The following is a 57,671-nucleotide window of genomic DNA, read 5'->3' on the forward strand; positions in this document are numbered from 1 at the left end:
AACTAAGGCCGAACCTTTCAACAACGTTAAAGCCGTTCTCTTCAAGTAGCAGTGCAGCCAAATTTCCAAGGACATACTGTTCTGTGAAGTTTTTTGCACCTACGGTTAAAGTTGCACCAAATAGCGCAGTTAAAGAAAACGCTACAACTAACATAAGTACTGCCAATTTTTTCAATGTTAACACCTCCATTTAAAATTTTTTCACTATTCCTTTTGTAACTTAATACCTTCCGAAGTCATTCTGTTTTGTATTATTGCAAGAACGAAATCAATTAAAACGGCCATTATGGATACCGGAATAGCTCCAGCTAATATCATCTCGAATTTAAAAGTCCCTAGACCTATAAAAATTAACTCTCCCAATCCTCCAGCTCCTATAGCAGATGCGATTGTAGCTGTTCCTAAATTTATTATGGCTGCATTTCTTATTCCTGAAAAAATAGTTGGCATCGCGTTTGGAATTTCTACTTTCCACAAGATTTCCCTGTTAGTCATTCCCATGCCTCTTGCTGCTTCAATCATGCCTTTATCGATGCCGAAAAGCCCAGATGCAGTGTTAAAAGTTATAGGCACTATACTATATAGAAATAAAGCGAAAATCGCAGGGGCAGGACCTATTCCCATGAATAAAAAAACGAGGGCAATAACAGCAATGCTTGGTACGGCTTGGGCTATTCCTGTAATAGAAAGGGCTATTCTTCCACTTTTCTCTCTTCCTGGGCGGGTAACATAGATTCCTATTGCCATTCCCACAATGATAGCAATTGCCCACGAACTTGCGAACAAATAAAGATGTTCCATAGCCTTTATTCCTATATAGCCAAGATTTTCAGCAACGTATGTAAAAAATTCCATATTATCCTCCTCATACCTCTTCTTTATTTGACATTTGTTCAAATATAGCTTTTAAGTTGATCACCCCTATTACCTTTTGCTTATCTGTAACCACCGGGATATTTGTACTTGAAGAACTTAGTATTTTGTTTAATGCTTCATAAAGGCTTGATTTTTCCGTAACGTGATCTTTTTTCAAAGAACTTTTCAATTTAGATGAATCATTAATTCTGTTCATTCTTTTAGTTTCTATAAACCCTTTATAGTTGTTATTTTTATCAACGAAAATGGTGATAGGATAATTACTCTGTACTGTATTTTTAATCTTTGAAAGATCCTCATCAATTTTAAAGACTTGAATGTCTTTATACAATCCTTCGCTAACCTTAACAAATTCCAAAGCTTTGAATTGGCTATCTTCCCCCAATATGTCCTTAACAAAATCGTTTTTCGGGTTTTGAACAATATTTTGTGTATCATCGTACTGTACTAATTCACCATCTTTGAAGATCGCTATTTTATCACCCAATTTAATAGCTTCCCTTATGTCATGTGTGACAAATATAATAGTCTTTTTGATCTTTTCTTGAATTTCAAGAAATGCATCTTGTAATGTTTCTCTATTTATAGGATCAATCGCACCAAATGGTTCATCCATGAGCAATATGTCAGGATCGGCTGCAAGTCCCCTTGCTACTCCCACTCTCTGTCTTTGACCTCCAGATAGTTGTGCTGGAAACTTATAAGCGTTAACATCTGGATCAAGGTTTACTAAATCTAATAGATCGTATACCCGCTTTTTTATTTTTTCTTCAGTCCATTTCAAAAGCCTTGGAACTACAGCAATGTTATCGAATACAGTCATATGAGGGAATAATCCAATTTCTTGTATTACGTAACCTATACTTCTTCTTAATTGTATGGGATTTATATCGTCAATCGATTTTCCATCGAAGAGGATATCGCCGGATGTTCTTTCAATCAAACGATTGATCATCTTTAAGGTAGTTGTTTTTCCACATCCAGACGGACCTATTAGAATAGTTAATTTATTGTCTTCAAATTCGATATTTAAATTATTAACGGCGGTAAAATCACCATACTTTTTTGTGAGATCAACTAATTTTATTGCCATTTTAATGTTCCTCCTATGATTTTTATCTTATTCTTTAATTTTAAGACCCTTTGGAGTAATTAAATCCTCAAATTTTAGTAAAAGATAATTAGCTAAAACACCCAAAATTGAGACCAATATTACCCCCGTTATTACCATTGGATACCGTGACCTGCTTAACCCAGCAAAAATAAAGTATCCTAATCCTCCTGAAGCAACAAAATATCCTAAAGTAGCAACGCCGACTCCCATTACTACAGCATTTCTTACCCCAGACATTATAGTAGGGATCGATAAAGGTAAACGGATTTTGAATAATATTTGAGATTCGGTCATTCCCATTCCTTTAGCAGCCTCTATCATTTGTGGGTCAAGAGCTTGAATAGCTGTTAATGTATTTCTTATAATTGGAAGTAAAGAGTATATAATCAAAGCAATCACGGCAGGTGTAACCCCTAAGCCAGCTCCAAAAGGAGACAAAATTACAACCATAATCCCAAAAAGGGCCAAACTTGGGATAGTCATCAGAATACTGGCAATGTAGATAACTATGTTTGCGGCTTTAGGATGCCTTGATATAAAAATTCCTGTAGGTACTCCTATACCTATAGAAAAAGGTAAAGATAAACCTATGATTTTCAAATGATTTAGAAACTCTCTAATTATGATACTTGAACTACTAGAAATATATTCGAAGAATTCCACTGTTTCACTCCCTTCTTCTCATTGTAAATTATTTTGTTCATCATTGCGATAAATATTATAACACATTTTTAATCTTTTTAGAATATAAGTAAGTTACAATTAAGTAAAAATATAAAATTAAAAATCTTTTAAGATATTTTATAATATAATTAGTTTGCTAATAGTATGTTTTCAAAAATCTTGTGGGGGGACGTTTAAAAATTTTTGAATTCTAGAAATTCTCTTTAAAATAGGTTTTAGAATTTCTAAAAGCTGTATAATAAAATATAGTGAGATTGGAGGTGAAAACTTTGAATGAAAATGAGAAGAAATGGGAAGCTATAGATAAGAAAGCTTTATTAGACTTGGTATATGAGATTAAAAAAAGAAGGTTACAAATGGGAATTACACAAAAAGATTTAGCTGAGAGGATGGGGACAACGCAGGCGATAATTTCTAAATTTGAAAAAGGGAACTACAATCCAACATATTTGTTTTTGCAAAGATTGGCAGAGGTATTGGAGGGGAATATCAAATTGTATTTTGAATTTAAAGATAATAAAGAGATAAACACAGATGAGTTTTCTACAAATGATAATTTTGAAAAAATCTTTCACATAAAATTATAAAAAGCCGTTATATATAAAGTTTTAGAATTTCTAAAGACAATAATTGATAAACTGTGGGAGGAGTTTTATGAAAAATGATGAAAAAAAAATAAACCTATTGAAAGACATAATTCTAAAGAATATATTTTTGGAAAGTGAATTTTTGGAGAGAACAAGCAAAGAAGTAGTTGAAAAAATTACTGAAATAGCGATCGAAAGAGGATATGTATATGAACAAAAAAATAGAGACTTAAACTTAATTGTTACTTACAGAATTTTTTTAGAAGGAGAAAAAAAGAGGATAGCTTACTACGTTCTAACCTTCAGAGAAATTTTCGAAACGGATATGGATTTCGAAAGTTTTTCAAAAAACAAAAGGGCCAAAAAGTATTTCCTTAAAAATTTTGTTGATGATGTTCTTTGGCCCTATATTAGAATATATTTGAACGAAATTTTAATGAAGTCGGCATTGCCAAATGTTGTACTACCGTTAAGTACGGGTAATCAACAAATTGATCTTCAAGATAACAAACATTAATTATTAAGCTTTTTTTGAATTTCGAGAACTATTGCTTCAGCGGATGCTAAATTAGTAGCAAGTGGAATATTGTGTACATCGCAAATCCGTAAAACAGCGGATACATCAGGTTCATGGGGTTGGGCAGTCAATGGATCCCTTAAAAAGATCACAAAATCTATTTTCCCACTGACAGCTAGAGCGCCTATTTGTAAGTCTCCTCCCAATGGTCCAGATTCAAAAGTTTGTATCTCTAACCCCACTTTTTCTTTTAAAATCTTTCCAGTGGTTTTTGTAGCATAAAGTTTGCAATTTTTAAATACATCCTTCCATTCTTTGGCAAAGAGCGCAAGGTCTAACTTCTTTTTATCGTGAGCTATTAACGCTACATTGACCATGATTTTCCTCCTCAAACGTAAAAAATAAGCTTCTAAAAATTCGTTTTACTAAGCGTATTCAACAGTTTCACCGTGTTTTCAACATCGCTATAGGATAACATCTCGTGAGGTGAATGTATGTATCTAGTAGGAATAGAAATAGTACCACTAGGAATTCCAGATTTAGTTCTTTGATAGCCCGCGGCATTTGTTCCTCCGAAGGTTAATACCTCGAACTGATAGGGTATGTTGTTTGCCAAAGCAGCATTTTTTATCCATTCTACAACTTCTCTGTCACTTACAGAAAGATTGTCTTTTATTTTAATACAAGGTCCTTTTCCCAAAGCCATGCTCATTCTTTTAAGAGCCTTAGGAGTATCCAAGGAATCCGTGACATCTATAGCTATTGCTCTGTCGACTTCGTAATCATAAGCCGAAACAAAAGATCCGACTAAACCTACTTCTTCTTGGATAGTAAAAGCAAATAAAACTGTGTGTTGATTATCTTTCATATTTTTGATAGTTTCTATTAAAATAGCGCATCCAATCCTGTCATCCATGGCTTTTGACATACAATAATTACCATAATCGACAAAACCTTCCGCAAAGGTTCCAAAAGTGCCAATAGGGGCAATTTTTTCCGCTTCTTCTTTTGAAGATACGCCTATGTCAACAAATATATTGTCTAAAGATAAGTTTTTATAATTATCTTTTAATTCTTTTTCACTTTCTCCCTCAACTCCAACAACCCCTATTCTTCCATTAAAAATCAACCTGGAACCGATCAAATTTACAGGGTTTTGACCGCCGACTTGTTCTACTTTTAAAAAGCCTTTGTCTAAAATGTGTGTAACAACAACCCCTATTTCATCCATGTGAGCGTCAAATAATATGGTTTTTCCAGAGTTGCCTTTTTTTGTGGCGATAAGATTTCCTAACTTGTCTGTTTTAATATCATCCACATGATCTTTGATCTGTTCTTTTATGAAATCTCTCACTTGATCTTCTCTTCCACTTGGTCCATAAAGTTCCGTAATATTTTTTATTAGCTCTTTCAATTTTTTTGCCACCTCTCTTAAAATGGTGTATTAACGACTAATTGTTTTACCAATTGGTAGGTATTTTCATAATCTTGTAAATTCATTATAGATTGTGGAGAATGAATATATCGGCATGGAACGGATATTACCCCTGCTGGAATTCCATAAAGGGTCTTTGCGAGTCTGGCGGCGTTTGTTCCTCCTGCTGTTCGCATTTTGTATTGAAATTTAATACCTAATTTCTTTGCAGTATCTACAATTTTTTCGAAGATTTCTTTGTTGAGAACTAAACCGCTATGCATGAATGTTAAGACGGGCCCATTTCCGATATGGGTTGCCCATTTATCCGGGGTGTTTTCAGGGTTGTCACCAGCAGTTGTACCTTCTAATACGATAGCGAAATTTGGCTGTATTTTTGAAGCTGCAGTTCCTGTACCTCTCAACCCCGTTTCTTCCTGAGTAGCAAAATTGAAGTATGTATCGTAAAGAGGTTTCTCGTTGTTCTCAAAAAAATAGTCAATTATATCCATCATAATAGAACATCCAACCCTATCATCAAAGGCTTTGGCTACAGCATAGCTATTTTCCTCATAATAAGTAGTATCAAATGTAACCATATCGCCCAAATGGACCTTTTTAGATGCTTCCTCTTTGTTGGAAAATCCAGCGTAGATCCTTATACTTTCATACTGTTCAACTTTGTCGGTTTCTTTTTCTAAGTGAATGGGTGTAGAATTGACAACAGCAGATATTTTTTCTTCGATTTTTAATCTCTGACTTTTTACTACCCTTGGGTCAACTCCTCCAACGGGAGATATGCCAAAAGTACCGTCTTCATTTATTCTGGTGATCATAAAGCCAACTTCATCCATGTGTGCGTCAAGCATTAATTTTTTGGAAGAATCTTTACCTTTAATTAAACAAATTAGGTTTCCCATGTTGTCTTCGGTAATTTCATCGACCTTGTTGGCAACATTTGATTTGATGTACTCTCTTATTTTTTCTTCTCTTGAAGATATACCGGCAAGATTAGTTAAGTCTTTTAAATATTTCCTCATAAATTTCTACTTCCTTTCCAAGTTAAGCTGGTGTTTAAAGCAAAGAAAGATAATAATTTTGCGCTTTCTTCCACATCTTTTACATCTACAACCTCGTTGGGAGAATGCATGTTAAGGATTGGAACTGAAACAACACCTGTTTTTACTCCGGAAGAAGATATTTGAACTACATCCGCTTCGGTGCCACTGCCTCTAGTAAAAGTTTCTAATTGGTATTTGATATTGTTACTTTTTGCAGTTTTTGTTAGTTCTTCGAAAATACTTCTGGTAACGGTGGTACCTATACCTATAACTGGTCCTTCACCAAGCTTGATAGGCTCAAAGTTTTCTGGTAGTTTTTCGCCAAAAGTTACATCAACTACTATGGCAAAATCTGGTTTTCGGTGGTGAGCGCTACCTTGTGCTCCAACTAATCCCACTTCCTCACCTTTGTTAAAAGACAAAGTCAATTGTCCTTCAAATTTAAGATTTTGTAGGTACTCCAAAGACTTAATTAGTACCGCAGCACCTACTCTGTTGTCTAAAGATTTATTTGATATCTTTCCATTTTCAAGTTCAACAGCCTGGACTTGTATAACGCCCATATCACCAACGTTGATATTGCTTGTTCCCCCTGAAATTGAAAAATCGACGAAAAGCTCATCAAAGGAGGGAGATTTTTCTCTATCTTCCTTTTTTTGAAGGTGAGGGGCTAAAAACCCTATTACACCTATTTTTTCTGCATCTTTCGTTTTAAAAAGAACCCTTTTTCCTACCAAGGTTCTTGGATCGACTCCACCAACGGGAGAAATACGAGCGAAGTGTTCATCGATTATTTTTGATATAACTATTCCAATTTCGTCTACATGTGCGAAAAAGGCAATTTTGGGACTCTCATTTCCATAAGTTGCCACTAAATTACCTATTCCTACTTTTTCTAATTTTATATCTGGTGAGATGTTTTTTAATTCTTCTTCAATCAAAGGAAAGGTGTAATTTTCAAAAGAAGACACCCCAAAAGTATTGGATAAATTTTTTAGTAAAGTAGAAGTATCCATTCGTGACCTCCTTTTTGGTTTTGACACAGGATAAATAGTGTTTTAAAGATTAAAAAAAATTGATTTAATATCTCTTTGCTCCACTATATTTTTACAGTTCAACCGGTTCAACCAATGCTTTATTTTCTTCTATTCTTATTGAAACAGGTGACTTTGGCCATTCATAGTTGAAGAAAGGGATACCCGCGATTTCTACTAATGGTGAATTCAATTCGTAGGCTATAATGAAAGCGTTTTTTTTGTTGGTAATTCCTGCTCTTAAGGTTCCAAATACCTTTCCAAATATTATAATACTTCCACCCGCGTTCACTTCTGCACCTTGGTTTACATTTCCAAAGACTATGATGTCTCCAGGATTTTGTATTACTTGGCCGGATCTTAAATGTTTTCTATAAATTTGGGTACTCGAAAGGGTTAACTCTTTGTTTCCAACTTTCCCTTCGGGAAGCTTTCCAAAATATGCTCCAGCAACGTTCAATTCAAGACTGTTAGCAAATTTTACGATTCTATTTAATAAATTATGCTGAGAACCGTCTTCAAAATATACGTAAAAACTATCCCCAATGTTAAAAAAACTTTTCATCTTAACAAGTTCTTTTTGAAAATGTTCGAAAAGATCTTTTTGCGTGTTTCCCTTTGAAAAATAAAAGATTATGTCTCCGTCCATAATTTTTGCGTATACGGGTTCATCCATCTAAACCCCCCCTAATACAATTTTAAGTCACCATAAAAAATTTATGACCATATATATAATAACATAAAATATAAGAAATATTACATAAACAAAAATTATTTGGCAAGTTGGTTGTAAAGAATTCATTGACCATAAAAGAAAAATATGATACAATCTAACAGTAAGCAATTTTTGCATTAACTTATATTATAACAAAAACGCTTAACGACAAAATTCTTTAAAGAATAATTTTGGAGGTGTATTTATGTTAGAAAGAGTATTAAATTTTATAAACTTTGGCCCAGCAGGCGCTACTGATGCTGCCAACACGGTCGAACAAGCACAAGCGGTCCCGGCAAGTGGTGGTGGATTAAGTGGAATGTTGTTTTTTTTAATAATCATAATCTTGATGTGGGTCTTGTTGTTCCTCCCACAAAGGCGACAAGAAAAGAAGCATAAGGAAATGCTTTCTTCTTTGAAAAAAGGTGATAAAATTGTTACATCATCAGGAATCATAGGAAAGATAATATCTATAACTAATGAGAGAATCAGAATTTCAACGGCAGACAAAACAGAAATCGATATAACAAAGAATGCCATTGCAGGGGTTCTTTCTAAAAGTGATAAACCCGAAGCAACGCCAGAAGAAACTGAAACTGAAACTGAAGATGATAAATAGTTCTTTAACATTGATTTTGTTCAGGGGGTGAAATAGTTGAGAAATCGAAGAATACGAATACTATTTACTGTAATAGTTTTTGTTTTTGCACTATTAGGATTAATTCTACCTTTATCGGGTAATGTGAATGATATAAGCATACTACGGTTTTTCCCAAATATTAATTTAGGCCTGGATATTCAAGGTGGGGTGCTTTTAGAATATAGCTTTGATGTACCTGAAGGTGTCAATACTTCTGAGGTTGTAGATAATGTAATCACAGTTCTAAGGAGAAGAATGGACAACGCTGGTTACACAGAGGCGATAGTTTCCGAAGTTGTTTCCGGTGGAGAAAGCAGAGTTCGTGTTGAGATTCCAGGTATATCAGATACTCAAAGGGCTGAAGAACTTATAGGTAGTAAGGGGAAACTTTACTTCGCAGAAGTATTGGAAGTTGTGGAATCTACAACAACTCCAGAAATTACAAGAAATAGAACTATACAAATAAATGGTGAAGAAATAGAAATGTATAGTTACGTTAAGGATAGTAATAACCCTAACCTTTGGTATAGGGTAAAAAATGTTTTCGAATTTGGAGATGCTCCATTTCAGATTACCGGTTTAGATGTCACTGATGCCGTAGCTTCTCTAAACAGTCAAGGAGCAGGATTCGTAGTTAATTTGAATTTCAGTAATGAAGGAAGACAAAAATTTGAATTAGCAACCGCTAATTTAGTGAATGAAAGAATTGCGATCATTTTAGATGACGAGGTTATAATTGCACCTGTTGTTAGAGAAAGGATATCACAAGGAAGAGCCGAAATCAGCGGAATAGAAAGTATGGAAGAAGCACAAAACATTGCTGTTTTGATAAAATCTGGGAATTTACCTGTAGATTTGGTTAAGTTTCAAGAAAGGACACTTGGTCCTACTTTGGGAAGAGATATTGTGACTACGATTATAAACGCCGGAATCATTGGGCTTATAATAGTAATGATTTACATGATTATATTTTATAGATGGATGGGAGTAATTGCTGATATTGCGCTAATATATAATACATTTTTGTTAATGGGAATTTTAAGTTGGACAGGAGCGATATTAACTCTACCAGGTATTGCTGGTATAATTTTAACTTTTGGTACCACAGTAGATGGAAACATTATTATATACGAAAGAATAAAAGAGGAACTTAGAATAGGAAGGCCCCCTTTAACCGCAGTAAAGTTTGGATTTAATAAAGTTTTTTCAACTATTTTTGATGCCAATATAACAACTATTTTAGCAGGATTAGTTTTATTCTTTGTAACAAGTGGAAGTATTAGAGGCTTTGCGGTCACACTCATAATAGGTGTTTTAGGTGCTATGTTTACTAACTTGGTGGTTAGTAGGTTGCTATTAGAAAGTACTTCCCACTTTTTGAAGCCTGAAAAGTATGTGAAAGGAATTGTTGTGGAAAAGGGGGGGACTAAATAATGCCAAATATAGATTTTGTTGGTAAGAGGAGTTTTTTCATTTATTTATCAATTGCTTTGATACTTTTTTCTGTAATAGTGATTTTTGTAAAAGGATTCAATTTAGGTGTTGATTTTTCTGGTGGTAGTGAAATCATCGTGTCTTTTGATAAAAGTTATACAATTGATGAATTGAGAAACGGTTTACAAACGATAAATCCAGAGTATGCTACCGCTAAGATCATTCAAACTAACCCAGGTGGAGGAGCTTCTGATCGATTCTTTTACATAATTACCGTAAGAGATTCTTTCCCTACGTTGGAAGAAAAACAAATGTTCATAAATAGTTTAGAAGAATCTTTTTCTGATTCGAGCTTAAATATTGAACAATTCAACGATGTTTCAGGTTATGCGGCTAGAGAGATACGATCGTATGCTTGGTATGCTGTAATTATTTCTCTGATAGTTTTGCTAGCTTATATAACCATCAGGTTTCAATTTTCCTACGGTGTGGGAGCGATTTTAGCTTTAGCTCATGACGTTATAATCACCTTAGGATTTTATTCCCTCTTTGGTATAGAAATGAACTTAACCGCAATAGCCGCATTTCTTACTTTAGCAGGTTATTCCCTAAACGATACTATCGTTGTTTATGATAGAATAAGGGAAAACAGATCTAAAAATCGTGGGATGGATATAGAAAGTATAACAAATAAAAGCATTAACGAAGTTATTGTAAGGTCATTGAACACTTCCTTGACAACATTCCTAGTTGTTTTTATGATGTTCCTTTTGGGAGGTAGGTCAATAGCTTCATTTGCTTTCGGATTAACTGTGGGAGTCGTAATTGGGACTTATTCTTCGTTGTATATTGCGAGTCCAATTGTTATAGGTATGGTAAAAAGACGTAAGAAAACACAAAAAGCTTAATTAATAAGATAATAAAATTAAAAAGCCCTCATCTTTGAGGGCTTTTTTAAAACACGACAAATGCTTTTTTAATATATCCCTCTTTGTCAATATATTCTACTTTATAAGTATCTCCTAAAACTCCTTTTAATTTTAGGATGTCTCCACTACTTGCAATCGCTATAATTTCTCCTTCCTCGTTTGTGATTTCTGCTTGATTAGTGAATACTTGAAGATATATATTCTCAAACTTCAAATGAACGTATTTTATGGATTTATTTCCATCATCATCATAAGCAGATATTTCAAGCATATTTGATGCAAGTTTTTCAGGATTTATCTCCCTTGACAGATAATAAGATGGACTGTTAACTAAAAAAGTTTGGCCTAATATTTCAACTTTGGTAATAAGATTATTATCAAAAGCACTAAGAAGCAAAGAGTTGTTTTTATCTGATATCAAAAATTCTGAGGGTACATTTATAACAGGTCCTTCTAAGATAGGAATGCTTATAAATTCTTTCCTTTCGAAGGTTACAGCTTCGAAAAGGCTTATAGGATTATTTTTGTAGAAAAATTTGCTTTCTTCTTGTTCAGGGATATTAGTGGTATACTCTCCATTTTTTCTATAGGAAACAGAATAGCCTTTTTCAAAAATAATACTCTGCAAAGGTATATTGTTCTGCTGAAGATCTATAAGGCTCAATAAATTTCCTTTACTCAAGGCATACAAATACCTTTCATCATTACTCCAAGTTAAATCAACAATTTCACCATTGGAAATATTCATAGTTGATTCTAAGTTTCCATTTTTACTGTTCCATATATAGACATTTCCATCAGTTGTTGCAGTGGCTACGTAATTATCATCAGGGCTCCATTCAATTGCCTTTATTGGAGCTGTAATAATCTCAAAACTTTTATATAATTGATTAAATCTTCCATCCCACAGTCGTAAAGCCCCTTCAAATCCTCCCATAGAAAGAAAATTTGAATTACTAGCCCAATCCAGTGACCAAATAATGTAGGGGAATTCTTCGATGTAAATTGTATTTTCAAAGTCGGGAAAAACTGATATGCTTACTTTTTTATCTAAGCTTGCCACTGCTATCTTAGTTTCGTTGTAATTAATAGAAATATCTTTTATCCAATTGCTATGAAGATTTTCAACTTCCTTATAAACACTCAAATCAGGTAGCGTGAGTATATAAACATTATTCTCCCATCCCCCTGCAATTAAAAACTTTTCCGAAGGGGAAATCTCCAAAGCGGTTAATTTAAAATCACTTATCTTCTTATTTTCTATTAATATACCCTCAGGGTCGTAAAGCGACAGGTATCCAGAATTTTCTGAAAGTATCAAATATCCATTTTTTGTTATTTCAAAGTCAACTACTTCTTCAGAAAAAGAAAAATGAGTCTCAACTACTCCTGAATCAATATTAAAAATACCTATTTCACTGTTGGAAGTTAAGTAATAAATAAGATTATTATTTCTTGTAATTTTTAGAACATCGGGTTTTTTTAATTCCAATAATTTTTCAATTGATTTTGAATAGACATTTAAAGAGTATATACTAACTCCATCGTTTAGGTAAAGTGTATCGCTTTTGTCATGACTCCATTCAAGAGATTTTATATTAAAATTATCAAGCTTTAGTTCTTGGAGTATTTTTAAAGTTGAAGAATCAAAAAGGATGATCTGATTATTCGTAGTCAAAACAGTAAAATTTTCATTCGATGGTGAAAATGCGACCTCTTTAATTGTTAAACCTAATGAAAAAGAATTTATTATCTTCAAGTCTTTATCCAATACATAAATATTTCCATTCATTGAAAAAGCTAGTGTATTATCATTTACCATCACTAATTTAATTATTGAATAATTATCAATTTTGAGGGATCTTACTTCTTTATTGTTTAAATAATCTATCAAATAAATATTACCTAAATGGTCTGCTACCAATATTGTACCCTCATCGTGAAATTCTGCAACCGTCGGTATAGTTGAAAACCTCCGTTGAAATTCTACCCTTCTTTTGGTAATATTGTATACGTAGACCGTTTTATCTAAGGAAGTAAATACTATTTTATCTCTAAAACTAGATAAAGAGGAAATAGATTCGTCGGTTACGTTTATTTTGTAATTAAGAAGAGAGGTATCGTTGTTAAACACTTCTATTGTTCCATTACTTTCTGCGATTATAGTATATTTATTGTCGAGGATCCATTCTACATGTGTCGGTATAGAAGAAGCTGAGTAATAACGATTAATGCACTTTTCCTTCAAATCATAAGTTTTAAGGTAATTATTCTCCACAATTGTGGAAATATCGCCGGTGTTTTTATTTACAAAAAAATCAATGATGTTGGTATGTTCAAAGTTATTTACTATTAAATTGGAGAAGATGTTTACACTGAAAACAGTTAAGAAAAAAATTAAGAAGAATTTTCTCAAAATACTCAACTCTCTCTCAAAGATTTTTTATTCTCTACTAACTATTATATTATATAATAAAATGATCTTAAAAAGAATATCAGAATAAAAACTAAAGGCTTTAGAAATTGAACATCGCTGAAAAATCTTTTGCTGATCTGTGCAAAATGGTCTTTTTCGTAGTGCTTTTGAATAACTTTCCTAATCTCATTTGCTTTCCAAATGATGTGTCGAATTTGGGGATCTTAAGGGGTTTACCCCTTAACGTTTGGCGAAGGGGGCGCTATATATAAAGTTTTAGGTTAAGACCAAAAGGAGGCTTTAAATTTGAGTGAAAAAGTAAAGGTAATTAAGGTAATAAAAGAAGGAGATATCTATTTTGCTACGATAGAAAATAACCCTTTTTATCCTGATGGAAAAGGCGGGCAACTTGGAGATAGGGGTAAAATTGATACTGTTGACGTTTTAAATACCCCAGAAACAGGCGTTGTATTAAGCAAACATTTAAACCCCGGTGAATATTTTTATGAAATAGATGAAAAAAGAAGATTTGATATAGCTCAGCAACATACTGCACAACATATATTATCGGCTGCTTTTGAAAGAATAGCTTCGTTAAAAACTGTTAGTTTCAAGATGGGCGAAGAATATTCTACTATAGATTTGGATGAACAAAATATTGGAGAAGAAATGTTAAACAAAGCCGAAGAACTTTCAAACGATATAATTTCTAAATGCATAGAAGTAGAAGAAATATTTACGGATAAAGAAGGGGCTCAGAAATATAATTTAAGGAAACCTCTAAGTGATAAAGTGAGTGGTCAAGTGAGGCTGATAAAAATCGATGATTTTGATATATCTGCTTGTGGCGGTTTCCATGTAAAAAATACAGGTAACATCAACCTTTTAAAGATAACAAATACAGAAAGAGTAAAAGGAAATTTAACGAGGGTGTATTTTTTAGCAGGTCTTAGAGCCATTAAAGATTATTCACAAAAAGATTCAATTTTAAAAAACATTTCTTTTATCTTGACATCGGGATTATATGATTTAGAAAATAAAGTAGAAATTCTATTAAATGAAAACAAAGATTATAAGAACCGTATTAAGAAGTTAGCAGAAAAAATGGCTTATCATCTCTCAAAAGATTTAATCCAAAAAGCTGTGGTTGTGAACAATAACAAAGTAGTTTACCATAAAAAAGAAGATGAAACAGCGGATTTCTTGCACAAATATGTAAATTTAAAAGATTATACACTCATTATTGAAGATGAGAAGAACAAAACCTTTTCTATTGTCTCTAACAATATTAACTGTAAAGAGCTTATAGACAAATTAAAAATGAATAACAACATCAAAGGCGGTGGAAGTGAAGTAAGAGGTAACATAAGCGGCGATATAAAGTTCAAAGATATTCTCAAAATATTAGAAAAATAGCCCAATCATGGGCTATTTTTCAGAAATAAATTTTCTAATTCTTAGATTCAAATATTTTCACGTAAAAATTTTCTATATTTTGTTCGTTTGTATTGTTTTGAAGTAAAACTATATTTGTATATGGATCATAATTTTTACCAGGTTCATATACTTTGGAATTTGGATCCATGTCCAATAATTTTTCAATTTCATCTTTTGATAAATAAACAGTTTTTGGAAGAACATCGATGTCTTTCCCTAATCCATCTTCAATAAATTTATCGAGACTCATCTCTTCATTTTTATCATAAGAGACATATTTTAGGATATCTATAAATATCTCAGCTGGATACCCACCTGTAATTGCTCCAAAAGGATTTTTTTGTTCGTCAAAGAATACAAAGGTTGGTGTATATCTGGCACCAAAGGCATAAAACAACTGACCATAATTATATTCTTCTCCTTGAAATGTGGCTTTTTCAGTTGTAGGATAAATTTCAACAAAAACAAATTCTGTGCGCAACCATTTTTGAATCTCTTCATCCAACAGTGTTGTTTCTTTGAATTGAGTACATGCTGGGCATGTAGGTGATGAAAACATGACTACTACTTTTTTGTTTGTTAATTCGGCAACTTCGAAAGCTTCATTGAAATTTTCAAAAACAAATTCCTCTAATGGGACAGAGAATATGGTAATTACTGATAGAATAAATAACATTACAACGAAAAATTTTTTCATAAAGTAAACCTCCATTTTATAATACACTTATATTGTTAAAAAGCCCAAATGAAACCATAGTACCCACTACCATAAGCAAAATACCACCAATAATTCTCAAGGATCTTTGCCATTTTGGCTCTCCTAAGGTTACTTTAGATAATATTTTACTGACAATGCCACTAAAGAATAAAAACGGGATGGAAATACCCAGAGAATAAACAAAAAGTAAAAGAGCTCCCCTCATTGCTTCTCCTGTTGTCGTTGCTAAGGTAAGAATCGAAGCCAAAATTGGGCTTGCACACGGGATCCATACTAAAGAAATTAAAATCCCAATTAAAAAGGCGGAAAAAAAGGAATTATTTTTATTGTATTTTCTTAGGTCTATATTCTTTGCAGAAATCAAACTTTTATTCATCAAAAACAGAAATCCAAATAATATTATTAATACACCAGCAACTATGTTAATAACGCTTTGATACATTGCAAGCATCATACCAATACTACCAGAAATACTGCCTAACAAAGCAAAAAAGAGAGAAAGGCCAAGAAAAAATCCCAAACTCCTTTTGATGACCAAACGAGTATCTGAGATATCAGGGATAACCAATGCAAAAAAAACGGGTATTAAAGGGAAAACGCAAGGGCTAAAAAATGATAATAAGCCACCAGAAAGTGCAGTTAAAAAAGTAACAGAATTTGTTATGGCAAGAGAATTCATAGTGTTGGCTCCTTTGCTAAAATTATTAAAAGTTAGCCATACCCTACTAAGGTATTTTAATTATATCACATTATACTAAATTTTCTCAACAAAGATTTGTATTTCTTTGGCTCATATAATAAAAAAGATTTGTCTTTTCTTCAATGAAGAGATCTTCATTTTTTGTACGATAGGTTCACTACTTTGGTAATCCATATTGATTTGATTGTAATAAAAATCGTTTATAATTTTGATACCCTCCCCTTATGGGATGGATAAAAAGGCAATTTTATGAAACACCAAAAGGCTCTTAGAAAACTTAAAACAGCGCGTAGACCAATTGATGCAGCTATAAAAATTTACAAGAATTTGGAAAGGAGTGATAAATTATGATGGGATTCGGTTTGGGAATGATGTGGGGAGGATTTTCTTTGATTTTCTTGATAATAATTGTCATAGCAGTGATTTATTTTATTAATAATAGGAATGACGATAATTCGAGTTCATATCACAACAATAATAATGACTTTCATCATCAAGTTGATAGAGCTGAAGAAATCGCTAAAGAGCGTTATGCTAGAGGTGAAATAAGCAAGGAAGAATTTGATCAGATAATAAAGGACTTGAAATAGGATTCAAAAAATAAAGGTTGTAGAGACAAAAAGGTTTGACTATGAGCGATATCAGTAAATAGATTTCTGGAAAGGAGTGTTTATTATGGGATATTGTTACCTGTGGGGTGCTTATGGGCAGAGTATTTTAGGTGGATATTGGTGGATTATACCTTTGCTTTTCTGGGGACTACTTGTAACGATGATTGTGCTGTTATTTAGGGCAAACAAAAAACGCAGCACCTATCATGCTCTGGATATTCTCAAACAAGAATATGCTCTGGGGCGGATTTCCAGAGAAGAGTATTTGAACAAGAAAAAAGATTTAAAGTAATATTAAAGAGATAAAAGTCGGGAGATTCGATCTACCGACTTTTTTAGGTGGGTGCGCCCAGCATGGGCAATAGCTAAGCGGTGAAAGTCCGCTGTGGGACAGGTAGCGGGAACCACTAGTCGAAGGCAAGGGTACTTACTGTAGTGTGGGATGAGGTAGATAATTAATTATCTACCTCTTATCCGATAATCATATCTTTTTTGATGACACTTCCATCAATGTCGTATATTTCGAAATGGATCTTTTTTATTTTCAAAATATTCGATGGATCGTATGTTTTCACATCTATTTTGAAATCGTTGCCTACTTTTGTTATATCTATCTTTAAATTACCAAACTCACCTTTTGAGAAGTTGTAAGTGGTTCCATCGTCATCATAATAATTGTAAATAGCGTGATCGCTTACCAAACCAATAACTGTTAGTTCTGTAATTTCTTTTTCACCAACATAATTCATAGGCTCGGATAGAAGTATCATGCTATTCTCCTTTATGAAAAGAGGAATTTCATTTAAATCTGCTTCAATGTAATAATCTCCGGGTTCATAAACTTTCATATTTCTTTCTTCGTATTTAGAAGCCGTCCAATTTAGCCACTTCATTTCTGGCAAGTGTACATATCTTCCCTTTTTGTTTTGTTCGTGAACGGGTGCTACCATCAAAGATTCTCCATACATGTACTGATCTTCTATATCTTTCACCCTATCTCCTTCAAATACAAAAGATAAAGGTTTTACAAATGGGACAGATTCTTTTACGGAGTTCATATATTCTGAGTAAGTATAAGGTATGAAAGCGTATCTGAGCCTCACTATATCTCTCATGATGTTCAAAGATTCTTCATCGAACTGCCAAGGCTCCTGAGGCCTTGTATTTAGTGCGGTATGGTTTCGATAAAATGGTGTGAATGCTCCTAACTCCATCCATCTTATGACTAATTCGGCGGATGAATCTGCTCCAAAGCCACCAACATCAGCCCCGGTATAGAAAAATCCCAACATATTTAAAGATTGCAGCATTCTTATATTAACAAGCATGTGTTCCCACCAAGATTTATTATCCCCCATCCATATTGAAGCCATCCTGTGAAGGCCAGGATAACTGCTTCTTGACAGTAGCAAGTATCTTTCATTCGGACATAACTCTTTAAGCTCATCCGCAGTTGCTTTAGTCATGTTGAATCCGTATAAGTTATGAACCATATCGTGATTTATTAAACTACCATCGTCTAATTTATGGTAAAAACTTTTATAATCTTCTCTGTTGCCGGCTATGTTCAAAAGTGTTTCTCTTGCCAAGAAAACTTCTATGCCGGCATTTTCCTTATTTTCCTCCAAATATTTCAACAGTTCAAAAAGATTGTCTAAACCTTTAGGGGTAAAAAATATTGAAGGTTCGTTCATATCGTTCCAAAAGCCTTTTATTCCCATATCTGTAAAGAGTTTATACTTCTTCCCCCACCATCTTCTAACTTCAGAGTTTAAAAAGTTTGGAAAGTGGGTAGGCCCTGGCCAAACAGCTGCAACAAAGTCATTACCATTTTCATCCACACAGAAAAATCCTTTTTCCTTGCCTTCTTCGTACATTGGATAGTCTTTTTCTATTTTTACCCCCGGATCTATGATGGGTATAACTTTTATTCCCATTTCTTTTAAGTCTTTCACCATCCCTTCGTAGTTAGGGAATTTTTCTTTGTCTATTGTGAAAACCTTGTAACTATCCATGTAATCTATGTCGGTGTAAATGACATCACAAGGGATTCCAGTTTCTCTGAATTTTTTTGCTACATTTCTAACTTCCTCTTCAGAGAAATAACTCCACTTTGATTGCTGAAACCCAAAAGCCCATTTTGGAGGGATGTAAGGTTTTCCAGTTAAATTAAAGTATTCTTTTATTATGGATAGCTTTTCATCAGTATCAAAAATATAAAAGTCAAAATCTTTTGAAGGAACGGTGATCTGCAAAATATCTTTATCTGTGAATCCTATGTCAAAGATAATTTCAGAAGGATAATCAATGAACAATCCGAAAGTATTTTTTCCATCCAAGATCATAAAAGGATGAGAACCGTATAAAGACATTTTGTCAGGGGTATGTTCAGGATCATCTGTGTTGTAGAATCTGTAAATTTTACCTCTTTTGTTCAATGCCCCTAAAGTTTCTCCTAATCCATATACAACATCTTCTTTTGACATCTTGTATATGAAATTTATTTTGTTATCTTTTTCTTCAATTTGAAAATATGGGATAGTATCGTTTTGTTGGAAACCTTTGCTTTCTAAGTCAACTATCACCGCCCCAGTTTTAAAAGGGTTGCCACTTCTGTACAAAGTAGTGTATTGCGTTAACTGCGTCTTTGTGAACATAATAGATAAATCCTCCTCCAGATAAAAATAATATGTGGTTTTTAAAAACTTTAAGACTCGATAGACAGTGTTTTTACAGTCTACTTTCTATTAATTTTTCTTCTTTTAATCTTTGCAGATAATGCTCAACTTCTGCCTTTAAATCTTTCTCAATTCCCAACTCTGCTTTTGCTATTAAAATGGCTTCTTCTTTTGAAAATCCTATTTCAAATACATTCAAAAATACATCCAAGAAATCTCTAAAGTTAGGTATTTTTTCTCTAATGTGGTTCATCCATTTTATATCTTCGATATTGTACCACGAATCAGAAATAGGCCCAATATTTTTTCTTACCTTTCTTTTTTGTGAAGGGATCAAATCAAAGTCAATTTTTTCTTTAAAAAATTCAATTAATTCTTCTTCAACATCTCCATATTTAGAGAGTTGCTGTAGTTTTAGGTACGTCATGTAATTTACATAATTAGTGATGAGTTTGCTTTGAGCATTGACTAACTTGAAATGATTGTTTATAATTTTGCCTTTTACTTGTGCCGAAACTTCTTGACTCATATTGTCTAAGTCGTAGATAGTTTTTAAAACAGCTTTTCCTATCCAGTCAAGGGTATTTTTTGAACAATTATCAACCGTGTCGTCGCTTGAATGGTAATACCTATCAGGCCAATTCGTTAATGAGACAGCGGGTATTTCCAAGTTTGGATCTGAAAACATGTAATGGTCAGAACCTCCTGAATATCTTTCGAAAGATAATCTAAAAGCAGGATATTCTAAGTTCACGTAAAGAAGTTCTGCTAAAAAAGATGGTATTGCCCAAGGGGATGGAGTTAATTTAAGAGTTGATCCTGTTTTAAATTGATCTTCCCCAACCATATCTAAGTTTATAACATAAGCGTTTTTTGGGAATTCTGTTGTTAAATAAGCGGCTGTACCGTACATCTCTGCTACCCAAAGACCAATAATTTTCCTGTTTAATTGATCTTGGAATTTTTCTAATACTCTCATTATTTCTGCCAGCAGTGCGGAGCCGCTTGCATTGTCATTGGCTCCTGGTTTTGGATGACACAGATGAGCAGTTAAAATAATAGCTGGTTGATCGGTATCTTTACCGATCTTTTCTTGTAAGACCTCTAAGTTATTTATTCCTTGATCTGCATCCAAAAATGCTTCTATGACAACTCTTTCTTTTTTAAGCTTTTCCTTTAATTCTTGAAATTGATCATAAGATAATGCGTAACCAAAACCATACTTATTTTTAAAACTTGGGAAAGAGGTATAATTAATGGTATCAGGTAAAAGTTCCGGAGTTCTTCCTATGGATTTATCTTGAGCTTTCATATAATAACTGAGGACGCATCTTGCGTTGAATTTTTCTATAGCATAGTGGTACACTAGGGTGGGGTTACCATCAGCCAATACCGCATTTCCCGGTTCGAAATTTTTGTAGTCTTCCTCTGTTTCTCCTTTTCCTACATCGAAGACTTCCAGTTTCTCTACACCGTCAGTTTTATCTGATAGAAATATTGCCGAGATAGGTGTTAGAGAAAGATCAGAGACGATGTATTTTCCATTTTGATATTTTAAAAAGCCTCCTTTTAGATTCCAACTTGGAGGACTTTGCCATGTGCTGTAAGTTTTATCCATAGGGAAGGTAAGCAAAGTTGAATATTTCAAATAATTTTGAATTATCTCTCTTGCTTCGGAATATTCCAAGCTACCTTTTGCTCTGTGAAAAGCAGATATTTTTCTAATTAATTCCAAGGCATTTCTCGAAGAAAATTCGTAAAATATATCTTTTAAGTCTATCATTTCGTTCCCCCCCGTTTTCAAAGAATGTCTTTTTCTTCTATAAGGTCACTGCAGGCTTGTTCGGGAGAAACATGGTTTATATGAAAGCCCGTACCCCATTCAAAACCAGCAACATTAGTTAATCTAGGTAGTATTTCTATATGCCAGTGGTAATATAGTTCCAGTCCGTCTATAAACGGTGAAGTGTGTATGAATAGATTAAATGGTGGATCGTCAAGTTTTTTATCAAACCTTTTGGTTATAATCGAAAGGGTTTTTGCTAAATCTTCAACTAATGCCGGATTGTTTTCTAAGGACCCAAAGTCATGTGAATGCTTGAGTGGAAGTATCCATGTTTCGTATGGAAATCTGGAGGCGTAAGGTTCTATAACAATGAACTCATCCGTTTTGAAAACGACCCTTTGTTTGTCCTTTAACTCTTGGTTTATTATGTCACAATAAACACATCTTTCTCGAAAGTCATAATAAGATTTGGAGCCTTCTATTTCTGATTTAATAGTGATGGGAACGATTGGAGTGGCGATGAGCTGTGAGTGTGGATGTGAAAGGGAAGCGCCAGCTTCTTCTCCCTTGTTTTTGAATATTTGAACGTATTTTATGTTTTTGTCTTTTCTTATTGTTTGAAACCTTTGTATGTAAGCCCATATTATTTCTTTTATTTGATCCATTGGCATATCAGCTAATTTTGCGTTGTGTTGTGGTGTTTCTATAATGACTTCATGGTATCCATAGCCAGACATTTGATCGTATATCCCGACACCCTGTTTTTTCAATTCGTTTTCAGAGTTGAGTGCTGGAAATTTATTTGGAACAACCCGAACCCACCATCCCGGGGAGTTTGGAGTAGAGTTAGCATCTCTAAAGGCTATTATTTCTTCCGGTGTACTGTATTCATTTCCATAATCGAAAGGGCAGAAGGAGTTTTCTATTTTTTGCTGTTGTTTTTTGAAATCCATGGGCCTTTTTGATCGTTCGGAAGATATTATAACCCATCTTTTTATTATAGGATCTTTTCTCAATTCCATCATTCTAATAACCTCGTTTTTTGTCAAGGGCGATTTTGTACAATTCGATGTATTTCTTGGCGGTTTTTTCGTAAGAGAAGTCTTCTTTCATACAGTTTTCAAAAATATTCGTCCAGTCATCTTTCCTTTCTTGGTGAAAGTATATGGCTTTCATTAAAGTGTATAATAAATCCGCTTCTTGGTACTCATAAAATCCGAATCCTGTCCCTTTTTTATCTTTTGGATTGTATTCCGAAACCGTATCCTTCAATCCCCCTGTGTATCTAACAACGGGAACGGTGCCGTATCTCATCGAGTACATTTGCCCTAATCCGCATGGTTCATACTTAGATGGCATCAAAAAGATATCAGATCCAGCGTATATCTTTTGTGCTAGATCTACATCGAAGGTTATGTTGATGGAGACTTTTTTAGGATAAATCTTTGTCAAGGTAGCAAAATACTCTTCGTATTTTTTATCTCCTGTTCCTAATAAAACAAATTGAATATCCGTGAGTAACAAAAAGTCTATTATTTTTGAAATTAAATCGATTCCTTTTTGTTCAAAGAGCCTGCCAATGAAAGAGATTAGCGTTACATTTTCATCCTTAACGAGTCCTAAGTATTCCTGCAAACTTGTTTTATTTTTTAATTTGTCTTTGTATGATTCAATAGGATAAAAAATATGTGGATCCTTTAATGGGTCATAAATGCTGTAATCAATGCCGTTTAATACACCAAACAAATCTTCAGATCGAACCTTCAATATTCCTTCTAGTCCATATCCGTATTCTTCGGTCTGTATTTCTTTTGCATAAGTGGGACTCACTGTATTTATTATATTACTGAACAAAATTCCACCTTTCAATATATTTACTTTTCCATAATATTCCAAGGCGTTTATGTTGAATAGGTAATTAGGTAATCCTGCTTGATTTAATACTTCAGGGTTAAAAAGCCCTTGATAACCTATGTTGTGTATAGTTAATATTGTGGCTATCTTTTTTAAAATGTTGTCTTGTAAATAAACGGTTTTTAGATATACAGGTATAAGAGAAGTGTGCCAGTCATTTGCGTTGATAACATTTGTGTCGGGTTCACATTCTTTTATAGTTTTTAAAACAGCATCACAAAAGTAAGAAGTTTTCAAAAAGATATTTTCTTCATCATATATGTTTTTTGAATCATAGAGGGTATCTGTTTTTATGAAATAAATTACTACAGAGGAACCTTCTAAATAACTTTTATAAACACTGAAAGGAGATTTATGTGTATGAGAATCAGGTATTAAGTCTGTTTTTACAACCTCAAATTTAGAAATATCATAATTATTTTCTATGTTTTTATGAAAAGGCATCACAACGTATATATCTTCTCCTGCATTTTTAATATATTTTGGTAAGGCTCCAGCTACGTCTGCCAAGCCTCCAGCTTTAGCAAATGGAGAGACTTCGTAGGATACGTAAGCTATTTTCATAATATATATCGCCTCCTAGTGAGTGATTCTATCTTTTCTTTAAAGATTCTAAAAACTTGTTTTAGCGCCCTTTCACCCCGCTCCCCACCCGTAAGGAAAGGTAGAGAGGGCTTCGCCCTTTCACCCCGTTTTTTTACCTGTCTTTATCTCCGTTTTCTTCGTATATACCTTCATACTCTATATTTTCTTCGTCCAATATATCAGAAATGAGGTCGATATTTTTAATGCCTAATTTGAGACTGATCATTCTCTTTTCGTCACTTATTTTGGCGGTCATTAGAGAGAGAAGGTTGATTTTTCGATTCGCAAATATGCTCAAGAGTTTGCCGAGTTCACCAGGAACGTCATTTATCTTTATTAAAGCTCGTGTTCCTGTTTCATCAATAGCTGAGATGGTTTTAAAGGCTTTTAAAACTTCAAAAAGTCCAAAGATTCCTACAGGGCGCATTTCATTGTTAACAACGGGTAAAACTCTAGCTCTGTTTTCTAACATCAAAACTAGAGCATCTTCTAATAAGTCAGTGTCAAATAAAAAAGAGTCGGTAGGATCTAATATTTCTATTAATTTCGTATCTAAGCCATAAGAAGAAAATGTAGTTGTTATATCGTTGAAAGTAATGAGGTTGTACAAAGTCCCATCTCGTCTCACAACGACCAAATTTTCTTCTTCACTGCTTATTTTATCAAAGGCTTTTTGCAAGGTTTCGGTATATTCAATTGCTTGAAAAGTATCATTTTGCCATATTTTTACATACATCATACAACCCCCAATATAATCTGTAAGACTAAAAACAATAATTATAAATTATTCATAAGGTATGCGAAAACTTGGGTATCTTTAATTAAATTGTCAATTTTCACGTATTCGTTAGGTTGATGTGCTGTTCCATCAATTGTTGACCAAACAGCAGCAGGAAACCCTGCCCCACGGACTATGGCTGCACAGGTACCTCCACCTATTCCACCAACTTCAGCTTCTATATTTCTAAGGTCCCTTATACTTTCTTTCAACATTTCTACACAGGGATGGTCTTTTGGAGTGGGTTTTGTTGATTTTTCAATATGTTCCCCTTCAATTATTATTTTGACATTCCATTTATTCTCGTATTCTTTTGACAGGTTTTTAAGGTTGTTTATTATTTGTTCAACGTCATAATTTGGAAGAATTCTTCCATCGAAATATATGATATCAGTGCCGGGAATGGTGTTTATGTTTTCAACATTTGATACTTTCTTTGTCGGTTCAAAAGAAGAGTAAGGATAATTAAAGAGGTCGTCTTGTAGGTTATAAGTTTCGTGGAAATATTTATCCGCTGCAATTGCAAAATCCATACCAGCTCTATGGGCGTTAATGGAGATATTGGGCATAGATGCATGGCCTTGTTTTCCAATAGTTGTTATTTTTAACCACATAATCGATTTTTCCGCAACTTCGATGAAGCTTCCATCAGATTCCCCGGCATCTGGTACGTAGAACCAATCCCCTTCTTTAAATAATCCTTGTTTTAATAAGTATTTTATTCCAAATTCTGAACCCGTTTCTTCATCTGAAACCAAAGCTAAGGCAATGTTGTTTTTTGGCCTCACTTTTAAATCCATAATACTTTTCACGGCATATAATGTTGATATTAAAGAGGCTCCATTGTCTTCGCTTCCCCTTCCAAAAATCTTTCCGTCTTTTACTACCGGTTGAAAAGGATCTGTTTCCCACAATTTGATATCACCAGCAGGTACCTTGTCCATGTGCGTTACAAACCAAATAGTTCTTTGTGGATTTTGACCTTTATAGGTTGCAACAATGTTTGGCCTGTATCCATATTCAACAGCATCGTCTGGAGCGTCGTATCTTTTGATTTCATCGAAATTCCATCCTCTAATCAAAGATTCCAGCCATTCTGCAGCTTCCTTTTCTCCAGGTCCTCCCGCACGTGGGTTGACAGAGTCAATTGATGTGAACTTTTTTGAACTTTCAATAATTTCTTCTTTTAATTCTTCTACTTTTTTAATTATACTTTCCTTCATGTAATTAGCCCCCTTATAGGTATTTGTAATTCAAAACCATTTTTTCTTTTTGAATATAATTATCATAATCACAGCTATAGTCGCCATGATACCTAAGATTAGGAAATAACCAAATTTCCAATGCAGTTCTGGCATATTCTCAAAATTCATGCCGTATATTCCCGCTATAAAAGTTAGTGGGATGAAAATGGTTGATATTATGGTGAGTATTCTCATTATTTCATTTAAACGGTTGCTCACTATCGACAAGTAAATCTCTGTTAAGTTATTTAAATTCTCTCTCAATAAATCGATAGATTCGTTTATCCGTATGGTATGATCGTAGAGGTCGATAAAGTATACCTCATTATTTTCATTTACGAATCCCTTTTCTTTTTTTTGTATTTGAAAGAGTATGTCTTTTAAAGGGAATACAAATCTTCGGAACCTTAATATTTCCTGCTTGATTTTCTTTATTTTTATAAAATGCTCTTCTTCAATCTCTTCTGTGATTTTTTCATCTATTTCTTCTGTGTGTGAAATATAGTTATTTAATTTTGATAAGTAACTATCAACTACTATATCCATTAAAGAGAAGGTTAAGTAACCTACGTCTTTTTTCCTTATATCTCCTGCGTTTGTTTTGAGTTGAGTTTTTAACAAATTTGTGGCAAAATTCTTTTCCTCTGAGAAACTAATCATTATGTTTCCTTTTATAATTATACTGAGTTGTCTAAATTCTAGCTTTTCGCTTGAATCGGAGATTAATTTTATGACTAAAAATGTGTAAGAATCATAGAACTCGATCTTAGTTCTTTGATTGACATTAATTATATCCTCTAAGGTTAACTTGTGGATGTCAAAGATTTCTCCAATGGCTTTTAATTGATTTGAGTCAGAGACGTTTTCAAAATCGATCCAGTGTATTTGGTTTTTATCTAGGGTTTTTATAAGGTCAAGGTCGACATTTTCATTTAGATTATAAGAGTGTTGATCATACGAAAAAACGTTGATGATTGCGTTTGATGGCTCTAATTTTCCTGTGTAAATAAGCTCTCCAGGAGGGTTCCCAACTTTACTTAAATTTTTTCGTTTAGCTGAATTCATAATAATTTCCCTCTTTCAAAAGTTGTGAGATCAATCTCTCTTCAAACTTGGGATCGTATTCAAAAGTTATGGGATCTTGTAATGTTTTGATACTTATTATGTGTCCCCTTTTTGGATTCCCAAAGTCGGATAATAGATAAAGATAGAATAAAATTTGAAATTGATAATCGTTGATTTTTTTTGGATCTCTCAATTCTGAGTATTTGTAATCCAAAATCTCGATATCACCGTTTTCTATGATGACTTTATCAGGAATCCCAAATAACATGTATTCTTTTTTTCCTAAATTCAATTTTTTCATGAGTCTCCATTCATTTTTTATTATTTTATTCTCATTGGGTGTGAAAGCTTTTTTCACTATATCTAATTCATCAAAACGCTGTGGTAACTCGCCATTTTTTATCATGTTTTTTATGTGACTTATGTTTTGAGCGCTTCTTAGTTTAGAGTGTAAAAAAGACCCTCTGAAGATAAGCTCTTGGTCTGAAAAAATGTTTTTTGGATCAAAATAAGTTGAAGGAGATGTAATGGTTCCACTGAGGTCTTCGATTAAATCTAATTCTTCAGTTTTTATTTCCTTGATTATGTAAGTTGGGGCTATATACTTTTTATATGAGAGATTGGTTAAGTCTTTAAGATTCTGTTGAGGTATATCTTCAAACAAAGAATTTTCTTCCTCTTGGTTTAGAGTTTCGGTAGCGTTCTCTTGTGATTGCTGAATATGATCAGATTGAATTATGTCTATCATATCTGAATTTTTTACAGTTAAGAAGAAATTATTTAAAGTATCAGCTTTCTCGTTGGACACTAAAATGGGTAGCAACAAGTCTTTCGCTCTTGTTACTCCCACATATACTAATCTATTGGCTTCGGTTTTATCCAAAAATTCGTTGTTTTTAAACCATTTGAGAAGCCAGTGATCACTGTTTTCTACGCTCTCTTTATATATATTGTTTAAGATGTAATATCTATTTCCCTCCGCATTAGGGATCGAAAATTCTGCATTAGAACCATTTTTTGCGTTTGAGATAGAGTTGTGTAAACCAATCATTAATACAATAGGAAATTCCAAACCTTTAGATTTATGAATGGTCATTACTTTCACACTGTTAGATGTTTCATCTTCAATAGAAGCCTCTTCTTCGGAGATATTAGAGGCATTTTTCAAAAATCTGACCAATTCAGAAAAGGAATTTGCCATATTGTTGTATTCTTCGGCTTGGTTTATAAGTTTTTTTATATTGGATATCGAAACTTCAGGATCATTTGTTAAAGCGAGTTTAGTGAAGTAATTGTTGTCGTTTATTATACCTTTAAGTATAGAAGATGGAGTTAAATAATATTTGAGATCCTTGTACTTTTTAAGCACTTTATAACTTTCCACCACATCGTCAGGAAATTCGTTTTGTATGTTTTCAAAGGTTTCAAAAAAGCTTCCTTGTCTTTTTTCTACTAATTTGGAAAGATCTTGAAAACTCATACCTACTAGAAGTGACATCATATACCTTACAAACTGGTAGTCGTTGAATGGATTTTGAATTGAGTTGAGGGCAGCGAAAATAGCTTGAATTTCTGGTCTATTGTAAAAAGATTTGCTGCCGAATATATAAAAGGGTATATTATATTTAAAAAATGTGTTTCTAAGTATTTTCTCTGTATTTTTTAATTCTTTTGAAAGGATAGCGATATCTTTTGGTTCGATTTTTCTTCTTTCGTAATATACTTTATTATTATTTCTTACTTTGAAATCCATTTCTTGTCCTAACAACTTTTTTATCACTTTTGCCAACGTCTCTATTTCGATGGCAAGGCGATTTTCTTGGTTGTTTAAACCATTTTCCTCTGTAGGTTCAATTAATATGTATTTAACTCTTTTAGTATCATCTTCACTCAACCTAGGAATTGTTTCGGTCTCTTGGGGAAGGATTTCGGGTTCTGATATATCTTCTTCTTGGAAGGAAAGATTTTCTAAAAGTTTGGGATCGATGTCTTGCATTTGTATATTTTCTCTTTTAAATAAAGAAGCTTCAGAAAGATAATTTGCAAAATTTATTATTTGTTGATGGGACCTTCTGTTTTTAGTTAATTTCCCTAAAAGAACTTCTTCATCAGAGTTTTGAGCTTCTGTTAAAGATCGAGAAAATACAGACACATCCGCTCCTCTGAAACGATAGATGGATTGTTTCCTATCTCCAACGTAAAAAAAGTAATTATCTGTGGTATGGAGTTTGTCAAAGATTTCTTTTTGAAGATAATTAGTATCTTGAAATTCATCGACTATGATATATTTGAATTTATTTTGATACTTTTTAAGAAGATCGGGGTTATTTTCGAATTCTTCTACAACCTTTTCTAAAACTGCTTTGAAGTCGTATAAAAAATTATCGATGGTTAATCCCAAATAGAATTCACTAGCAATAAGAGAAATAATTTTGACAAGCCATAAAAAGTTCTTGTAAAGTTCGGAAAGTTCTTTATCTGCTAATTCTAAATCATTAGTTAATAAAGCTCTTGACATTTCGATGCGCCAGTTGGAAACGACATCTTGAATTATTTTTTCAAACTTGTCCAGTCCTATTTCAGAAAGTATAGTTTTAAAGGTTTCTTTAAATTTTGTTTTTTCTCTATTTAAAGCTTCGACATACTTTTCTATTTTTTCTTTCCTTTTTGTGGATAAGAAGTTGAGCCAATCTATTTCTTTATCTTGATATATTTCTAAGGCGACTCTTAGAGCAGAATAAACCGATCTTTCAACTTCTCGATCTCTTTGAAAATCGCTTATTATACTAAAATTTGGGTCTACTCCCACTGAAATGTTGTTTTCCCTTATTATTCTTGAACAAAAGCTGTCTATAGTTTTGATCCAGGAGCGTGATAAATTAATTTTTACTTCGTTCCAATATTGATACCATTCTAATTTGCTGGCGCCATATGGGGGTTTTTTATCCAATTTATTGGAAACCTCTTCCATAATTCTATTCTTCATTTCGGAGGCAGCTTTATTTGTAAAGGTCACCGTAAGAATGTTATCAACTATGTCAGCATTGGGAAAATTCTTTTCTAACACTTTTATAAAATATTGTGTAAGAATATAAGTTTTGCCCGTTCCAGCTGATGCCGAAATGAAGAAATTCCTGTTTGGATCATCTATCTCTTTGTAAACATCAACTTTTTTTACAGTCATTTAGTATCTTGTCCTTTCAAATTTTGAACCAATCTGTTTTAAATATTATACCATAATTATATTATTGATTAAAAAGTAAAGACGCTCTATAGCATAGAGCGTCTTGAAGATAAGTTAAAATTATTCTATTTGTTAATTAGCCGTGATTTTTTTAAATTCTTCTTTGTTGTGTATTTTTTCGTACACAAAATCTTTTGTAACTTTACCGTCTTTGACTTCCACTATTCTACTTGAATATTTTTCTACAATTTTCATATTGTGCGTGACCATTATGATGGTTAGTCCTAGCTCCTCATTTATCCTCATAGTTAGTTCCATCACCTTTTCAACATTTTGGGGATCAAGAGCAGCGGTATGCTCGTCTAGTAGCAGAAGATCAGGCTTTGTTATAGAAGCAAGGACCATGGCGAGAGCCTGTTTTTGGCCTCCGGAAAATTCTCTGACTTTTGTTTTAAGCCTCTTTTCTAATCCCATGTTTAAAGATTTCAACAATTCTAATCCTTCGTATTTTCCGAATGAAAAGAATCTGTTGCCTTTTTTAGAGCCCAAGATCAAATTTTCTTCAAGGGTTAGATCGGGAAATACACCTCTATCAGGTTCTTGATACACTATACCAACATTTCTAAAGAGTTTGTAGGGCTTGGTTCTTTTTATGCTCTTATTATTTAATGTAAAACTTCCTTGATCTAACACCACTTCACCGGTCAAGACTTTAAGAAGCGTCGTCTTCCCTGCACCGTTTGGACCTATGATAGTGACGAATTCTCCCTTTTTAATACTTAACTCAAATTTGTCCAATGCTTTTTTTTCATTAACTTGATTTTTATTGTATACTACTCTGATGTTTTTAAGCTCAACCATTTTTTAAATTCTACCCTCCTCAATCCAATTACTATTATTATGAACAACGCGGTTATTAGTTTCATATCGCTTGATTGGAAGCCGATTATGTAACCATATCTCATGGCTAATGCCAGTAAAAATTGATAGACAACAGCTCCAATGATGGGGCATAACATGTTATAGAACAAATTAAACCTACCAAATATGATCTCTCCCAAAATAACCGCCGCTAAAGAAGTTACAACTATACCTTGTCCCATATTTACATCTGAAAATCCACCGTACATTGAGAACAAGGATCCTGACAACCCTGCGAAGAAATTTCCTAAAAATAATCCGATTATACTCATAATTTCAGGGTTCATACCAAGGTTTTTGATTCCTGCCTTGTTACCTCCGTATCCCCTGAGTGCAATCCCTAATTCGGTTCTCAAAAAGATTATTGTTAGAAGAGCAGATACAAATACTATCGAAGCTATTAGGATGGTAGAATTATATCCAGAGTTTTCTCTAAATGGAGATAAGGTTTTTTTGGTTTCGTTTGTTTGTAAATTAGGTTGACTTTCATTTAAGCTACTCATGCCTAAAAGGTCATCTAACTTTGTTTTTTCTGTGTATTGTGCCTCTTGTTGTGCGGTTATTTCTTTAGGAACAGAAACGTTCGGTCCATTCATGACCCTTATGTTTATCGAATAGAGCATGGTCATAACCAATATGCTGGCTAACAAGGAATTGACTTTTAATTTGTTATGTATCAGAGCGGTTATTATCCCAAAAAAACCAGCCATTAAACCACCAAGAATCATACACAGTATCCAAGGCAGGCCAGCGTACATAAACGCAACGGTTACCGCTCCTCCCAATACATAAGATCCATCAGGCGTTAAATCTGGGAGGTCGATGACTCTGAAACTTATAAACACGCCCATCGCAACTAGGGAGGCTATTAATCCTTGTTCTAATATACCCACTAAATCCATAATTTTCCTCCTAAAATTCTGTCTCGATCATAGTGTATCTACTATTTCATCTGCAATATCTAAAAATTGTTGAGGTATATTTACATCTAAATTCTGGGCTCTATCCAAATTTATATAAAAGGTTAGAGCATCTGCTCCTACTATCTTAGATTCGATTTCATAAGGTTTTTTGCCGTTTATGAGATCAAGGACAATTTTTCCCGTTTCTATTCCTACTTGATAATAATCAAAGCCAAAACCTAAAACTGATGTTTTTCTTGCAATATCAATGTCACCTGCAACTACCGGAATCTCGTTCTTTTCAAATACTTGGCCTAAGATTTCAGCTGATGAAGCAACCAAATTATCTGTGTATAGATAGGCAACATCTATCCTGCTTGCCTGGGCATTTAAGGAAGTTACAAGTTCATTGGCGTTCGTTCCAGTAATTTCTATAACATTGAATCCAAGTTGAGGTGCAAATTTCTTAGTTTGATCTGCTAAAAAAACCGAGTTAGCTTCTCCGGTATTGTAAAGAATTGCCAAATTTTTAGCATCAGGAAATATGGTTCTCATAAGGTTTACATGAGTTTCAACAGGGACCATATCGCTTACTCCTACAACGTTTCCTGGATTTTTACCAAATTTGGGGATCAAACCTGCACTGATTGGATCCGTAACTGCGCTGAATACCACGGGCTTGTCTTTTATTTCCGTCGCAGCTGCTTGAGCGGAAGGTGTAGCTATTGCAACTATTATATCTACGTCTGTTTTGAACTTGTTAGCTATAGTTATTGCATTTTGAAAGCTACCTTGAGCGCTTTGATGCTCATACTCAAAATTTACACCGGAATCTTCAAGATAATCAATTACTCCCTGATAAATCTTGTTTAAAGCGGGGTGTTCCACGATTTGTGTGATACCTATCTTTACACCAAAAGTAAATGTGAATAGAAAAACAATGACCACCGTTGTTAATACTTTTTTCATACCCTCACACCTCCTGGAGATTTTGTTTTTTCCCGTATTTATTATAAAAAAAGGTGTCTACTTTTTTCGTAGACACCCACTTGTTTCTTCTTATACCTACTTGCTAGCTAATAGGTAATGGAAGGCACCAAGTTGGGTGTCTTTCCAATACCAAAAGTAGAAATATTGATTATTTTTTGATTCTAAAGTATTGAGGGGATTTGTTAATAATCGTAATGAAATTTTTTTCATAGTAACCCTCGCTTAATTGAAATTTAATTTTTCAAATTATACAACAATCAATAAGGATTGTCAAGTAAAAATTTTAATTTTTACAAAAGATTGGAGAAAATCCGGCTGAATGCTTCTGTAAATTTTATAGGGAAAGGTTGATTATTGAAGTAATTTTGAGAAATGTGGGAACTGATTTTTAAATCTTCAAGAAAAATATCTTCTATTTGTTGAGTTTTTTCCCTATCGTATATTAAGAGATTTGCCTCGTAATTCAGTTCAAAACTTCGAATATCTATATTTGCTGTTCCAACGGTCGATATTAAACCATCTATGGATACGAATTTAGAATGTATGAATCGATCTTTTTTGTAAAAATATACTTCAACACCGTATTTTATAATTTCCTCCAAATACGTTCTTGAAGCAAAATAGACTAAAAAATGATCCATCTTTCCTGGAAATAAGATTTTTACTTTAATACCCGAAAGCGCAGCTATTTTCAAAGCCGAAAGAATGCTATCATCTGGAATGAAGTACGGGGTAGCTATGTATATATGGTCTTTAGCAATAGTAATCATCTTATGGATGGTTTGCATTATCGATGAATTTTCTGATTCTGGGCCACTCACCGCTATTTGTATTAATGAGTCTCCTTTTCTCTCTTGTTTTTTAAAGTATTTACTAGGATCTATTTTTTCTTTTTTTCTCTCTGCCTTTACAATTGTTTGATAGTCTTCAAAGAAAATTTTTTGAAGTCCGTTTACAGCCTCTCCCCTAACTTTTAAATGAAGATCTCTCCAATACCCCAAACTACTTTTACCAATGTATTCATTTCCAATGTTTATTCCTCCGATGAAGCCGATTTCAGAGTCAATTATAGCTATTTTTCTGTGATTTCTGTAATTCACTTGGGTATTAACAAATTTAAGTACTGGGGATAAAAAATAGCTATAAAAAGCAATTTCAACTCCTGCATTTTCTAATTGCTTTATATAGCTTTTCTTTAGACGCCCCGAACCTATTTTATCCATAATAAATTTAATTTCTACGCCCTCTTTAGCCTTTTTTACCAAGAGATCTTTGAGCTTTTTGCCTGTTTCATCATCTTTTACAATATAGTACTCCAAATGGATAGATTCTTTAGCATTTTCAATTTCTTTAAAGAAAGAGGCGAATTTTTCTTTCCCATTTTTAAAAATTTCTATGTCGTTTCCCAAGAATAAAGGCGATTTAGAGTTCTTTTTTAAAAGATTAATTAGTTGCAAATATTGAGTATCATTTTCTCCAAGTACCTTAATTAGCCAATTTTTTTCTTCTTGTGACAAAGTAGGCTCTGAATCCAAATAAATATCGCTGGTAAGCTTTCTTCTTTTCCAGTTTCTTCCAAAAAAAAGATAGATTACAAATCCTATAAGTGGGATTACGGCAAAAATTAGAAGCCAACTTATGGTTTTTTCGGGTCTTTTTCTTTCTAAGATGACAACAGTCGTAGCAACAAATGAATATATTAATACAAAAAAAGTCCAAAATCCAAATTTGAAAATTATAGCAAAAGCCATTTTATACTTCTCCTAAATCTCTTATGTTTTGCCATATAGAGTAGATCTCTTCGTGAATTTCTTCGATTGATTTTAATTCTCCATTTTCTTTTAAACAGTTTATTATCTTCCAGTTGTACTTCTGGGCGATATATTTTGCATTTTCGTATGTTTTGTTTATGTACTCGATGTTTTTTTCGTGGATATCTTTTCCGGTTAGATCTATTATCTTTTCCTTTCTTTTTTTCAACAATTCTATACTTATTTTAGGAGGAATATCTAAAAATATTACGTAGTCGGGTTTTGGCAAATTAAATTTGTTGAATTCCAAATCCCAAAGCCATTCTAAAAATTCATCTTTTTCACTTTGATTTTCGAATTTTGAAGATTGATATATCATGTTGGAGGTTGTGTACCTATCGGATATTAAAATTCCACCAGATTCATATAAGGGTTTCAATTCTTTTTGATAAGTTGCGAATCGGTCCACGGCAAAAAATGTGGAAGCAGCGTATGGATTTATTGCTTCAGGGTTTTCCCCAAATTCACCTTTTAAATACATTTTTATCAAAGCGGAAGAGTCACTTTTGTAATTTGGAAATTCAACTTTGTATGCCTTAATTTTTTCATCTTTTAATCTTTGTGATAATATTTCTGCTTGCGTGGCTTTGCCACTTGCGTCTGTCCCAGATTCTATTACAATAAGCATTCCTTTTTTCATAAAATATCCTCCTACCGTTTAGGTGCTTGTACCAAAGTTATTTAACCAATTTACCAAGTTAAAACTTAAAAATTATTCCCACAGCCGCTCCTAAAGCCAAATAAACTACAGGATGCTTTTTAAACCGTTCCATTAGATAAATGATGATTATAAACAATATTATAGCCTTGAAATTGAAAATAGAAACAAAAGTTTGAGTTTCTGAAAGTCTTTCAAGATGAAACAAGGAAACTTTTGCTACTTCATATGTTGCGGCACCTATCAGCCCCACCACTGCCGGTCTTAAAGCATAAAATCCATTTTGTATAAATGGTTTTTCATTGAACCTTTGAAAGTAATGGGCAATTATAGTAATAATTATTATTGAAGGTGTCACTATCCCCAGTACAGCTATTATACCACCAAAAATACCTCCGAAGTTATAACCAACAAATGTAGCTGTGTTTATTCCAATAGGTCCCGGCGTAGATTCGGATATAGCTATATAATCAGCTAAGTCATTAAGGGTTAACCAATCATACTTACGAGCTAGATCTTGAAGAAAAGGTATAGTTGCCAAACCTCCACCTATAGAAAAAAGTCCTATTTTAAAGAATTCAAAAAAGAGTGTAATGTAATTCACTTTCTATCATCCTTGGACCCCTTTTGGGGCGGTTCTATCCTATTTTGCTGTATAATCAATCCGACTATGAAAGATGTTATCACAACTACAAATGGGGATAATTTTAAGAAAGCAACAACAATAAAAGCAACTGAAAATATAATTATACCTATGTAATCTTTGACAGACTTTTTCCACATATTTATTATAGCGTTCAACATTAGTGCAACTACAACTACCCTAATACCACCGAAAGCATGTTGTACTATTTGCAAATCTTGAAATTGTTCGAAAAATATGGCAATAATGGTTATTATTACGATAGAAGGGAAGACCATCCCTAATGTAGCAAATATTCCTCCCACTACCCCTTTTAATTTGTAACCTACGAAAGTAGCTGTATTTATAGCAATTATTCCAGGCGTACTTTGACCGATGGCATAATAGTCAATTACCTCCTCATCGGTTGCCCAATTGTGTTTTTTAACGACTTCCTCTTGAATCATTGGTAACATTGCGTAGCCACCACCAAAAGTTAGGCTCCCGATTCGAGCAAAAGTTATAAATAAATTCCATAAATCTTTCATAGATACTATTAGCTCCTTCTATATAATTTTTAGAATTGTTTATACTAACATTAAAAAAGACTTATGTACAGCATTGGATAAACCATACATAGGTCTTATTTAGAGGGTTTATGAACGTACTAAATGGCCCTAAGGCTTTCTAATACTAATTTTGTAGCTCTACAATCATCTTCATTGTATTTAAAAATATTTTTCAAAGCATTTCTATTGCCGTTCAGATAACTTTTGTACTCGAGTATAACCGCAAAACCATTTAACTCTGTTTTCCAATTAAAACCAAAGTATTTACTTATATCTTTTAATGAATAAGAGACAACGGGTAAACTGTAATTTTTTCTTATTATTTCGTATAGATCACACGTTTTTGAGGAAATTTTACTTAATTTATCTCTCAATAGAGGATATTTAGATGAAAGTTTTTTTAAGGCTGTGAGATCATTTTTATCGTAATGCAATAGCACTTTGTCTTTTTCATACAGGAAATCTACCATTTTTGCAGCGATTTTGTATGTGTTTTTTTCTAAAAAGAAAGGAACGTAAGTTTCGTTTTCCAAAAATCCGAATAAAAAGTCTTTGTTTAAGTAAGTTTCTACGTCAAAGACTATATAATCTTGTGGAAAAGAATGCTCATCAATAACGTAAACTTGGTTTTCAATTAGAGATTTTAGATTGTATAAAGGTTTTTTGAATCTTTTGTCCAATTTTTCTATTTGATTGGTTTTTATAACTGTCAATGGTTCCAAATTCATATTTTTTAAATCCTCAACCATAGATTTACTTAAGTTAGGGACTATGGAATAATCTCCTTCCCTTAAAAATTCCAAATGGCATTGGTTTTTAATTTTGCAGAATTTACAATGTGGCCCATGGACTTTTTTAGTTGATTTAAGATCGTTAAGTTCTTTCGTTATCCATTTTTCTCTTAAAAGAATATCTGAAACATTTATTTCATAACTTCCATTGGATGTTTCTAAAACAATTCTTTTTATAGGTTCACCCTTATCTTTGAAATATTTATATACGGTATATATATGTAACCAATAAGATTTTTTAAAATTGTTCCCCATTCTAATGATTTTTACTACACCGTTGTTGATGCTTTCATAATTAGCTTCAACGTTCAAACCATTTATATTAATATCAAAGTATGAACCTTGTCTTTTATAGGTAGGAACGAAATAACTGCAACTTTTAAAATTTTCATAGTAAAGTAAATCCATTGTTTAAACACGCCTTATCTTAAAATTTAGCCTTTGTATAATTTTTCCACGTCTCCAATTTCATAAAACAGCGCTGATAAAGATTTTAAAAAACCTAGTCTATTGCTTCTTATAGATTCATCTTCAGACATAACAAAAATGTTATCAAAATATCTGTCAATATTTTCTTTTAAAGAGATTAAGCTTTCAATCGCCCCATCGTAATCTAATTTTTTCAAACAGTTTTCAAATTGAGACTTCACTTCCAAATATTTTTGAAATAACGTTTTTTCCTCTTCTTCTACGAATAGTCTGCCATGATATTCTTGGGAATAATGGTTTTTTGAAATGTTGTTTACCCTTTGAAACGCTGTAATAAAATCTTGAAATTCTTCTTTTTTTATAAACTTATCCAATGATTTGGCAGCCAAGTAAGCTCTTAAAGGTTTATATACATTTATTAAAACCGAATTTATTGCCTCTGCGGTTATGTTTTCTCTTTCTAAGATGGTTCCTAAACGGTTGGATAAGAAACTTTTTAACTCAACTTCTACAGGTTTTATAGATATGTTAGATTTCCCACTTTCGGCGAACACTTTTTCTGATAAGTCGATAAGTTCTTTAAGGTTCAGGTCCCATTCCATCGATATCAAAATTCTTAAGATTCCAAAAGCTTTTCTTCTCAATGCAAAAGGATCTTTTGATCCTGAAGGGATCTTTCCTATACCAAAATATCCGATTAGGTCATCTATTTTGTCCGCTATGGAGACGATATTAGCAACTAAATTTTGAGATATTTCATCATTTTCCGAAAGAGGTTTGTAGTGTTCTTCGGCTGTTAAGAAAACATCTTCATTTTCTCCTTTGTGTTTCAAATAGATTCTTGCCATAATTCCTTGCAATTCAGGAAATTCATATACAACTTTTGAAGGGATGTCAATTTTACATAACAAGCCGGCTCTTTTAACTACATCTAAATTTTCAAAACCAAGTTTTTCGGCAATTTTGGAACTGAGTGTTGATATTCGCTCACATTTTTCTCTGTAATTTCCTAATTCTACTTGATAAGTAATACTCTTTAAATCTTCAAGCCTTTTCTGTATATCCGTTTTTAAGTCGTCTTCATAGTAAAAAGCCGCATCGTCTAATCTTGCGTTTATTACTCTAGTATAGCCATTAGTAACGTTGCTTTTTCTGCCAAATCCGTCCTGGAAAGCTATGTATTTGTTGATTACCTTTCCATCTTTCATCGCCACAAAACTTCTTTGATGGTGTCTTACAGTGACAATGATGATTTCTGGTGGTAGAAAAAGATATTTTTCATCAAAACTTCCAACTACCCCTTTGGGGAATTCTGTCATTTTGGCAATTTCTCGAATTAAATCCTCGTGCTCTTCCAAAGAAATCTTGATATTATGTTCATCTTCTAGCTCTTGAATTTCTCTCTCTATTACTTCTATTCTTTCTTCATATAGAGGGATTACATAGTTCTTTTTTAATTCACTAAAGAAAGTTTGAGGATTTGTAATTATTATCTCTTCGCCAAAAAAACGATGGCCATAACTTTTGTTGGAGGATTTTTCATCGAATATTTCGAATTCTAGAATCTCTCTGTTGTACAAACCTAAGATCCAATGTACCGGTCTTACAAAGGTGTAGTTACCTTTTCCCCACCTCATACTTTTGGCAAAATTCATGTTGGCTATCAATTCTGGAATGATATTTTGTAAAATAATTTTGGTAGGCTCTCCCGCTTTAACAAACTCTATATATGCGTATTCTGCGCCGTCATTATTTTCAAATTTTACATCTTTTACCTGAACACCTTGGCCTTTTGCAAAACCTTCGAGTGCTTTTGTAGGTTGGTTATTTTCATCGAAGCAAATCTTTTTTGGAGGACCTTTTCTTTTTTCTTTTTTATCGGGCTGTTTATCTGGAAGGCCCACGATGTAAGCTCCAAACCTACGAGGGGAAATGAAGATATTCATAGACAAAAAATTCAAATCATTTTTTTCCAAGGATTTTTTTAATCCTTCTTCCAATTGAGTTAGTATATTATCAAATTCTGATGGGGGTAAATCTTCAACACCTATTTCAAAAATTGCCCTATTCAACATCAATTACCTCCGCATTTGAACTGTCGATATATAGTTTTGCACAGCTTTTCGCCATATTCCTTATATCCAGTATGTATTGATGCCTTTCGTTAACTCCAATGGCATTTCTTGCGTCCATTAAGTTGAATACATGTGCTGATTTTGCTAAATAGTCGTATGCAGGTAAATATAATTGTTTTGCAATTAGCCTTTGAAATTCTTTTTTATACATATTGTAAAGTGTTTTAAGCATATCTATATCAGCTTCTTCAAAATTATAGTAAGAAAACTGCCTTTCGTTTTCTTTGTATATGTCTTTGTATTTTACATTTTTATTCCATTTAGTTTCATAAACGTTGTCGATGTTCTGTAAATACATAGCTATTCTCTCAATTCCATACGTAAGTTCAACGGGAATATAAGTTAATGGGATGCCTCCCATCTGTTGAAAGTACGTGAACTGAGTGATCTCCATACCATCTAACCATACTTCCCATCCAACCCCCCACGCTCCTAAAGTAGGAGATTCCCAATTATCTTCTACGAACCTTATGTCATGTTCCTTAGGGGATATCCCTAAAGATTCCAAAGACCTAATATATAGATCTTGGACGTCTTTGGGTGAAGGTTTGAGAACTACCTGGTATTGATAAAATCGTTGCATTCTATTTGGGTTTTCACCGTATCTACCGTCTGTTGGCCTTCTACAAGGTTGAGTATAGGCAACTCTCCATTCATTTGCCCCAAAAGATCTAAAAAAAGTGGCAGGACTGTATGTCCCTGCCCCCATCTCTATATCGTAAGGTTGGTCTATAACACATCCAAAATCGGACCAAAATTTTTCTAAGTTCATAATCACATCTTGAATGTACAAATCAAATCCTCCATTCTTCCAGCAGAATTAATTGTTTATTATTTGTCAGATTTTACTCAACGGAAATAAGCAGTGGATAATGTCTCTGCCCACCGTTGTGAATTTCTATCTCTATATTGGCGTATTTTTGGGTCAGATTTTTTACTAGTTGATCGATCTTTTCTTTTTTGGCACCTTCACCGTAAATTATGGTAATGATTTCATAACCTTTTTTTATTAGTTCCTCTAAAACTTTTTCCGTTTCTTTATAAACGTTCTTTCCATGAGCTTTTAACTCTTTTCCAAGAAATATCAAGTACTCGCCTTTTTTTATCTTTTCACCCTTAATGGTGGAATCCCTAACCGCATAAGTAACTTCAATCGGGACGATAGATTTAACGTATCCCATCATGGATTCTTTTAATTCTTCTTTGTCCATATTGTCATCGAAACCAAGCAAGGCACTTATGCCTTCTTGAATGTGTTTTGTAGGTAATATCAATATCTCTTTATCAGTTAACTCTGCGGCTTTTTCAGCAGCCAGAATTATATTTGGGTTATTGGGGAGTATGATCACCTTTTTTTGTGGAACTTTATTAATCGCATCTGAGATGTCTTTTACACTAGGGTTAGTGGTTTGACCTCCAAAAATAACTTGATCCACTCCCAAACTTATAAAGATATCTGAAATACCTTTTCCTGGAGAGACTGCAATCACACCCCAATTTTTATTATTCAGATTATTGTTAACAGCCACTTTGGCTTGCTCTATATCGGCTGTTTTGCCCTCTTTTTGTTTTTCTATAATATGTTCATGTTGTGATTTCATATTGTCTATCTTTGTTTTGATCAATTCGCCATGTTCTAAAAACTTTTCAAAGACTAATCCTGGATGATTTGTGTGTATGTGTGTTTTTAATATGTCATCCTGATTAACTAAAACAATGGAATCTCCGAGACCTTCCAAAAAGCTCCTTATTTCTTCTAAGGTCTTTTTTTGTATAGGCTGTTTCTGGAATTTTACTATCGCTTCTGTGCAATACTGGTATGTTAGTTCTTCATAGGCTATTTCTGTTATTTGTTCAGGTGTGGCAGACTCTAATTCCTCAAGTTCTACTTCAATATCGCCGTGAAGTGCATCATTCATCCCTTTTAAAATGTAAGCAAGTCCTTTTGCTCCAGCATCCACAACATTCGAATCGCGTAATTTTTTCAAATATTTTGGGGTTTCCTCTACTATTTCAAATGAATACTTTACTATCGCATCGAAAAAAACCAAAAAATCCTTTTCTTCGGACATACTTTCTTCCATCTTTTCTGACAATCTTCGAATTAAAGTCAGCATTGTTCCTTCAACTGGTTTCATAACGGCATTGTAAGCTCTATCTTTAGCGTTTTGAAGGGCTTTTATAAAATCTTGGGTGTTGATTCTTTTCTTTTTTTCGAGAATTTCAGTTATTCCACGAAATATTTGTGACAAAATAACACCTGAGTTACCCCTTGCTCCTAGTAAAAGACCTCTTCTCAAACTTTCCATCATAGATTTCATATCGTTTTTATCTTCAACTTCATCCATACTTTTACAAGCTTCGAGCATACCTGCTAACATATTATTACCAGTGTCTCCATCTGGGACAGGAAAAACATTAAGGGCGTTAATTTCATCTTTGTTTTTAGCTAATTCTGCTGCACCTTTTTTTAGAGCTAAATATAGGTCTTTTGCATACAAAAACTTGGGCATTCAACAGACACCTTCTCTCAATATTTCAAGCCAGATATGCTCACATTTACTTTGATATTATCAAAATTTAGCATAGATGTGACTCTATGGTGAACATTCTCTTGTATATTTTGAGCTACCTTTTTAATGGGAAGGCCATATTCAAAAACGAGGAAGAGATCAATTACTATACTTTCTTCATTTTCTGATACGTTTATTCCTCTATCTTCACTTTTTGACCAAAAACTTGATATCCTATCAAAAAAACCTTGCTTTCCAGAGATTTCAACCGTGCCGTAGGATTCGATAACAGCCTTATAAACCAATTCTTTTATAACATCGTTTTTGATATCTACAGTACCAAATTCTGTTTCTATTAACATGAGGTTCACCTCCGTAGTTTGTTATTTTTGCAAATTACTAACTATTGCGGAAAGGTATCCAACTACCGCTTCATAATCGCCGCTTATTAGGCCACTCGTAGTGTGGTCAATTATTTCAATATCAGTAAATCCTATACTTAAAAGAGCAGCCACGGGACCGTATCCACACATACTTATATTATATCTTCTTATTGTATCATACATTTCTTGCAGATTCATATTTTTTAATGTTTCTATAACTTTTTCATCTTTTAGCAACGTCTTTTCGTGACTTTCGTAATGATTCATGTCAGAAGAAGCTATGATCAAATCTCCTTCTTCTATGATGTCTGCTAAAATTTCTCCAAGGTTTTTGGAGGTTTCTAAACTTTGATCCATCATACAGATAGGTACAATTTCAAAATCATTTCCTATAGCATACTGAAGAAAAGGTAGTTGTACCTCTAATGAATGTTCTCTCGAATGTGCAGATTCATCGTTATAAATGTCTAACTCTTTCAAAATTTTCCCTGCGGTTTTTCCGTCAACATTTATCGTTCCCAAGGGAGTTTTCCAACTACCGCTTGTGAAAACTGATATTTTAGAACCTAATCCTGTATGATTAGGCCCTAATAAAAATACTCTTTTTGCTATACCTTTCTCAAATACCTTTTTGTAAGCTTTTGCTGCTGTTTCTCCAGAATATATGTAACCAGCATGAGGTACTATTGCTCCCATAGGGGGAATTAATTTTTCCGTATTTACTTTAAAACTATCACCAAAAAAACTATTTAGAAGGTTTTTTAATTTTTCTGGATTCGAAGGGTAAAAAGTACCTGCAACCACAGGATTTCTAACCTTCTCCATATTTCAAATCGCCTCCTGAGAGACAGATGTTTCAGAAATAATTCTCAATTTCAGGTTTATTAGATACTTCAACATGTATGAGTATAACTAAATCGTATACATTTTGTGTTTTTTCATACGAAGTGAACAACTGTCCTATTACTGGTATTTCTTTAAAAATAGGAATACCGGTTTCGTTTTCAACTATGCTGGTAAAATTAAGCCCACCTAATTTTATAAAACCACCGTTGGGTATGGTGAATTTACTACTCATATTTCTTTCATCAACTATGTTTTTATCTTCATTTTTTAATTCGCTTATGCTTATATCTAATTCAGTGTTGACCATTTTTGTAATATTGTCATATTCACCACTTACTTCCATTATAAAACCTGATTCTATTTTTGATACTATCTTACCTTCCTCATCGAATACGGGAACCGATAAGACGGATTTTATCGATGCTCGCCCACCTTCATTAACGTATATTACTGGTTTTGATATTAACGAAGCCTTATCTTTGCTACCATTTATTATACCATCAAATTGTAAAGTTAATAAGTAGAGCTCTTCCACAGAGAATCTATCCACATTTTGTCCAGAGAAAACGAAAATCTCGTATTTTAATAGTTTTTTCTGTTCATAAAATCTAAGGGTATTATGCCCGATATTCTCATACCAAATGTCTTGGGATACCAAATAAGGCTGTAACGATGACATATCTAAATTAAAGTCATTGATGGTTACCTTTTTATCGTTTTCAAAATCTGATATAACATTTATAGATTGTGCTTTTGCTACCAAGGAAATTAACTCTTTTAACGAAATTTCAACGTTGCCCTCTTCATAAGGAAATGAATCCAGAATATTTTTCAAAAAGCTTGTTTTGGATTCTTCGTATTCCAACATATATAGAACATAATCTTCCTGCTCTGTAATATTTGAAAATTTGATATTCTCCTGGATTAATACTTTCTCAAAAATTGTACTCTTTTCAAAAGGAATGGTAACGAGTTCTTTGTTAATTATAGGTTTGGACGTGTCGGGAGCAATTTGAGGTTGAACAAGTTCGTTTATTGTTTGTGCCATTTTTATAGATTCACTACTTCCCATTAAAAAGAAATGTTGTTCGTCTAACTTGTAAGTCTTTACAGGTAGAATCTCTTCTAAAAATGTCATGTCGTAGACGGAGGTTAAAACAACATAACTTTCATCTTCGTAATTTTCTTTCTTTTCAATAGGAGTGGATGGTTCGCTAATTTCTTGTGGTGTTATAGGTAAAACATCTTTTGTTTCTGGAATTTCGTTCAAATAATTTATCAGTTCGTTAATTTGGTCTTTTTCGCCTTCTCTGGCAAGGATTGCGTAGTAATTATCCTCAAAAAAGGCTACTTTACAATCAAAGATTTTTTCTAAACGGGTTAGGTCATACTTTGATTCAAAGAAAAGCAAATATTCTTGGTTTCTATCTAAAGAATCTTCTTTTGAAGAGGCTAGCATAAAATTGGTTGAGGAACTTTCTTCAGAGATATTTTCATTTTCAATGAATAAAGGCAGATTATTTTCAAACGTCGAAGCTTGTTTACCTACCAATACTGTATCTTCATCGTAAAAGATTGCGTTTAATGAATAAACTTCATTCAGCATTCTTAAAAAATGTTCTATGTGTATTTCATTTGAATTTATAGCGAAAAAAGTGTCGGGCAATTCTTCCGTTTTTATCCAATTCCAGCCAATGTAAGTAAACAACAAGTCTATAGCATCATCTAACTTTATTTTTTCAAAGTTTATCTGTTGAAAAGTGTATGGTTCATATCCATAAAAAATTATCCTATCGTCCTTTATTTCTAAATTGTTCATTGGATAAAGAAATTTGATCGTAATTACATTTTTTGAAGAAGAGACTTCTTTTACAGGTCCTTTACTAATTTTGTAATTAGCTTGCTCAAAGATTTCCCCTTCGAAAAAAAGTTTGTAAATGGTCTTTGAATCGTTCGAATAAATTTCAAACTTACTTTGCGTTTCAAAAAATACGATATTGGCGTTAATGGTTGAATCATAATCTATAAAAAAGCCAAAGAAAAATGAAGGTAATAATAAAAAAATAAAGAAAAGAGCTTCCTTCGGTTTCGGCATGAGACCCCCCTTCAAAATATTCCCTTATTACTTCAATTATACCATAAAAACTCAAAAACTCTGTTTAATAGTCTTTCACCCTGTAACCTTTTTAAAAATGAAAAACGCCCATTTGGGGCGTCTTTAATTTTTTATTTTATCATTAGCTTTGTTATGAGTTTTGCAAATGTAGCTTTATCTTCGATTTCTAATCCTTCAAGTAACAAAGATTGGTTGTAAAGTAATTCGGCGTAATCTTTAATCTCTTCTGAGTTGGGATCTTTTTGATATATATCTGTTAGTATTTTAAATACTTGGTGGTCAGGGTTTAGCTCTAATATCTTTTCTGCTTCAAATGGTAGTTGCTCTAAATTTTTTAAGGTCTTTTCCATGTTTAAGGAGATGGCTTCATTGGCGCTTACTATACATGCGGGGGATTCCTTCAATTTATCTGTTAGTCTAACATCTTTTACTTTGTCTTTAAGGTATTCTTTTATTTTTTGAAGTAAGTCTTTGTTTTCTTCTTCTTTTTCTTTAAATTTCTCATCTATTTTTACATTTGAACTGCTGATCGATTTGAATTCTTTTCCTTCATAGTCGTGCATCAATTTGATGAGAAATTCGTCTATTTCATCTGTTAAATACAATACCTCATAACCTTTTTCTTTGAAGGATTCCATTTGGGGCAGATTTTCAATAATATCTTTACTTTCCCCTACAGCGTAATATATGTAATTACCTTGATCTTCTTTCATTCTTGAAATGTATTCTTTAAGGGTTACCATATTTTTATCAGACGTAGAACTTTCGAATAAAAGCAGATCTTGAACTTTTTCTTTTTCCTGTATATTCTGGTATAATCCTGCTTTTATAACCTTTCCAAATTCATTCCAAAATTCTACGTACTTTTCTCTTTCGTTTTCGAGTTTTGATTTTAAAGCATCTAATATCTTTCTTTCAATATTTTTTCTTATTACTTTTAGTTGTTTGTTTTTTTGAAGTATTTCTCTTGAGATATTCAAAGAGAAGTCTGGAGAGTCCACCAATCCTTTAATGAAACCTAAATAATCGGGGAGAACTTCTTCACAGTTTTCCATTATAAAAACGTTCTTTGAATAGAGGTTTAAACCTCTTTTGTAATCTTTACTGAAAAAGGTAAACGGCAACTTAGAAGGAATATAAAGCAATGCGGTGAATTCAACCGTAGTTCCTTCAGCTTTGAAATGAATAACATCGAAAGGATCGTTCCAATCGTAAAAATGTTCTTTGTAGAACTCGTTGTATTCGTTTTGAGATATTTCTTCTTTGTTTTTGTTCCATAAGGGGACCATCGAATTAAGTATTTTTTCGGTTATCTTCTGTTTACCTGCTTCTACTTCTTCTTCCCATTTCATTTTTATGGGATATTTTATATAGTTGGAGTGTTTTTTGACTAATTCTTGAATTTTATATTGGTCCAAATAATTTTCATCCTCATCTAAATCGTCTTTCAATATTAAGGTAATCTTAGTTCCTCTATTGGCTTTTTCACATTCTTCAACTGAATAAGTTCCTGTTCCATCGGATTCCCATCTTACACCTTTATCTTGATCCCACTTTTTTGTTTCTACAATAACTTTTTTAGCCACCATGAATACCGAATAAAACCCAACACCAAATTGACCTATTAGGTTTATTACAGTGTTTTCCTTATCTGCCGAGAGGTTGTCTTCCATTTGAGCCTGTTTTAGTTGGTTCAGAAAGTTTTTGGTGCCTGATTTTGCAATAGTTCCCAAGTTTTCAATTACCTCTTCATAAGACATTCCGATACCGTTATCTTCAACTATCAAAGTGTTGTTGTCTTTGTCTATTTCAATCTTTATCTGCAATTCAGTATCATTTTGTAAAACGCTTGGGTCTTTCAAAGATAAGAATCTGATTTTATCAAGAGCGTCTGAGGCGTTAGAAATCAGCTCTCTTAAAAATATATCTTTGTGTGTGTAAATGGAGTTTATTATCAAGTTGAGCAATTGTTTTGTTTCTGCTTGAAATTCTTTTACTTCCGGCATTTATTTTTCCCTCCTGCTTTTTAGAATTACTTGCCTTAAGAAGCTCTAACTAATATATAATTATATCGAATCTTTTTGAAGGTTAATTTTCTGTTTTTTTATTATTTTTATTAAGTTATTGTTTGTTTTCCTGTAATCTCTGAAATAATTCTTGTGCTATGTAAGATGCAACGTCTTCGGGATATGTGTTTGGTCCAAATCCTGCATCAAAACCTATTTCTTTGGCTAATTGGTGAGTTATTCGGGGACCTCCTACGATAAGAATTACTTTGTGTCTGATTCCTTCGGCTTCCAATAATTCTACTAATTCTGTAAGGTTTTTTACATGTATATTTTTTTGAGTGACAGTTTGAGAGACGAGTAAGGCGTCGGCTTCAAATTCTAATGCTTTGGCAACGAAAACCTCATTCAAAACTTGACTTCCCATGTTCAGGGTTTCAAACATTTCGTATCTTTCCAAACCATAATGTCCAGCGTATCCTTTACGGTTCATTATTGCATCGATACCCACAGTATGCGCATCTGTTCCTGTTGAAGCCCCTATTACCTTTATTTTCCTACCTATATACTTTCTAATGTATTCGTCTATTTCTTCCATTGACATTGTTTTAGTTTTTATGTGAGGAACTTGAATTGCAGTATAATCAAGAGTATGTGTGCAACTTCCATAACAGATGAAAAAAGTGAAACCCTTGGTCAACTCCTTGTGATAAACAACCATAGGTTCTTCTAAACCCATTTTCATCAGTAATTGTTTTGCAGATTCTATCGCCTCTTCTCCATCAGGAACAGGTAATGTGAAGCTTAATTGCATTTTTCCATCGTTCATTGCGTCTCCATACGGTTTTATGGCTTTTAGGTTTAGAGTTTCATCGAAACCTTTTTTTTCTGTTGAGTATGATCCTCCGCTCATCTTTGTTTTCCCTCCAACATTTTTGTTATAAAAGGGTTAAAGTAATGTTTCCCTTTTTCAAATACACCTTCCAAACCTTTCCCGCCATCGATGGGTCTTTTAATGTTTGCAAAGGTGCCCTTAGAAAGAGAAACGAACAGTCCATCTTCATTCATTTTTTCCAATAGTGCAATCGATTCGTCTAGTACTTGCTGGGCTCTTTTGTGAATGATGCCATCTTTTTTGAATTCGATTTCATCAGCAATATTTCTTAGATTGTTGAATATGTATTTTGCGTTTTCTATTGAGAGATATCTATCAGACATAAAAGGTGTATGAATAGCCTCTGTGAGCATGCCTAACAATTGTATCCCTTGTTCAGTTATGATTGAAACTACGTTGAACATAGCGTTTTGTATATGCCCTTTGAAGATGTTACCTGTCATATGTTTTGTTGGTGGCATATACTTTAAGGGAGATTTTGGAAATATTTCCCTTGCCATTTGAGCTTGGGCCAACTCGTATAAAAAGCCGTTCGTAATATCCGGATCCATTTCGAAAGCATGGCCTAATCCCATCTGCTCTTCAGGTATGCCGGCAATTAATGCTAACTGTTCGTTTATGAATTGAGAGGTTAAGACTGTGTGAGCTTCTTCATATGCATCGGCAGTTGTTAAGTAGTTATCTTCTCCGGTATTTATTATAATATCAGCAAAACCGTTAATAACTCTTGAAAAGTATTGGTCTATTATCGTTCTTTTCATGTTGATGTCTCTGAATAGGATACCGTATAAAGCGTCATTTAACATAACATCTAATCGTTCCATCGCCCCCATAGCTGCGATCTCAGGCATGCATAATCCTGATGCATAATTCACAAGCCTTATGTATCTACCTATCTCTTCCCCAACTTCATCTAAAGCTTTCCGCATTATTTTAAAGTTTTCTTGTGTAGCAAAAGTGCCTCCAAATCCTTCCGTAGTAGGACCGTATGGGACGAAATCCAAAAGGCTTTGACCTGTGGACCTAATTACTGCAATTATATCTGCTCCTTGTCTTGCAGCAGCTTGAGCTTGAACAACGTCTTCATATATATTACCTGTTGCTACGATGACGTATAAGTATGGTTGAGGACCTTCGCCTAATTTTTCTAAATAAGTTTTTCTTTTTCTTTTGTTGTTCTCTATCAAATTAATTATTGAATCAACATAGGGGTCCAATGCTTTTTGAATTTTGATGTCGCTATTTATTTTAATCTTTGATAAATCTAGTTCTTCAACCGATATTTTTTCTGCTATTTCTTGAGGTGTTAACCCCGTTTCTTTTAAAGCGTTACCAATTAAGTATGCGGCTCCTTCGTTCAGTAGGCCTATTTCTTTTATATGTTCTACAACTCTGTTGGGTAGGGGTACCCCATTTTTATCTACACTATCTATGCCTAGTAATCTGCATATTGCTCTTTCGGTTGAAACAGTGGATCTTTCCTCAACATATTTTTGAACATCCAAGGCGATATTTTTAGCTAAGTTTCTGGCATGTTCAATTTTATTTTGATCCAAATTTAATTTGTTCACAATTGGTCCTCCTTTTTCAATTCTTCGATGGTATTTATAAATTCTTTATCAATATTGAGCATTTTTGCAATTGTTAATGCTTCTTCTGGGACTTTTCCCTTCTTGTCTTCTATTAAAGAGTAATCCATTAATTCTGTGATGTCTGTTGGAGAAATATACATTTTAAGTAGAGATTTTTTAATTCCTTTAATTCTAAATTTTTTTATATTTTTTTCCGCAACGTTGTTGAAATGGGTTGTAACTACCGATATAGAATGGTAATTGTTGAGAATTTTAATGACAGCTTTCACAATTAATCTACCCTCATGAGGATTTGTGTTTCTTGCTATTTCATCAAGTAATATCAATGCTGAATCATCTTGCTTAATGTACGTTAATATTTCATTTAATTTTAAAATCTCGGCGGCGTATGAAGATAAACCACTTAAGATCGATTGATAATCACCTGAAACCAAAAATATTTTATCAACCGGTTTGATTTTTGCATGCCTTGCGGGAACGTAGAACCCATATTGAAAAAGATATTGGGATAATGCCAAAGATCTTAGTATTACTGTTTTTCCTGTCATGTTTGCCCCGGTTATTAACGTTGTTCCTTTACCTAATTTTATGTTTATCGGTTGATATATTTGATTCGTTTTTTCTAATTGTTCTTTGATGAGTGGATTGAATAATCCCTCATATTCTATATTGCTTGAAAGTTCGGGTTTTGAAAGCTTTAGGTTCATTGCTAGTTCTGCTTTAGCTAGTATGAAATCTAATTCCTCTAGGTCTTTTAAGGCCTGTTCCAATTCTGACGAATATTCTGTCAATTTTACAGAAAGGTTATATCTTATTTTTTCTTCTATTTCCATTTCTTTTTGGTATAATAAGTCTTTTTCTTCTTGAGGAGCGTTTTTTCTCTTTCTTCTGATCGATGCAAGTTCACGAGAGTATGAATTGTAAATGTAAAATGTTGGAAGTTTGTTCCCTTCTGGATCCAGAATGGCTATCACTTTTTCCAAAGAAGGTAGTTTTAAAAAAGAGAAATTGACTAGTTTCCTTATTTCTTCATAATATATAGAAAAAAATTTTATTTCAAATAGTTCTATATCATCCAAAACCTCGCAGTTTTTTAGTCTTCCTATAATGTAGTTAATGTCTTTTATGTATTTGAGGTTGGATTTGATTTTGCTTAGTGATTTCTTTTCCCTTTTGATTGCTAATATAGCTTCCTCAATTTTATCCAGTTCTTGTTTTATTTGGATAGTATTGGTATAAAATTCTAAATTTTTTATTTTTTTTACTCCTAAGGGAGTAACAACATCTAACTTTTGAAGTATATATTCTAAATCATCCATGATTGGCCTTCCCTCACATTTATTATCGGTATGTTTATTACTTCTTTTAATCTCTTTATGATTTCATCTGAGTCCATAGTATATCCGTATGGAGAGATAGGATTAATAGTTATAGCCAATAATTTTGTACTGTGGAGTACCTTTATTTTTCCGCCTTTTTGTATAAATGTGTAATAAGTTTCTGGTTTTACAAATATTTTAGTGAAATCTTTTACTATTAATTCTACTTCGTTTAAATTTTTTTCCTTAGATAGATACTTCAAAAAGCTTTCCCCCAAAGCACCACATATATAAAACTTTTTCCCGTAATCAAGAATTGGCTTGTCGCATTCTTCAAAAGAGAGTAGTGATCTTATGGATAATTTAATAGCTCTTTCATCTATTGCATATATTCCATCTGTCAAATTTTCCAATTCGCTGTTATTCTCTTTTTCTAATTGGATCAAATCTGTAACAAATTTGGTTTTTTTAACAAGTTCATTTATGTTTAGACTTACAGCTGCTCCTGTTGCAAGTATCATAGCATCAGTAATAACTGGTGAAGCGGGAGTGAGTCTCGATAATGCACCATCTATTAAGACAATCTGTGCTCCTAATTTTAACATTTTTTCTATGAGAGTTTTTATGTCTTTGATCTTTTGAGGGCCGGCCAATATTATCTCACCATTTTCAAGTGCCTTGGATACAACTATTCTTCCTAAAGGTGTTCTTAAATCATCATCAACGGATAAGATTTCAGAATGAAATCTTTTTAGCTTGTAATATTTTTCAGCGGTAGCAAAGACTGTTCCTTTTACAATTCCTATGTGAGGTTTTGGCATAGAAGTTAATTGATCTATTGGTTCGCCATCTAAGCCGATAGAAGTAATTCCAACTCTTTTATTGAGGGTTTTTAATAAAAAATTTATCGTTTCTGTTTTTCCGGTATTTTTTTCAAGACCAACAATAGAGACACTTTTCAAATTTATAACTCCCTTTACAATATTCAGCTTTTGAATAATACCAAAGCTTCACCATCTATCCCCAAAGATCCATCCTCTTTTATTATTTGTGTTGCAAGTACTAATCTGAATTTTTCCTCTATTTTGTCCTTCACAGTTATTTTAACCGTTATTTTTTCATCGATGTATATGGGTTTTAAGAATTTTACCTCTTGCTTCATATATATAGTTCCTGGACCTGGGAACTCCATGCCAAGAATGGACGATATTATACTCACGCTCAACATTCCATGAACTATTCTTTTTTTGAATAAGGTGTGAGATGCAAATTCTTCGTCTAAATGAATAGGGTTTTTATCGCCTGTTATATCTGCAAAAGATTCTACCATGTTGGCGGTTATTTTTTTATCCGTTTCATAAGCTTGATTAATTTTTATCTCTTCGTATTTCATTTTTACCCCCTAGTTCTTCATATTTCTTGCGTTTTTTTACTCTTTCATGTCTTTCTAAAAGATCAGGTTCCAAGCTTAATTTTTCTTTATCATCGAATAGTCTTGCCACCCCAAACCACTCATATTTTTCTCTGTAAAGTGAATCATCAACGTCAGTGGTTGTATCTTTGGGCTCGTGGTAGGTTGATATCACACCTTCGTAATTTCTTAAGATTACAGTATCCTTGTTTTGTGATATCAAATAGTTTGGCATTATTCTAATCTTTCCCCCACCCCCTGGTGCATCTACGACGAACTCAGGTATGGCAAATCCGGATGTATGGCCAATAAGGGATTCCATAATCTCTATACCTTTTGATACCGATGTTCTGAAATGTTCTATACCTTGCGATAAATCACATTGGTATAAGTAGTATGGCCTCACCCGTATTTTCACCAATTCATGCACTAATTCCATAATAATATATTTGCTGTCGTTCACCCCCCTTAGCAGTACTGATTGGTTTCCAAGTGGGATCCCAGCATCGGCTAGTTTTCGGCAAGCTTCAGCAGATTCCGGGGTTATTTCTTTTGGATGATTGAACTGAGTGTTGAGCCATAAAGGATGGTATTTTTTGAGTACGTTAACTAAATTATCTGTAATTAGTTGAGGGAATACCACGGGAACTCTCGTCCCTATTCTTACTACCTCCACATGGGGTATTTTCTTCAACTCACTTAATATATATTCTAGAATAGGTATTCCAGCCATTAAGGCATCCCCACCGGATAAAAGTACGTCTCTAACTTGAGGGGTATCTCGTATGTATTGAAGTGAGGCATCGATCTCGTTCCTTTTTCTGTTGGAATCTGTCTGACCGGCGAACCTTCTTCTAGTGCAATGCCTGCAGTACATCGAGCACATATCAGTTATTAAAAATAGCACTCTGTCGGGATATCTATGAGTAAGCCCGGGTGCGGGCGAATCTGCATCTTCATGGAGTGGATCTATTTGGTCCCATGGGCCCTTTATCAATTCTTTTGAGCTGGGTACGGCTTGCCTTCTAATCGGACATTTGGGGTTATCAGGATCCATTAGAGTAGCAAAATAGGGTGTAATAGCCATTCTCAAAGTTTTTAAAGTGTTTTTAATCCCTTGTTCCTCTTCAGGGGTTAAATTGATTATCTGCCTTAATTTTTCGACATCTGTAATTCTGTTTCTGAGTTGCCAATGCCAATCTTTCCATTCTTCTTCGGTCACATCTTTCCATAAGGGTATCTCCTTGTAATTTCTAGGGATATTCATAAATGAGTCCTCCTCATGCATATAATTTTTCAAACAAAGATCTTATTTCACTTGACTCTCTCAATATTTGAAGGGTTAAATCCGCATGACCCTTTGTGTAACCATTTCCTATGATCATGGTTAAATCCTTTCCAACTCCTTCTGCTCCCAAGGCTGCCTTGGTAAAAGATGTTGCCATAGAAAAAAAATAGACCACGCCTTCATCTTTCGTTATTAAAATCGATGACATTTCGGTATTAGGGACGTTCACGTTGTTAATCGTTACATCGCAAAGTTTCCCATTGTTTTTTTCCAATACTTTTTGATATACTTCAATTGGTTTGGTTGCATCTGCAATTATCAATTCATCTGCTAAATTCAACTCTTTTATCCTTTTTGCATTTTCTCCAGAATATTCGACAACTATAACTTTCCCTTTTTCTCTAGTAATTTTCATTGCTTGGTAAGAGCATAGTATTCCTGATTTTCCTCCACCGCCAATGATGCAAACTGTGTCCCCTTTTTTAACTAATTTAGATGTTTGAGCAGGAGCTCCAGCAACATCCAAAGCCGATAAGGCTAATTTTTCTGGGATATCTGTTGGTAAAATAGCATAAATTGCGCTTTCAAATAATATGGCTTTACCTTGTATATCTACCTGTTCATTTTCCAATTTTATTTTTTTTATTTTGTTAATTTTTAGAGGTGTGGCTGATAGGGAAACAAGGGTGGCAATTTTGTCTCCAACTTTTAAATCTTTGTGTGGAAAATCTGAACCAATTTTTTCTACTATCCCTATAAGCATTCCCCCGGAACCGGTAACGGGATTTTGCATCTTTCCTTTTTCGTTTACTATTTCTATAATTCGCTCTTTTATTTTCTCAACATCATTTTTACATGATTCTTTTATCTGGGTAAAACTTGCGGAATCTATATTTAAGGTTAGTACATCTATTAATATCTCATTTGAATATATTTCTGGTGAGTTATCTATTTTGTTTGCGGCTTGAGGCAACAACCCTTTTGGTTCGATAACTCTATGAGAGCCGAATGGACAACCTTTTTTCATCCTTCACCTCCAATGTTTAATATTTTTCGGGCTTCTTCAGGTCCAGCAACTTCTCTACCTAATTCTATAGATATTTTGGCTATTCTTTCGACTAATTGGGCATTAGATTTGGCAAGTTCTCCTTTTTTAAAGTATATGTTATCTTCGAATCCTACCCTTACATGCCCACCCATCAATATGGCATGAACCGCAAGTGATAGTTCATACTTCCCTATTCCCGCCACCGTCCAGGTACTATTTGGTGGGATATGACTTACAAGATATATAAGGTCATCAATTTCACCAGGTATCGCCCCTGGAACACCCATTACAAAATCAAAGTGAATTGGTCTGTCTATTAAGCCTTTTTTTTCTATCCTTAGAGCGTTATTTATATGTCCCCTTTCAAATACCTCTATCTCTGGCTTGATTTTTCTCTGTTTCATCTCGTGAGCAAATTTTTCGATGTATTCCTCCGTGTTTAGAAAAATATCTTTTCCAAAGTTTGTTGTTCCGGCCGATAGAGTAGCCATCTCTGGGTTTAGTTCTAATGGCTGTCTTCTTTCTTCAAAAGTGTGATAAACAGCCCCGCCTGTAGAGGGTTGAAAGATGATGTTACATCTACTTTCTATCTCTTCTTTAATCTCTTTATATACATATATAGATTGAGTTGGATTTCCTTTTTGATCTCTTGCATGGACATGAACGATAGAAGCACCAGCTAAATAACAATCGTAAGCTGCTTGGGCTATTTCTTGAGGAGACATCGGCAAGGCAGGTTGTTGTTCCCTAGTTACTTCGGCTCCTGTTAAGGCTGCAGTGATAATTAACTTTTCCATTTTTTCACTTCCTTTTTTTATCTTTTGGAACTACACATGTACCGCTCGCCTTACAAACTATTATGGGTTTTTCAAGGTAATCCGCAGCCGAATCTGATATATCGGTTCTCTTTGTTATAACCTTTCTAGCTTCAAAACTCATAGTTCTAGAGGTATTTCCAACCTTTGTTATCTCTCCTTCTGCTTCGATATAATCCCCTGCATAAACGGGAGAGATAAATTCTACATTATCGTATGCTTTAAATAAACCTTCATCACCATCATGTTTTATGAGCAACTCTGTTGCAACATCTCCAAATAATTGTAGGATTTTTGCTCCATCTACTAGGTTACCTCCATAATGAGCGTCTTGCGAACCCATTCTTACGCGTATAATCGCTTTTTCCATTTATTGTTCCCCCCTTTGAAATATTGAATATAAAGGTTTCAAGCTTGGTTTTCCCTATAGTTAGAATTCCATAAGTTTTAAGTCATCTGGAACTATTAGTTCTGCTTCAGTTATTTCCTTTAATTCTTCTAAAGTAATGTCAGGGGAAATCTCTTTTAATAATAACCCATTATCAGTTGGTTCAATGACAGAAAACTCGGTTACTATCAAATCAACCCTTCTGATTGAGGTTAAAGGTAAAGAACACTTTTTAATTATTTTAGGTGTACCTTTTGAGGTGTGTGTCATAGCTATTATTACCTTTTTTGCACCGGTAACTAAGTCCATTGCTCCACCCATGCCAGCGATAACTTTTCCGGGGACCATCCAGTTTGCTAGGTGTCCTTCCTGATCAACTTGAAAAGCTCCAAGAACCGTTACATCTATATGACCTCCTCTAATTAACGCAAAAGAAAAAGCAGAATCAAATATCATTGCACCGGGTATTATATCCACATATTTTCCGCCTGCATTGATTAAGTTGGGGTTAGATATTTCTTCAGGAATCTCTGAAGCTATTCCGAGAATCCCGTTTTCTCCTTGGAAAAATATTTCAGCATCTTTAGACACAAAGTTAGATACCAAAGTCGGCAAACCGATTCCTAAGTTGACAATATTTCCTGGTTTCAATTCTTTTGCTACCCTTTTAGCGATCCTTTCTTTTTCATTCATCTTTTTTCACTCCTTATAACAACGTAATCAACAATAGCTCCAGGAATATGAATTTCATCAGGACATATACTACCTGTTGGAACAAGTTCATCTACTTCGGCAATAACGATGTCACAAGCTAGGGCCATAACCGGGTTAAAGTTTCTTGCGGTGAATGAACATTGTAAATTTCCAAGATGATCGGCTTTACTGGATTTAACAAGCGCTACTCTTCCTCTAAGAGCTTTTTCAAGAATATATTTTTTCCCCTCTATCTCAATGAGTTGTTTATTTTTTTCTCTTATAGTTCCTATCCCGGTTGGAGTTAATATGCCTCCAAGCCCAGCCCCCCCAGCTCTAATTTGTTCTATTAATGTGCCTTGAGGGACAAACTCAACTTCCAACTCGTTTTCTATACATTGTCTTTGAG

At 33.5% G+C, this 57,671-nt stretch carries 54 protein-coding genes (2 of these 54 only partly in view); 8 read left to right on the plus strand and 46 right to left on the minus strand.

Annotated features, from left to right (window positions below; genetic code table 11):
* The 4 genes in view from BZ25_RS08950 to BZ25_RS08965 are tightly spaced (at most 29 nt apart) and all read right to left on the minus strand, a layout consistent with a single transcriptional unit that may run on beyond the window.
* A protein-coding gene (locus tag BZ25_RS08950; RefSeq protein ID WP_199676882.1) for a glycine betaine ABC transporter substrate-binding protein crosses the window boundary here: on the minus strand, positions 1-175 show its 5' end (the start). It extends 710 nt beyond the left edge of the window; the window shows 175 of its 885 coding nt (coding positions 1-175); the start codon lies at positions 173-175; the stop codon falls past the left edge of the window.
* 29 nt (positions 176-204) lie between these two features.
* Positions 205-855: an ABC transporter permease gene (locus tag BZ25_RS08955; protein ID WP_121515090.1), complete on the minus strand. Its 651-nt coding sequence runs from the start codon at positions 853-855 to the stop codon at positions 205-207.
* 10 nt (positions 856-865) lie between these two features.
* Entirely contained in the window at positions 866-1,969 is a 1,104-nt protein-coding gene (locus BZ25_RS08960) for a betaine/proline/choline family ABC transporter ATP-binding protein (RefSeq protein WP_121515089.1), read from the minus strand.
* Between the two features lie 27 nt (positions 1,970-1,996).
* Entirely contained in the window at positions 1,997-2,653 is a 657-nt protein-coding gene (locus BZ25_RS08965; protein ID WP_012208945.1) for an ABC transporter permease, read from the minus strand.
* A gap of 290 nt (positions 2,654-2,943) precedes the next feature.
* On the opposite strand from BZ25_RS08965, the gene BZ25_RS08970 reads away from it, so the two are divergent.
* Entirely contained in the window at positions 2,944-3,261 is a 318-nt protein-coding gene (locus tag BZ25_RS08970; RefSeq protein ID WP_158245438.1) for a helix-turn-helix domain-containing protein, read from the plus strand.
* Positions 3,262-3,328: 67 nt separating this feature from the next.
* Positions 3,329-3,778 (plus strand): hypothetical protein, encoded by a 450-nt coding sequence (locus tag BZ25_RS08975; RefSeq protein WP_121515087.1) that lies wholly within the window; start codon positions 3,329-3,331, stop codon positions 3,776-3,778.
* Here the strand turns inward: BZ25_RS08975 and mgsA are convergent.
* The 5 genes from mgsA to minC form a co-directional block, all read right to left on the minus strand.
* Positions 3,775-4,155: a methylglyoxal synthase gene (gene mgsA, locus BZ25_RS08980; RefSeq protein ID WP_121515086.1), complete on the minus strand. Its 381-nt coding sequence runs from the start codon at positions 4,153-4,155 to the stop codon at positions 3,775-3,777. The genes BZ25_RS08975 and mgsA overlap by 4 nt on opposite strands.
* Positions 4,156-4,187: 32 nt before the next feature.
* Positions 4,188-5,192, minus strand: coding sequence for a M42 family metallopeptidase (locus tag BZ25_RS08985; RefSeq protein WP_012208941.1), 1,005 nt, complete (start codon positions 5,190-5,192; stop codon positions 4,188-4,190).
* Between the two features lie 17 nt (positions 5,193-5,209).
* Positions 5,210-6,232 (minus strand): M42 family metallopeptidase, encoded by a 1,023-nt coding sequence (locus BZ25_RS08990; RefSeq protein WP_121515085.1) that lies wholly within the window; start codon positions 6,230-6,232, stop codon positions 5,210-5,212.
* Positions 6,229-7,269 (minus strand): M28 family peptidase, encoded by a 1,041-nt coding sequence (locus BZ25_RS08995; protein ID WP_121515084.1) that lies wholly within the window; start codon positions 7,267-7,269, stop codon positions 6,229-6,231. Before BZ25_RS08995 ends, BZ25_RS08990 begins: the two co-directional genes overlap by 4 nt.
* 91 nt (positions 7,270-7,360) lie before the next feature.
* Positions 7,361-7,963: a septum site-determining protein MinC gene (gene minC / locus BZ25_RS09000; RefSeq protein ID WP_121515083.1), complete on the minus strand. Its 603-nt coding sequence runs from the start codon at positions 7,961-7,963 to the stop codon at positions 7,361-7,363.
* A gap of 244 nt (positions 7,964-8,207) precedes the next feature.
* On the opposite strand from minC, the gene yajC reads away from it, so the two are divergent.
* From yajC to secF, 3 genes are read left to right on the plus strand one after another with little or no spacing between them, the layout of a single operon-like run.
* Complete coding sequence (gene yajC / locus BZ25_RS09005) at positions 8,208-8,621, plus strand: preprotein translocase subunit YajC (protein ID WP_121515082.1); 414 nt, start codon at positions 8,208-8,210, stop codon at positions 8,619-8,621.
* A gap of 36 nt (positions 8,622-8,657) precedes the next feature.
* Positions 8,658-10,076: a protein translocase subunit SecD gene (gene secD, locus BZ25_RS09010; protein ID WP_121515081.1), complete on the plus strand. Its 1,419-nt coding sequence runs from the start codon at positions 8,658-8,660 to the stop codon at positions 10,074-10,076.
* A complete protein-coding gene (gene secF, locus BZ25_RS09015; protein WP_121515080.1) occupies positions 10,076-10,984 on the plus strand; it encodes a protein translocase subunit SecF in 909 nt (302 codons plus the stop codon). The genes secD and secF overlap by 1 nt, the downstream gene beginning before the upstream one ends.
* A gap of 46 nt (positions 10,985-11,030) precedes the next feature.
* Here secF and BZ25_RS09020 read toward each other — a convergent pair whose 3' ends face one another.
* The gene (locus BZ25_RS09020; protein WP_121515079.1) at positions 11,031-13,421 is read right to left on the minus strand and encodes a WD40 repeat domain-containing protein; all 2,391 of its coding nucleotides are present in this window, start codon (positions 13,419-13,421) and stop codon (positions 11,031-11,033) included.
* A gap of 306 nt (positions 13,422-13,727) precedes the next feature.
* On the opposite strand from BZ25_RS09020, the gene BZ25_RS09025 reads away from it, so the two are divergent.
* Entirely contained in the window at positions 13,728-14,837 is a 1,110-nt protein-coding gene (locus BZ25_RS09025) for an alanyl-tRNA editing protein (RefSeq protein WP_121515078.1), read from the plus strand.
* A gap of 34 nt (positions 14,838-14,871) precedes the next feature.
* Here BZ25_RS09025 and BZ25_RS09030 read toward each other — a convergent pair whose 3' ends face one another.
* Together BZ25_RS09030 and BZ25_RS09035 are read right to left on the minus strand one after the other, a co-directional pair.
* A complete protein-coding gene (locus BZ25_RS09030) occupies positions 14,872-15,555 on the minus strand; it encodes a thioredoxin fold domain-containing protein (RefSeq protein WP_158584896.1) in 684 nt (227 codons plus the stop codon).
* 16 nt (positions 15,556-15,571) lie between these two features.
* Positions 15,572-16,255 carry a cytochrome c biogenesis CcdA family protein gene (locus BZ25_RS09035; RefSeq protein WP_121515076.1) on the minus strand — a complete coding sequence of 228 codons (684 nt, stop codon included), beginning with the start codon at positions 16,253-16,255 and terminating at the stop codon, positions 15,572-15,574.
* Positions 16,256-16,623: 368 nt separating this feature from the next.
* Here BZ25_RS09035 and BZ25_RS09040 point away from each other — a divergent pair, with 368 nt between their 5' ends.
* Entirely contained in the window at positions 16,624-16,866 is a 243-nt protein-coding gene (locus BZ25_RS09040; protein ID WP_121515075.1) for an SHOCT domain-containing protein, read from the plus strand.
* 85 nt (positions 16,867-16,951) lie between these two features.
* On the plus strand, positions 16,952-17,179 hold the full coding sequence (locus tag BZ25_RS09045) for an SHOCT domain-containing protein (RefSeq protein WP_121515074.1): 228 nt from the start codon (positions 16,952-16,954) through the stop codon (positions 17,177-17,179).
* A 178-nt stretch (positions 17,180-17,357) separates the two neighbouring features.
* On the opposite strand, the gene BZ25_RS09050 is transcribed toward BZ25_RS09045, so the two are convergent.
* The 34 genes from BZ25_RS09050 to BZ25_RS09215 form a co-directional block, all read right to left on the minus strand.
* Positions 17,358-19,544 (minus strand): TIM-barrel domain-containing protein, encoded by a 2,187-nt coding sequence (locus BZ25_RS09050; RefSeq protein ID WP_121515073.1) that lies wholly within the window; start codon positions 19,542-19,544, stop codon positions 17,358-17,360.
* 73 nt (positions 19,545-19,617) lie between these two features.
* A complete protein-coding gene (locus BZ25_RS09055; RefSeq protein ID WP_121515072.1) occupies positions 19,618-21,348 on the minus strand; it encodes a DUF4910 domain-containing protein in 1,731 nt (576 codons plus the stop codon).
* Between the two features lie 17 nt (positions 21,349-21,365).
* Positions 21,366-22,376, minus strand: coding sequence for a galactose-1-phosphate uridylyltransferase (gene galT, locus BZ25_RS09060; RefSeq protein ID WP_121515071.1), 1,011 nt, complete (start codon positions 22,374-22,376; stop codon positions 21,366-21,368).
* 1 nt (position 22,377) lies between these two features.
* On the minus strand, positions 22,378-23,829 hold the full coding sequence (locus BZ25_RS09065; protein ID WP_121515070.1) for a glycogen synthase: 1,452 nt from the start codon (positions 23,827-23,829) through the stop codon (positions 22,378-22,380).
* Positions 23,830-23,962: 133 nt separating this feature from the next.
* Positions 23,963-24,586, minus strand: coding sequence for a CBS domain-containing protein (locus tag BZ25_RS09070; protein ID WP_158584897.1), 624 nt, complete (start codon positions 24,584-24,586; stop codon positions 23,963-23,965).
* A 41-nt stretch (positions 24,587-24,627) separates the two neighbouring features.
* Complete coding sequence (locus BZ25_RS09075; RefSeq protein ID WP_121515068.1) at positions 24,628-25,851, minus strand: M20 family metallo-hydrolase; 1,224 nt, start codon at positions 25,849-25,851, stop codon at positions 24,628-24,630.
* 30 nt (positions 25,852-25,881) lie between these two features.
* A complete protein-coding gene (corA, locus tag BZ25_RS09080) occupies positions 25,882-26,937 on the minus strand; it encodes a magnesium/cobalt transporter CorA (RefSeq protein WP_121515067.1) in 1,056 nt (351 codons plus the stop codon).
* Positions 26,924-30,121, minus strand: a complete 3,198-nt coding sequence (locus BZ25_RS09085; protein WP_121515066.1) for an exodeoxyribonuclease V subunit beta — start codon at positions 30,119-30,121, stop codon at positions 26,924-26,926. The genes corA and BZ25_RS09085 overlap by 14 nt, the downstream gene beginning before the upstream one ends.
* A gap of 132 nt (positions 30,122-30,253) precedes the next feature.
* Complete coding sequence (locus BZ25_RS09090) at positions 30,254-30,982, minus strand: ABC transporter ATP-binding protein (protein WP_121515065.1); 729 nt, start codon at positions 30,980-30,982, stop codon at positions 30,254-30,256.
* Complete coding sequence (locus BZ25_RS09095; protein WP_121515064.1) at positions 30,955-31,944, minus strand: ABC transporter permease; 990 nt, start codon at positions 31,942-31,944, stop codon at positions 30,955-30,957. Before BZ25_RS09095 ends, BZ25_RS09090 begins: the two co-directional genes overlap by 28 nt.
* 27 nt (positions 31,945-31,971) lie before the next feature.
* Positions 31,972-32,913 (minus strand): ABC transporter substrate-binding protein, encoded by a 942-nt coding sequence (locus BZ25_RS09100; protein WP_121515063.1) that lies wholly within the window; start codon positions 32,911-32,913, stop codon positions 31,972-31,974.
* A 311-nt stretch (positions 32,914-33,224) separates the two neighbouring features.
* Positions 33,225-34,685, minus strand: a complete 1,461-nt coding sequence (gene cls / locus BZ25_RS09105) for a cardiolipin synthase (RefSeq protein ID WP_121515062.1) — start codon at positions 34,683-34,685, stop codon at positions 33,225-33,227.
* A 1-nt stretch (position 34,686) separates the two neighbouring features.
* A complete protein-coding gene (gene tmk, locus BZ25_RS09110) occupies positions 34,687-35,385 on the minus strand; it encodes a dTMP kinase (RefSeq protein WP_121515061.1) in 699 nt (232 codons plus the stop codon).
* Positions 35,386-35,443: 58 nt separating this feature from the next.
* Entirely contained in the window at positions 35,444-36,007 is a 564-nt protein-coding gene (locus tag BZ25_RS09115) for a chromate transporter (RefSeq protein WP_121515060.1), read from the minus strand.
* Positions 36,004-36,573: a chromate transporter gene (locus tag BZ25_RS09120; protein WP_121515059.1), complete on the minus strand. Its 570-nt coding sequence runs from the start codon at positions 36,571-36,573 to the stop codon at positions 36,004-36,006. Before BZ25_RS09120 ends, BZ25_RS09115 begins: the two co-directional genes overlap by 4 nt.
* 119 nt (positions 36,574-36,692) lie before the next feature.
* Positions 36,693-37,793, minus strand: a complete 1,101-nt coding sequence (locus BZ25_RS09125) for a TM0106 family RecB-like putative nuclease (protein ID WP_121515058.1) — start codon at positions 37,791-37,793, stop codon at positions 36,693-36,695.
* A 26-nt stretch (positions 37,794-37,819) separates the two neighbouring features.
* Complete coding sequence (glyS, locus tag BZ25_RS09130; protein WP_121515057.1) at positions 37,820-39,889, minus strand: glycine--tRNA ligase subunit beta; 2,070 nt, start codon at positions 39,887-39,889, stop codon at positions 37,820-37,822.
* A complete protein-coding gene (locus BZ25_RS09135; protein ID WP_012208911.1) occupies positions 39,879-40,742 on the minus strand; it encodes a glycine--tRNA ligase subunit alpha in 864 nt (287 codons plus the stop codon). Before BZ25_RS09135 ends, glyS begins: the two co-directional genes overlap by 11 nt.
* Positions 40,743-40,794: 52 nt before the next feature.
* Entirely contained in the window at positions 40,795-42,462 is a 1,668-nt protein-coding gene (locus BZ25_RS09140) for a DAK2 domain-containing protein (protein WP_121515056.1), read from the minus strand.
* 17 nt (positions 42,463-42,479) lie between these two features.
* Positions 42,480-42,824, minus strand: coding sequence for an Asp23/Gls24 family envelope stress response protein (locus tag BZ25_RS09145; RefSeq protein WP_012208909.1), 345 nt, complete (start codon positions 42,822-42,824; stop codon positions 42,480-42,482).
* Positions 42,825-42,845: 21 nt separating this feature from the next.
* On the minus strand, positions 42,846-43,670 hold the full coding sequence (gene amrB, locus BZ25_RS09150) for an AmmeMemoRadiSam system protein B (RefSeq protein WP_121515055.1): 825 nt from the start codon (positions 43,668-43,670) through the stop codon (positions 42,846-42,848).
* A gap of 31 nt (positions 43,671-43,701) precedes the next feature.
* Complete coding sequence (locus BZ25_RS09155; protein WP_121515054.1) at positions 43,702-45,786, minus strand: hypothetical protein; 2,085 nt, start codon at positions 45,784-45,786, stop codon at positions 43,702-43,704.
* 131 nt (positions 45,787-45,917) lie between these two features.
* Positions 45,918-47,813, minus strand: coding sequence for a molecular chaperone HtpG (gene htpG / locus BZ25_RS09160; RefSeq protein WP_121515053.1), 1,896 nt, complete (start codon positions 47,811-47,813; stop codon positions 45,918-45,920).
* 115 nt (positions 47,814-47,928) lie between these two features.
* Positions 47,929-48,726, minus strand: a complete 798-nt coding sequence (locus tag BZ25_RS09165; protein ID WP_012208905.1) for an OAM dimerization domain-containing protein — start codon at positions 48,724-48,726, stop codon at positions 47,929-47,931.
* The gene (locus tag BZ25_RS09170; protein ID WP_199676883.1) at positions 48,723-50,279 is read right to left on the minus strand and encodes a lysine 5,6-aminomutase subunit alpha; all 1,557 of its coding nucleotides are present in this window, start codon (positions 50,277-50,279) and stop codon (positions 48,723-48,725) included. The genes BZ25_RS09165 and BZ25_RS09170 overlap by 4 nt, the downstream gene beginning before the upstream one ends.
* On the minus strand, positions 50,276-51,619 hold the full coding sequence (locus BZ25_RS09175) for a DNA mismatch repair protein MutS (protein ID WP_012208903.1): 1,344 nt from the start codon (positions 51,617-51,619) through the stop codon (positions 50,276-50,278). Before BZ25_RS09175 ends, BZ25_RS09170 begins: the two co-directional genes overlap by 4 nt.
* Positions 51,607-52,581, minus strand: a complete 975-nt coding sequence (locus BZ25_RS09180; protein WP_121515051.1) for a hypothetical protein — start codon at positions 52,579-52,581, stop codon at positions 51,607-51,609. The genes BZ25_RS09175 and BZ25_RS09180 overlap by 13 nt, the downstream gene beginning before the upstream one ends.
* Before the next feature lie 23 nt (positions 52,582-52,604).
* On the minus strand, positions 52,605-53,012 hold the full coding sequence (locus tag BZ25_RS09185) for a MaoC family dehydratase (protein ID WP_121515050.1): 408 nt from the start codon (positions 53,010-53,012) through the stop codon (positions 52,605-52,607).
* Entirely contained in the window at positions 52,987-54,297 is a 1,311-nt protein-coding gene (ablA, locus tag BZ25_RS09190; protein WP_012208900.1) for a lysine 2,3-aminomutase, read from the minus strand. The genes BZ25_RS09185 and ablA overlap by 26 nt, the downstream gene beginning before the upstream one ends.
* 13 nt (positions 54,298-54,310) lie before the next feature.
* Positions 54,311-55,345 carry a hypothetical protein gene (locus BZ25_RS09195; protein WP_012208899.1) on the minus strand — a complete coding sequence of 345 codons (1,035 nt, stop codon included), beginning with the start codon at positions 55,343-55,345 and terminating at the stop codon, positions 54,311-54,313.
* The gene (locus BZ25_RS09200) at positions 55,342-56,163 is read right to left on the minus strand and encodes a 3-keto-5-aminohexanoate cleavage protein (RefSeq protein WP_012208898.1); all 822 of its coding nucleotides are present in this window, start codon (positions 56,161-56,163) and stop codon (positions 55,342-55,344) included. Before BZ25_RS09200 ends, BZ25_RS09195 begins: the two co-directional genes overlap by 4 nt.
* Before the next feature lie 4 nt (positions 56,164-56,167).
* Positions 56,168-56,551: a hotdog domain-containing protein gene (locus BZ25_RS09205; RefSeq protein WP_121567543.1), complete on the minus strand. Its 384-nt coding sequence runs from the start codon at positions 56,549-56,551 to the stop codon at positions 56,168-56,170.
* A gap of 60 nt (positions 56,552-56,611) precedes the next feature.
* Entirely contained in the window at positions 56,612-57,262 is a 651-nt protein-coding gene (locus BZ25_RS09210; RefSeq protein WP_012208896.1) for a 3-oxoacid CoA-transferase subunit B, read from the minus strand.
* A protein-coding gene (locus BZ25_RS09215; protein ID WP_012208895.1) for a CoA transferase subunit A crosses the window boundary here: on the minus strand, positions 57,259-57,671 show its 3' portion. The gene runs 244 nt beyond the window's last position; the window shows 413 of its 657 coding nt (coding positions 245-657); its start codon lies off the right edge, out of view; the stop codon is at positions 57,259-57,261. Before BZ25_RS09215 ends, BZ25_RS09210 begins: the two co-directional genes overlap by 4 nt.

Source organism: Petrotoga sp. Shatin.DS.tank11.9.2.9.3 (genome assembly GCF_003665005.1).
In the GTDB taxonomy this organism is placed as follows: domain Bacteria; phylum Thermotogota; class Thermotogae; order Petrotogales; family Petrotogaceae; genus Petrotoga; species Petrotoga mobilis.

Excerpts from the sequence above, each read along its gene's own strand:
- BZ25_RS08955 (WP_121515090.1), bottom strand. The coding sequence starts at position 855 with ATGGAATTTTTTACATACGTTGCTGAAAATCTTGGCTATATAGGAATA.
- BZ25_RS08960 (WP_121515089.1), bottom strand. The coding sequence starts at position 1,969 with ATGGCAATAAAATTAGTTGATCTCACAAAAAAGTATGGTGATTTTACC.
- BZ25_RS08975 (WP_121515087.1), top strand. The coding sequence starts at position 3,329 with ATGAAAAATGATGAAAAAAAAATAAACCTATTGAAAGACATAATTCTA.
- mgsA (WP_121515086.1), bottom strand. The coding sequence starts at position 4,155 with ATGGTCAATGTAGCGTTAATAGCTCACGATAAAAAGAAGTTAGACCTT.
- BZ25_RS08990 (WP_121515085.1), bottom strand. The coding sequence starts at position 6,232 with ATGAGGAAATATTTAAAAGACTTAACTAATCTTGCCGGTATATCTTCA.
- BZ25_RS08995 (WP_121515084.1), bottom strand. The coding sequence starts at position 7,269 with ATGGATACTTCTACTTTACTAAAAAATTTATCCAATACTTTTGGGGTG.
- minC (WP_121515083.1), bottom strand. The coding sequence starts at position 7,963 with ATGGATGAACCCGTATACGCAAAAATTATGGACGGAGACATAATCTTT.
- yajC (WP_121515082.1), top strand. The coding sequence starts at position 8,208 with ATGTTAGAAAGAGTATTAAATTTTATAAACTTTGGCCCAGCAGGCGCT.
- secF (WP_121515080.1), top strand. The coding sequence starts at position 10,076 with ATGCCAAATATAGATTTTGTTGGTAAGAGGAGTTTTTTCATTTATTTA.
- BZ25_RS09030 (WP_158584896.1), bottom strand. The coding sequence starts at position 15,555 with ATGAAAAAATTTTTCGTTGTAATGTTATTTATTCTATCAGTAATTACC.
- BZ25_RS09035 (WP_121515076.1), bottom strand. The coding sequence starts at position 16,255 with ATGAATTCTCTTGCCATAACAAATTCTGTTACTTTTTTAACTGCACTT.
- BZ25_RS09040 (WP_121515075.1), top strand. The coding sequence starts at position 16,624 with ATGATGGGATTCGGTTTGGGAATGATGTGGGGAGGATTTTCTTTGATT.
- BZ25_RS09045 (WP_121515074.1), top strand. The coding sequence starts at position 16,952 with ATGGGATATTGTTACCTGTGGGGTGCTTATGGGCAGAGTATTTTAGGT.
- BZ25_RS09050 (WP_121515073.1), bottom strand. The coding sequence starts at position 19,544 with ATGTTCACAAAGACGCAGTTAACGCAATACACTACTTTGTACAGAAGT.
- BZ25_RS09055 (WP_121515072.1), bottom strand. The coding sequence starts at position 21,348 with ATGATAGACTTAAAAGATATATTTTACGAATTTTCTTCGAGAAATGCC.
- galT (WP_121515071.1), bottom strand. The coding sequence starts at position 22,376 with ATGATGGAATTGAGAAAAGATCCTATAATAAAAAGATGGGTTATAATA.
- BZ25_RS09065 (WP_121515070.1), bottom strand. The coding sequence starts at position 23,829 with ATGAAAATAGCTTACGTATCCTACGAAGTCTCTCCATTTGCTAAAGCT.
- BZ25_RS09070 (WP_158584897.1), bottom strand. The coding sequence starts at position 24,586 with ATGTATGTAAAAATATGGCAAAATGATACTTTTCAAGCAATTGAATAT.
- BZ25_RS09075 (WP_121515068.1), bottom strand. The coding sequence starts at position 25,851 with ATGAAGGAAAGTATAATTAAAAAAGTAGAAGAATTAAAAGAAGAAATT.
- corA (WP_121515067.1), bottom strand. The coding sequence starts at position 26,937 with ATGAATTCAGCTAAACGAAAAAATTTAAGTAAAGTTGGGAACCCTCCT.
- BZ25_RS09085 (WP_121515066.1), bottom strand. The coding sequence starts at position 30,121 with ATGACTGTAAAAAAAGTTGATGTTTACAAAGAGATAGATGATCCAAAC.
- BZ25_RS09090 (WP_121515065.1), bottom strand. The coding sequence starts at position 30,982 with ATGGTTGAGCTTAAAAACATCAGAGTAGTATACAATAAAAATCAAGTT.
- BZ25_RS09095 (WP_121515064.1), bottom strand. The coding sequence starts at position 31,944 with ATGGATTTAGTGGGTATATTAGAACAAGGATTAATAGCCTCCCTAGTT.
- BZ25_RS09100 (WP_121515063.1), bottom strand. The coding sequence starts at position 32,913 with ATGAAAAAAGTATTAACAACGGTGGTCATTGTTTTTCTATTCACATTT.
- cls (WP_121515062.1), bottom strand. The coding sequence starts at position 34,685 with ATGGCTTTTGCTATAATTTTCAAATTTGGATTTTGGACTTTTTTTGTA.
- tmk (WP_121515061.1), bottom strand. The coding sequence starts at position 35,385 with ATGAAAAAAGGAATGCTTATTGTAATAGAATCTGGGACAGACGCAAGT.
- BZ25_RS09120 (WP_121515059.1), bottom strand. The coding sequence starts at position 36,573 with ATGAAAGATTTATGGAATTTATTTATAACTTTTGCTCGAATCGGGAGC.
- BZ25_RS09125 (WP_121515058.1), bottom strand. The coding sequence starts at position 37,793 with ATGGATTTACTTTACTATGAAAATTTTAAAAGTTGCAGTTATTTCGTT.
- glyS (WP_121515057.1), bottom strand. The coding sequence starts at position 39,889 with ATGTTGAATAGGGCAATTTTTGAAATAGGTGTTGAAGATTTACCCCCA.
- BZ25_RS09140 (WP_121515056.1), bottom strand. The coding sequence starts at position 42,462 with ATGCCCAAGTTTTTGTATGCAAAAGACCTATATTTAGCTCTAAAAAAA.
- BZ25_RS09145 (WP_012208909.1), bottom strand. The coding sequence starts at position 42,824 with ATGTTAATAGAAACAGAATTTGGTACTGTAGATATCAAAAACGATGTT.
- amrB (WP_121515055.1), bottom strand. The coding sequence starts at position 43,670 with ATGGAGAAGGTTAGAAATCCTGTGGTTGCAGGTACTTTTTACCCTTCG.
- BZ25_RS09155 (WP_121515054.1), bottom strand. The coding sequence starts at position 45,786 with ATGCCGAAACCGAAGGAAGCTCTTTTCTTTATTTTTTTATTATTACCT.
- htpG (WP_121515053.1), bottom strand. The coding sequence starts at position 47,813 with ATGCCGGAAGTAAAAGAATTTCAAGCAGAAACAAAACAATTGCTCAAC.
- BZ25_RS09165 (WP_012208905.1), bottom strand. The coding sequence starts at position 48,726 with ATGAGCGGAGGATCATACTCAACAGAAAAAAAAGGTTTCGATGAAACT.
- BZ25_RS09175 (WP_012208903.1), bottom strand. The coding sequence starts at position 51,619 with ATGGATGATTTAGAATATATACTTCAAAAGTTAGATGTTGTTACTCCC.
- BZ25_RS09185 (WP_121515050.1), bottom strand. The coding sequence starts at position 53,012 with ATGAAATACGAAGAGATAAAAATTAATCAAGCTTATGAAACGGATAAA.
- ablA (WP_012208900.1), bottom strand. The coding sequence starts at position 54,297 with ATGAATATCCCTAGAAATTACAAGGAGATACCCTTATGGAAAGATGTG.
- BZ25_RS09195 (WP_012208899.1), bottom strand. The coding sequence starts at position 55,345 with ATGAAAAAAGGTTGTCCATTCGGCTCTCATAGAGTTATCGAACCAAAA.
- BZ25_RS09200 (WP_012208898.1), bottom strand. The coding sequence starts at position 56,163 with ATGGAAAAGTTAATTATCACTGCAGCCTTAACAGGAGCCGAAGTAACT.
- BZ25_RS09205 (WP_121567543.1), bottom strand. The coding sequence starts at position 56,551 with ATGGAAAAAGCGATTATACGCGTAAGAATGGGTTCGCAAGACGCTCAT.
- BZ25_RS09210 (WP_012208896.1), bottom strand. The coding sequence starts at position 57,262 with ATGAATGAAAAAGAAAGGATCGCTAAAAGGGTAGCAAAAGAATTGAAA.